The 56,440-nt window shown below is 71.9% G+C and carries 54 protein-coding genes (1 of these 54 cut by a window edge); 30 read left to right on the top strand and 24 right to left on the bottom strand.

Annotation, left to right across the window (positions count from 1 at the left end; all coding sequences use genetic code 11):
• Positions 1 to 1,051 carry the 5' portion of an NtaA/DmoA family FMN-dependent monooxygenase gene (locus tag AB0878_RS41095; RefSeq protein WP_366587046.1) on the bottom strand. 290 nt of this gene lie to the left of the window's left edge, so the window shows 1,051 of its 1,341 coding nt (coding positions 1-1,051); the start codon lies at positions 1,049 to 1,051; its stop codon lies beyond the left edge, outside the window.
• 11 nt (positions 1,052 to 1,062) lie between these two features.
• On the bottom strand, positions 1,063 to 2,184 hold the full coding sequence (locus AB0878_RS41090; RefSeq protein WP_366587043.1) for an LLM class flavin-dependent oxidoreductase: 1,122 nt from the start codon (positions 2,182 to 2,184) through the stop codon (positions 1,063 to 1,065).
• Between the two features lie 164 nt (positions 2,185 to 2,348).
• Between AB0878_RS41090 and AB0878_RS41085 the strand changes: the two genes are divergently transcribed.
• A complete protein-coding gene (locus AB0878_RS41085) occupies positions 2,349 to 2,747 on the top strand; it encodes a DUF302 domain-containing protein (protein WP_366587041.1) in 399 nt (132 codons plus the stop codon).
• Between the two features lie 378 nt (positions 2,748 to 3,125).
• Here AB0878_RS41085 and AB0878_RS41080 read toward each other — a convergent pair whose 3' ends face one another.
• Positions 3,126 to 5,375: an FUSC family protein gene (locus AB0878_RS41080; RefSeq protein ID WP_366587039.1), complete on the bottom strand. Its 2,250-nt coding sequence runs from the start codon at positions 5,373 to 5,375 to the stop codon at positions 3,126 to 3,128.
• 147 nt (positions 5,376 to 5,522) lie between these two features.
• On the opposite strand from AB0878_RS41080, the gene AB0878_RS41075 reads away from it, so the two are divergent.
• On the top strand, positions 5,523 to 6,545 hold the full coding sequence (locus AB0878_RS41075; RefSeq protein WP_366587036.1) for an alpha/beta hydrolase-fold protein: 1,023 nt from the start codon (positions 5,523 to 5,525) through the stop codon (positions 6,543 to 6,545).
• A 3-nt stretch (positions 6,546 to 6,548) separates the two neighbouring features.
• Here the strand turns inward: AB0878_RS41075 and AB0878_RS41070 are convergent, their stop codons facing one another.
• Both AB0878_RS41070 and AB0878_RS41065 read right to left on the bottom strand, forming a co-directional pair.
• Entirely contained in the window at positions 6,549 to 7,319 is a 771-nt protein-coding gene (locus AB0878_RS41070) for a nitroreductase/quinone reductase family protein (RefSeq protein ID WP_366587033.1), read from the bottom strand.
• Between the two features lie 10 nt (positions 7,320 to 7,329).
• A complete protein-coding gene (locus AB0878_RS41065) occupies positions 7,330 to 8,244 on the bottom strand; it encodes a helix-turn-helix domain-containing protein (protein ID WP_366587031.1) in 915 nt (304 codons plus the stop codon).
• Between the two features lie 171 nt (positions 8,245 to 8,415).
• On the opposite strand from AB0878_RS41065, the gene AB0878_RS41060 reads away from it, so the two are divergent.
• Complete coding sequence (locus AB0878_RS41060) at positions 8,416 to 9,612, top strand: MFS transporter (protein ID WP_366587029.1); 1,197 nt, start codon at positions 8,416 to 8,418, stop codon at positions 9,610 to 9,612.
• 23 nt (positions 9,613 to 9,635) lie between these two features.
• On the opposite strand, the gene AB0878_RS41055 is transcribed toward AB0878_RS41060, so the two are convergent.
• Genes AB0878_RS41055 through AB0878_RS41045 form a run of 3 tightly spaced genes read right to left on the bottom strand, consistent with a single transcriptional unit; the run spans position 9,636 to position 12,066 of the window.
• Positions 9,636 to 10,694, bottom strand: coding sequence for a 4-oxalomesaconate tautomerase (locus tag AB0878_RS41055; protein WP_366587027.1), 1,059 nt, complete (start codon positions 10,692 to 10,694; stop codon positions 9,636 to 9,638).
• Positions 10,691 to 11,395 carry a 4-carboxy-4-hydroxy-2-oxoadipate aldolase/oxaloacetate decarboxylase gene (locus AB0878_RS41050; protein ID WP_366587025.1) on the bottom strand — a complete coding sequence of 235 codons (705 nt, stop codon included), beginning with the start codon at positions 11,393 to 11,395 and terminating at the stop codon, positions 10,691 to 10,693. Before AB0878_RS41050 ends, AB0878_RS41055 begins: the two co-directional genes overlap by 4 nt.
• A gap of 17 nt (positions 11,396 to 11,412) precedes the next feature.
• On the bottom strand, positions 11,413 to 12,066 hold the full coding sequence (locus AB0878_RS41045; protein WP_366587023.1) for a GntR family transcriptional regulator: 654 nt from the start codon (positions 12,064 to 12,066) through the stop codon (positions 11,413 to 11,415).
• 158 nt (positions 12,067 to 12,224) lie between these two features.
• Between AB0878_RS41045 and AB0878_RS41040 the strand changes: the two genes are divergently transcribed.
• Genes AB0878_RS41040 through AB0878_RS41025 form a run of 4 tightly spaced genes read left to right on the top strand, consistent with a single transcriptional unit; the run spans position 12,225 to position 16,373 of the window.
• Positions 12,225 to 13,586, top strand: coding sequence for an MFS transporter (locus tag AB0878_RS41040; RefSeq protein WP_366587020.1), 1,362 nt, complete (start codon positions 12,225 to 12,227; stop codon positions 13,584 to 13,586).
• Positions 13,583 to 14,476: a DUF1932 domain-containing protein gene (locus AB0878_RS41035; RefSeq protein WP_366587017.1), complete on the top strand. Its 894-nt coding sequence runs from the start codon at positions 13,583 to 13,585 to the stop codon at positions 14,474 to 14,476. Before AB0878_RS41040 ends, AB0878_RS41035 begins: the two co-directional genes overlap by 4 nt.
• Positions 14,473 to 15,489: an amidohydrolase family protein gene (locus tag AB0878_RS41030; protein WP_366587014.1), complete on the top strand. Its 1,017-nt coding sequence runs from the start codon at positions 14,473 to 14,475 to the stop codon at positions 15,487 to 15,489. Before AB0878_RS41035 ends, AB0878_RS41030 begins: the two co-directional genes overlap by 4 nt.
• Positions 15,486 to 16,373 carry an amidohydrolase family protein gene (locus AB0878_RS41025; RefSeq protein ID WP_366587012.1) on the top strand — a complete coding sequence of 296 codons (888 nt, stop codon included), beginning with the start codon at positions 15,486 to 15,488 and terminating at the stop codon, positions 16,371 to 16,373. Before AB0878_RS41030 ends, AB0878_RS41025 begins: the two co-directional genes overlap by 4 nt.
• Positions 16,374 to 16,408: 35 nt before the next feature.
• Here AB0878_RS41025 and AB0878_RS41020 read toward each other — a convergent pair whose 3' ends face one another.
• Entirely contained in the window at positions 16,409 to 17,443 is a 1,035-nt protein-coding gene (locus AB0878_RS41020; protein WP_366587010.1) for a substrate-binding domain-containing protein, read from the bottom strand.
• A 131-nt stretch (positions 17,444 to 17,574) separates the two neighbouring features.
• On the opposite strand from AB0878_RS41020, the gene AB0878_RS41015 reads away from it, so the two are divergent.
• The 3 genes from AB0878_RS41015 to AB0878_RS41005 are packed head-to-tail and all read left to right on the top strand — an operon-like array spanning position 17,575 to position 21,768.
• Entirely contained in the window at positions 17,575 to 18,897 is a 1,323-nt protein-coding gene (locus tag AB0878_RS41015; RefSeq protein ID WP_366587007.1) for an MFS transporter, read from the top strand.
• A 1-nt stretch (position 18,898) separates the two neighbouring features.
• The gene (locus AB0878_RS41010) at positions 18,899 to 20,089 is read left to right on the top strand and encodes an enolase C-terminal domain-like protein (RefSeq protein ID WP_366587005.1); all 1,191 of its coding nucleotides are present in this window, start codon (positions 18,899 to 18,901) and stop codon (positions 20,087 to 20,089) included.
• Between the two features lie 20 nt (positions 20,090 to 20,109).
• Positions 20,110 to 21,768: an alpha-glucosidase gene (locus tag AB0878_RS41005; RefSeq protein ID WP_366587002.1), complete on the top strand. Its 1,659-nt coding sequence runs from the start codon at positions 20,110 to 20,112 to the stop codon at positions 21,766 to 21,768.
• Between the two features lie 247 nt (positions 21,769 to 22,015).
• Here the strand turns inward: AB0878_RS41005 and AB0878_RS41000 are convergent, their stop codons facing one another.
• Entirely contained in the window at positions 22,016 to 22,948 is a 933-nt protein-coding gene (locus AB0878_RS41000) for a hypothetical protein (RefSeq protein WP_366587000.1), read from the bottom strand.
• A 243-nt stretch (positions 22,949 to 23,191) separates the two neighbouring features.
• On the bottom strand, positions 23,192 to 24,223 hold the full coding sequence (locus tag AB0878_RS40995) for an LLM class flavin-dependent oxidoreductase (protein ID WP_366586997.1): 1,032 nt from the start codon (positions 24,221 to 24,223) through the stop codon (positions 23,192 to 23,194).
• Positions 24,224 to 24,564: 341 nt separating this feature from the next.
• Between AB0878_RS40995 and AB0878_RS40990 the strand changes: the two genes are divergently transcribed.
• The 3 genes from AB0878_RS40990 to AB0878_RS40980 all read left to right on the top strand — a co-directional run bounded on the left by AB0878_RS40990 (position 24,565) and on the right by AB0878_RS40980 (position 28,351).
• Positions 24,565 to 26,157 (top strand): APC family permease, encoded by a 1,593-nt coding sequence (locus AB0878_RS40990; protein WP_366586994.1) that lies wholly within the window; start codon positions 24,565 to 24,567, stop codon positions 26,155 to 26,157.
• Positions 26,158 to 26,314: 157 nt separating this feature from the next.
• Entirely contained in the window at positions 26,315 to 27,094 is a 780-nt protein-coding gene (locus AB0878_RS40985) for a methyltransferase domain-containing protein (RefSeq protein WP_366586992.1), read from the top strand.
• Positions 27,095 to 27,136: 42 nt separating this feature from the next.
• Entirely contained in the window at positions 27,137 to 28,351 is a 1,215-nt protein-coding gene (locus AB0878_RS40980) for an MFS transporter (protein WP_366586990.1), read from the top strand.
• A 13-nt stretch (positions 28,352 to 28,364) separates the two neighbouring features.
• On the opposite strand, the gene AB0878_RS40975 is transcribed toward AB0878_RS40980, so the two are convergent.
• Entirely contained in the window at positions 28,365 to 29,258 is an 894-nt protein-coding gene (locus AB0878_RS40975; RefSeq protein WP_366586987.1) for a LysR substrate-binding domain-containing protein, read from the bottom strand.
• 83 nt (positions 29,259 to 29,341) lie between these two features.
• On the opposite strand from AB0878_RS40975, the gene AB0878_RS40970 reads away from it, so the two are divergent.
• Positions 29,342 to 30,196, top strand: a complete 855-nt coding sequence (locus tag AB0878_RS40970) for an EamA family transporter (protein ID WP_366586985.1) — start codon at positions 29,342 to 29,344, stop codon at positions 30,194 to 30,196.
• On the opposite strand, the gene AB0878_RS40965 is transcribed toward AB0878_RS40970, so the two are convergent.
• The 3 genes from AB0878_RS40965 to AB0878_RS40955 form a co-directional block, all read right to left on the bottom strand.
• The gene (locus tag AB0878_RS40965) at positions 30,193 to 31,383 is read right to left on the bottom strand and encodes an RNA polymerase sigma factor (protein WP_366586982.1); all 1,191 of its coding nucleotides are present in this window, start codon (positions 31,381 to 31,383) and stop codon (positions 30,193 to 30,195) included. The two genes, AB0878_RS40970 and AB0878_RS40965, sit on opposite strands and share 4 nt — an antisense overlap.
• A 7-nt stretch (positions 31,384 to 31,390) precedes the next feature.
• On the bottom strand, positions 31,391 to 31,744 hold the full coding sequence (locus tag AB0878_RS40960; protein ID WP_366586980.1) for a YciI family protein: 354 nt from the start codon (positions 31,742 to 31,744) through the stop codon (positions 31,391 to 31,393).
• Between the two features lie 121 nt (positions 31,745 to 31,865).
• Positions 31,866 to 32,534, bottom strand: a complete 669-nt coding sequence (locus AB0878_RS40955; protein ID WP_366586977.1) for a DUF3159 domain-containing protein — start codon at positions 32,532 to 32,534, stop codon at positions 31,866 to 31,868.
• Between the two features lie 203 nt (positions 32,535 to 32,737).
• Here AB0878_RS40955 and AB0878_RS40950 point away from each other — a divergent pair, with 203 nt between their 5' ends.
• Positions 32,738 to 33,364, top strand: a complete 627-nt coding sequence (locus tag AB0878_RS40950) for a DsbA family oxidoreductase (protein WP_366586975.1) — start codon at positions 32,738 to 32,740, stop codon at positions 33,362 to 33,364.
• Positions 33,365 to 33,407: 43 nt separating this feature from the next.
• Here AB0878_RS40950 and AB0878_RS40945 read toward each other — a convergent pair whose 3' ends face one another.
• A complete protein-coding gene (locus AB0878_RS40945; RefSeq protein ID WP_366586972.1) occupies positions 33,408 to 33,905 on the bottom strand; it encodes an ATP-binding protein in 498 nt (165 codons plus the stop codon).
• A gap of 252 nt (positions 33,906 to 34,157) precedes the next feature.
• A complete protein-coding gene (locus tag AB0878_RS40940; protein WP_366586970.1) occupies positions 34,158 to 35,534 on the bottom strand; it encodes a M20 family metallopeptidase in 1,377 nt (458 codons plus the stop codon).
• Between the two features lie 118 nt (positions 35,535 to 35,652).
• On the opposite strand from AB0878_RS40940, the gene AB0878_RS40935 reads away from it, so the two are divergent.
• A complete protein-coding gene (locus AB0878_RS40935; RefSeq protein ID WP_366586968.1) occupies positions 35,653 to 36,162 on the top strand; it encodes a SigE family RNA polymerase sigma factor in 510 nt (169 codons plus the stop codon).
• Complete coding sequence (locus AB0878_RS40930; RefSeq protein WP_366586965.1) at positions 36,159 to 36,830, top strand: hypothetical protein; 672 nt, start codon at positions 36,159 to 36,161, stop codon at positions 36,828 to 36,830. Before AB0878_RS40935 ends, AB0878_RS40930 begins: the two co-directional genes overlap by 4 nt.
• Positions 36,831 to 36,834: 4 nt before the next feature.
• Here the strand turns inward: AB0878_RS40930 and AB0878_RS40925 are convergent, their stop codons facing one another.
• Complete coding sequence (locus tag AB0878_RS40925; RefSeq protein ID WP_366586963.1) at positions 36,835 to 37,332, bottom strand: cupin domain-containing protein; 498 nt, start codon at positions 37,330 to 37,332, stop codon at positions 36,835 to 36,837.
• Positions 37,333 to 37,537: 205 nt separating this feature from the next.
• Here AB0878_RS40925 and AB0878_RS40920 point away from each other — a divergent pair, with 205 nt between their 5' ends.
• Positions 37,538 to 37,963, top strand: coding sequence for a nuclear transport factor 2 family protein (locus AB0878_RS40920; RefSeq protein ID WP_366586961.1), 426 nt, complete (start codon positions 37,538 to 37,540; stop codon positions 37,961 to 37,963).
• Positions 37,960 to 38,538: a helix-turn-helix domain-containing protein gene (locus AB0878_RS40915; RefSeq protein ID WP_366586958.1), complete on the top strand. Its 579-nt coding sequence runs from the start codon at positions 37,960 to 37,962 to the stop codon at positions 38,536 to 38,538. Before AB0878_RS40920 ends, AB0878_RS40915 begins: the two co-directional genes overlap by 4 nt.
• Here AB0878_RS40915 and AB0878_RS40910 read toward each other — a convergent pair.
• Complete coding sequence (locus tag AB0878_RS40910; RefSeq protein ID WP_366586955.1) at positions 38,508 to 39,686, bottom strand: hypothetical protein; 1,179 nt, start codon at positions 39,684 to 39,686, stop codon at positions 38,508 to 38,510. The genes AB0878_RS40915 and AB0878_RS40910 overlap by 31 nt on opposite strands.
• A 49-nt stretch (positions 39,687 to 39,735) precedes the next feature.
• A complete protein-coding gene (gene lepB / locus AB0878_RS40905) occupies positions 39,736 to 40,653 on the bottom strand; it encodes a signal peptidase I (protein ID WP_366586953.1) in 918 nt (305 codons plus the stop codon).
• 145 nt (positions 40,654 to 40,798) lie between these two features.
• Here lepB and AB0878_RS40900 point away from each other — a divergent pair, with 145 nt between their 5' ends.
• On the top strand, positions 40,799 to 41,977 hold the full coding sequence (locus AB0878_RS40900; RefSeq protein WP_366586951.1) for a cytochrome P450: 1,179 nt from the start codon (positions 40,799 to 40,801) through the stop codon (positions 41,975 to 41,977).
• A 23-nt stretch (positions 41,978 to 42,000) separates the two neighbouring features.
• Entirely contained in the window at positions 42,001 to 42,753 is a 753-nt protein-coding gene (locus AB0878_RS40895) for an SDR family oxidoreductase (protein WP_366586948.1), read from the top strand.
• Positions 42,754 to 42,799: 46 nt separating this feature from the next.
• Here AB0878_RS40895 and AB0878_RS40890 read toward each other — a convergent pair whose 3' ends face one another.
• The 4 genes from AB0878_RS40890 to AB0878_RS40875 form a co-directional block, all read right to left on the bottom strand.
• Positions 42,800 to 44,434, bottom strand: coding sequence for a thiamine pyrophosphate-binding protein (locus tag AB0878_RS40890; protein WP_366586946.1), 1,635 nt, complete (start codon positions 44,432 to 44,434; stop codon positions 42,800 to 42,802).
• Complete coding sequence (locus tag AB0878_RS40885) at positions 44,431 to 45,210, bottom strand: cyclase family protein (RefSeq protein WP_366586944.1); 780 nt, start codon at positions 45,208 to 45,210, stop codon at positions 44,431 to 44,433. The genes AB0878_RS40890 and AB0878_RS40885 overlap by 4 nt, the downstream gene beginning before the upstream one ends.
• Before the next feature lie 85 nt (positions 45,211 to 45,295).
• Positions 45,296 to 46,003, bottom strand: coding sequence for an FCD domain-containing protein (locus AB0878_RS40880; protein ID WP_366586942.1), 708 nt, complete (start codon positions 46,001 to 46,003; stop codon positions 45,296 to 45,298).
• A gap of 111 nt (positions 46,004 to 46,114) precedes the next feature.
• A complete protein-coding gene (locus tag AB0878_RS40875; RefSeq protein WP_366586940.1) occupies positions 46,115 to 47,182 on the bottom strand; it encodes a 3-hydroxyisobutyryl-CoA hydrolase in 1,068 nt (355 codons plus the stop codon).
• Positions 47,183 to 47,311: 129 nt separating this feature from the next.
• On the opposite strand from AB0878_RS40875, the gene AB0878_RS40870 reads away from it, so the two are divergent.
• The 9 genes from AB0878_RS40870 to AB0878_RS40830 all read left to right on the top strand — a co-directional run bounded on the left by AB0878_RS40870 (position 47,312) and on the right by AB0878_RS40830 (position 56,140).
• The gene (locus tag AB0878_RS40870; protein ID WP_366586938.1) at positions 47,312 to 47,734 is read left to right on the top strand and encodes a cobalamin B12-binding domain-containing protein; all 423 of its coding nucleotides are present in this window, start codon (positions 47,312 to 47,314) and stop codon (positions 47,732 to 47,734) included.
• Complete coding sequence (locus AB0878_RS40865; RefSeq protein WP_366586936.1) at positions 47,734 to 49,170, top strand: AMP-binding protein; 1,437 nt, start codon at positions 47,734 to 47,736, stop codon at positions 49,168 to 49,170. The genes AB0878_RS40870 and AB0878_RS40865 overlap by 1 nt, the downstream gene beginning before the upstream one ends.
• Complete coding sequence (gene meaB / locus AB0878_RS40860; RefSeq protein WP_366586934.1) at positions 49,167 to 50,135, top strand: methylmalonyl Co-A mutase-associated GTPase MeaB; 969 nt, start codon at positions 49,167 to 49,169, stop codon at positions 50,133 to 50,135. The genes AB0878_RS40865 and meaB overlap by 4 nt, the downstream gene beginning before the upstream one ends.
• Positions 50,132 to 51,847: a methylmalonyl-CoA mutase family protein gene (locus tag AB0878_RS40855; RefSeq protein ID WP_366586931.1), complete on the top strand. Its 1,716-nt coding sequence runs from the start codon at positions 50,132 to 50,134 to the stop codon at positions 51,845 to 51,847. The genes meaB and AB0878_RS40855 overlap by 4 nt, the downstream gene beginning before the upstream one ends.
• Before the next feature lie 65 nt (positions 51,848 to 51,912).
• Entirely contained in the window at positions 51,913 to 53,571 is a 1,659-nt protein-coding gene (locus AB0878_RS40850; RefSeq protein ID WP_366586928.1) for an L-lactate permease, read from the top strand.
• Entirely contained in the window at positions 53,568 to 53,996 is a 429-nt protein-coding gene (locus AB0878_RS40845; RefSeq protein WP_366586925.1) for a hypothetical protein, read from the top strand. Before AB0878_RS40850 ends, AB0878_RS40845 begins: the two co-directional genes overlap by 4 nt.
• Positions 53,997 to 54,336: 340 nt before the next feature.
• Positions 54,337 to 55,065 carry a FadR/GntR family transcriptional regulator gene (locus AB0878_RS40840; protein ID WP_366586923.1) on the top strand — a complete coding sequence of 243 codons (729 nt, stop codon included), beginning with the start codon at positions 54,337 to 54,339 and terminating at the stop codon, positions 55,063 to 55,065.
• Positions 55,066 to 55,080: 15 nt separating this feature from the next.
• Positions 55,081 to 55,641: an HD domain-containing protein gene (locus AB0878_RS40835; protein ID WP_366586920.1), complete on the top strand. Its 561-nt coding sequence runs from the start codon at positions 55,081 to 55,083 to the stop codon at positions 55,639 to 55,641.
• Between the two features lie 64 nt (positions 55,642 to 55,705).
• Complete coding sequence (locus AB0878_RS40830) at positions 55,706 to 56,140, top strand: L,D-transpeptidase (RefSeq protein ID WP_366586917.1); 435 nt, start codon at positions 55,706 to 55,708, stop codon at positions 56,138 to 56,140.
• Positions 56,141 to 56,440 lie beyond the last annotated feature (300 nt).

Raw genomic sequence — 56,440 nt, 5'->3', positions numbered from 1 at the left:
TGGCCGTGGCCAGCGGGTCGCGGTACATCCGCACGCTGGCGCGGCCCTTCGAGATCAGGTCCTCGCCGACGACGGGGTCGAAGTCGGGCAGCGGGCCGTTCGGGTCGTGCTCGGACAGGTCGGTGTTCCACAGCTGTTCGAGGAACTTGATCGCCGTCTGCTCGCTGACCTGCTGCAGCCGCACCTCGTGGGCCTTCTCGTGGGCGTCGGCGTCGGTGTCGCCGAGGACGAAGGTCGCCGCGGGCATGATCACGAGCTGGTCGGGTGTGCGCCCGTACTTCGCGAGGCGGCCCTTCACGTCGCGGTAGAACGGCCGGCCGGTCTCGAGCGTGCCGTAGCGGCTGAAGATGGCGTCGGCCGTGGCGGCGGCGAACTCGCGGCCCTCGTCGGAGTCGCCGGCCTGGATGGTGACCGGGCGGCCCTGCGGCCCGCGCGGCACGGGGAAGCGGCCGTCGATGGTGAAATGCTGGTCGTGGTGGGAGAACGCGCCGGCGTGGGCGTCGGACAGGAAGCGGCCGCTCGCCTTGTCCGCGACGACCTCGTCACCGCGCCAGGAGTCGAACAGCTCCCAGGCCGTGCGCAGGAACGTCTCGGCGCGCGAGTACCGCTGGTCCTGCGGCAGGAAGCCGCCGCGGCGGAAGTTCTCGCCGGTGAAGGCGTCCCACGACGTCACGACGTTCCACGCCGCGCGCCCGGCCGAAAGGTGATCCAGCGAGGCGAACTGGCGCGCCACCTCGAACGGCTCGTTGAACGTCGAGTTGATCGTGCCGGCGAGCCCCAGCCGTTCGGTGACCGCGGCGAGCGCCGAGAGCACCGTGAACGTGTCGGGGCGCCCGACGACGTCGAGGTCGTAGATGAGGCCGTTCTGCTCGCGCAGCCGCAGGCCTTCGGCGAGGAAGAAGAAGTCGAACTTGGCGCGCTCGGCCGTCTGCGCGAGCTTCACGAACGAGCTGAACTCGATGTGGCTGCCCGCCTCCGGGTCGCTCCACACGGTGGTGTTGTTGACGCCCGGGAAGTGCGCCGCGAGGTGGATCTGCTTCGGCTCGGTCATCGGGTCCCTCCTCAGGCGGCGTAGCGGTTCGCGGGGCGGGGCAGGCCGAGCAGGCCCCGCAGCGTGGCGGCTTCGTAGTCGTGGCGGAACGCGCCGCGCCCGCGCAGCTCGGGCACGAGGCCGCGCGTGACGGCGGTGAGGTCGTCGGGCAGCGCGCCCGGCCGCAGGCGGGACCCGGTCAGGCCGGCGGCGTGCCAGTCGAGCAGCAGGTCGGCGAGCTCGGCGGACGTGCCGGTGAACACGCGCGCGTCGGAGGTGTATTCGGCGCCCGCGACGTCGTCGAGGCGCGCCTTGCGATCGGCGGCCGCGCCCGGCTTTTCGTCGAGGAACACCACGAGGTCGGCGAACACGCGCAGCCGCTCGTCCACGGCAGCGCGGATCTTCGTGACGTCCGACCGGTCCTGCGGTGTCACGTACACGAGGTCGGCGGCCTTGCCGGCCAGCCGGTAGGCCCGGTCGTTGTGCGCGAGGGCGGCGACGGGCGGCTGGCCCTGCGGCGGCCGGGGCGTGATCGACGGGCCCTTCACCGAGAACCAGCGGCCCTCGAAATCGATGTAGTGCAGTTTCTCGCGGTCGACGAACCGGCCGGTGGCGACGTCGCGGATCTCCGCGTCGTCCTCCCAGCTGTCCCAGAGCCGGCGCAGCACCTCGACGTAGTCGGCGGCCTCGTCGAACAGGTCCGCCTCGTCGGCCGGTTCGCGCCGGCCGAAGTTGCGGTACTCCTCCTCGTGGCGCGACACCTGCACACGCACGCCCGCACGGCCGCCGCTGACGAAGTCGAGCGTCGCGATGGCCTTCGACAGGTGGAACGGCTCCGTGTGGGTGACGACGGCCGTCGGCACCAGCCCGATGCGCGAGGTCAGCGGCGCGACCCGCGACGCGATGAGCACCGCGTCGAGCCGGCCCTGCACGACGTCGGTGCGGTCCTCGAACGGGCCGCGCGCGTCGGTGCGCAGGGACAGGAAGTCTTCGAAGGTGACGAAGTCCAGCTTCGCCGCTTCGGCCTCCTGCACCAGGTCGGTCCAGTACCCGGCCGTGAGCAGCTCGGCCGGCCGTGCCGCTGGCTCCCGCCACGCCGCCGGGTGCCAGCCGGCCCCCTCCAGTGCGACGGCGAGCAAGGGTCCACCTGCCATGTGCGCGTCCTTTCCGCTCGGCCTGCCTTCGCAGTGTGCGCCGGGACGCACGGGTGCGGCAGCCGGAACCAGCCATTGGGAAAGCCCGGGTTTTCCCGCCCGATCGGGAATAACGCGGGGGAGTACCGTCCACGCGGGAACCCGGCGCGGACGAAGGAGTGGTGATGGCGGGAGAAGGCCTGGTGACGGTCGCGAGCAGCCGAGGAGTGGGCGAGACCGTGGACCGGCTCGTTTCGCTGGCCGAAGGCGCGGGATTGATCGTGTTCGCGCGCATCGACCACGCGGCCAACGCGGTCGCCGCGGGCCTCGAGCTGCGGCCCATGCAGCTGCTCGTGTTCGGCCACGGCCGCGGTGGCACCCCGCTGCTCGCCGACGGCCCCACGAGCGGCCTCGACCTGCCCCTGCGCGCCCTCGCCTGGGAAGACGAGGACGGCGCCACCCACGTCACCTACAACGACGCCGGCTGGCTCGCCGAACGCCACAGCCTGGGCGCCGCCAGCGCCGCCGCGGTGGCGGCACTGGGCAAGGGCCTCGAGACACTGGTGGGCAAGGCGACGGAGTAGGAGTCGCCCGGCTACCGCACGAACTGCGTGGGCTTGGTGCGAAGGCGGTTGAACGGCGGGCAGGGCGCGGCGCTCTGCCCGCCGCCGCATCGGCGGGCCCTTCTCGCCGCGACGGTGCTTCACCGCGCGAGGCGAGTTGGCGCAGCTCAGCGACGACGGGCGCCCGGGGCTGCTGAACGGCGGTCGGCTCGGGCTCGCCGCGAAAGGCAACGGCCGGGCGCTCAGGAGCGACGAGCGCAGCGACCTGGGCGGGCATGGGGCGAAGGCCGTTGAACGGTGCGCAGGACACCTGGCGCGGATGTGACGGTCTGCCCGCCCTCGTGGCCGCGGGACACTGGGCATCGCCGGCGCGCTTCGGCAGCGCCCCGAAGCTGCTCCTCAGCTCAACAACGACGAATGCCGCGCAGCCGCGGTCACCGGGCCCACCAGCGTGGGCTGCAGGCGGCGGGCCGCGTCGAGGTGGTCGGCGGTCCAGATCATCTTCACGGCGGTGGCGGTGCCCTGGTGGTCGTCGCCGGAGAGGTCGCGGTGGACGGCCGTGAGGAGGCGGGCGTCGGCGGCCGGGTCGCGGGACTTGAGGGGCGGGGGGACGCCGGAGCCGATGAGGGCGGCGGCGGTGGCTTCGTACCAGCGGGCCAGTTCGTCGCTCGCAGCGAGGACCTCGGTGCGCGCGGCGGTGCGGTCGCCGACGGGGCCGCCGGTTTCGCGGCGCCACAGGTCCAGCACGGCCTCGGCGGTCAGGCGGAGCACGGCGACCGCGGTGATCATCGCCGCGACGTCGGCCAGGGGCACGTGCTTGGGCCCGCGTTCGGTGAGGAAAACGCGGAACGCGTCGTCCAGGCGACGGGCCGCCGCGGCGGCGCGGCGGTTCTCGTCGCCGGGCTCGGTGGTCGGGGCGACCAGCGCGTCGCAGCGGCTCACGCCGTACTCGACGGCGCCGCGCAGGTAGCGGGCGCTTTCGGCGAGGCCGTCGGCGACGGCGCGCCGCAGCTCGGCCGCGGCGCCGCGGGGCCAGAACACGATCCCCACCACGAGGCTGACCGCGCAGCCGAGCGCCACGTCCTCCACCCGCACCAGCCCGATCCGCAGCCCGGCCGGCTGGATGAGGGAGAACAGCAGCAACAGCAAAACCGTGAACCCGGCCTGCCCGGCCGCGAACGAGATCACGGCGGGCGCCAGCCCCGTGAACACCACCGCGATCGGCAGCAGCGCCCAGAACACCGCGGTGTCGTGGCCGAGCAGCAGGATCAGCACACTGCCGACCACGATCCCCGCGACGGTGCCGAGCAAGGCGCGCACCGCGCTCTGCCCGGTGCTCAGCGCGTTGGACCGCAGCACCGCCATCGTGCCGAACGCGACCCAGAACGAGTGCTCCACCCCGGTCAGCTCCGCGATGAGCACGGCCGCCCCGAGCGCGATGCCGCCCCGCAGGCTGTTGTGCAGCGTCACCGAGTTCCACGCGACGTGCGCGCCCGTCCGTTCCTGCACCGACGACAACGCCGACCCCGCGCCGTCCGGCCGTCGCCCGATCAGGTGCTCCCACCAGGTCCGCCCCCGCGCCGCCACGGTCAGCTCGATGTTCTGCGCGATCGCCGAGATCGCGAAGCTCATCTCCTGCGCGCGGAAGCTCGGTTCGAGCGACGTCACGAACTCCGCCGTGTCCGGATCCGGCAACGCGGACGTCGCGACGGCTTCCATCTCCCCGCGCGCGTCCCGCAGCCGCGCGAGCTCGACCACCAGGTCGTCGGGCGCCGAAGCCACCGCCTTCAGCAGCCCCGCGCCGTGGTCGAGCAGCACGGCGGCGGCCAGCTTGACCTCCGACACCGCCGCCGTCGTGGCGCCGTGGCCCTCGGCGACGGGCATCCGCGCCAGGATCTCCTCGAGCCACACGACCTCGTCGATGAGCCGCACCAGCGTGCGCGTCGAGGTCGTCAGCCCCGTCGGCCGGTAGGGCGTGCCGAAGAACGAGTGCCGCAGCGCGGCGACGGCGGTGCTCGACTCCGCGACGACGTCGTCGACCTGCGCCACCACGTTCGGCAGGAACCCGCAGCGCACGCACTCGACCTCGATCCGCAGCCGCTGCGCCAGCAACGCACACGCGCGCGCCGTCGCGAGCCGCAGCGGGTTGCGCACCGGCGAGGGCCACAGCACGGCGATCGCGGCCATCGACACGACCCCCGCCATGCCCCAGCCCAGCAGCCGGTCGGGCAGCGTGGCGAGCGAGCCGGGCAGCGTCGCGGGCAGGATGAACGACACGAGCAACGACGTCGTCGCACTCGCGATCACGGAGCTCACCACGGCGGCGAACAGCACCACGAACGCCACCACCACCGTGGAAACCGCCGCGAGCCACACGACCTGCGACACCAGCGTGCCCAGCGAGATCAGCAAGCCGCCGGCGAGCACGAGCGCGCCCTGGGCGAACACCCGGTCGCGGATCGGCCCGCCGAAGTCGACGAACAGCAGCAGCGCCACCGATCCCACCGACGCGAACAGGCCCGTCAGCGCGTTGCCCAGCACCAGGTTCCCGACCGCGAACAGCGACGGCAGGATGATCGCGGCCCGGCCCGTACGGCGCAGCGCCGAGAGGTTGTTGTCCCGGCTTCGCAGCCACTCGAGAACCGTCATGGCCCGCCGTGCCTCCCACTGTCGAGGGGGCACCAGGCCCGGACGCGAGCATGGTCGGGCAAAACCGCGTGTGTCAAGAACCCCGGCCGGGCCCGAATCCACTGTGGAACGCCGCCACCCACCGCGCGGACCTGGTTGACTGTCCCCATGCTGCCCTGGGACGCCCCGCTCGCCGGCCGGCTCGACCGCCACACGTTCACCTCGGAGCTGCTGCGGGACAACCCGCTCGGCGACCCGCACGAGCGGCCCCTGTGGGTGTACGTGCCGCCGGGCTACGACGATTCCGACGCGCGCTATCCGGTGATCCACGTGATCCAGGGCTACACCGGCCAGGTCACGATGTGGGCCAACCGCACCGCCTTCCGGCAGCCCTACCTGGAAACGGCCGACGCCGTCTTCGCCGACGGCGCGCCACCCTGCATCGTGGTCTACGTCGACGCCTGGACCTCCTACGGCGGCTCGCAGTTCGTCGACTCGCCCGGCACCGGCCGCTACCACTCGTACCTGTGCGACGAGATCGTGCCGTGGGTCGACGCGCACTACCGGACCATCGCCGCGCGCGAGTCCCGCGCGATCACCGGCAAGTCGTCCGGCGGTTTCGGCGCGATGATCACCCCGATGCTGCGCCCCGACCTGTTCGGCGCGCTCGCCACGCACGCCGGCGACACCCTCTACGAACTGTCGTACGTGCCCGAGTTCGGCAAGGCCGTGCGCGTGCTGCGCGACTACGACCACGACATCTTCCGCTGGTGGGACGACTTCCGCTCCCGCCCGCCGTTCACCAAGCCGGGTGACGAGTCGCTGCTCGTGGCCTTCGGTGTCGCCGCGTGCTTCTCCGCACGCGAGGACGGCACGCCCGAGCTGCCGTTCGACGCGGTGACCGGCGTGCTCCGACCGGACGTCTGGGACCGCTGGCTCGCCTGGGACCCGGTCCGCATGGCGCCGGCCCACGCCGAGACGCTGCGTTCCCTGGACTCGGTCTGGATCGACGCCGGCACCCGCGACGAGTGGTTCCTCGACCTCGGCGCCACGGCGTTCCGCGACGAACTCCTCAAAGCCGGCCTGCCCGAGGACCGCCTGCACTTCGAGCTCTTCGACGCGGGCCACGGCGGCATCGACTACCGCTACCCCCTGGCCCTGAAGTGGCTCGCCGAACGGCTGGCCCGCTAGCGCTCACTCCAGGTCGACGCGCACCGTCAGCAGGTCGTTGCCCAAGGCCCGCACGCCGAGGCTGTTCAAGCGCGGCAACGACTTCAGCCGGGCCACGGCGTCGTCGTCGGGGAGGACGTGGGCGGTCCCGCGGTGCCAGCGCCCGCGCAGCCGTACGCGGACGCGCGGGTCGGCCTGCAGGTTGCGGACGTACTGGGAGCGGGTGCCGAACTCGGACACCAGCCAGAACTCGCCACCCGTGCGCCGCCCACCGACGGGCGTGTGGCGGGGGAGACCCGACCTGCGGCCCGTGGTCTCCAGCAGCACCTGGCCGGGCAGCCGCGACAGCACCGGATTGCCGACGCGACGCTGGAACGTCGTCACCAGCCGGTGCCGGCCACTTCCGCGCCGGGCCGCCTCGCGCAGCCGCCACGGGATGACCACCGCGTGGACGGGCGCCGCGATCGCCCACAACGCCCGGGCCGGCGCCCGGTCGAACCGCACTGTGGTGGTCCAGCGCACCCGTGAGCCGACGTCGACGGTGTTGCGCACGGTCAGCAGGCTCGACGGCGCTTCGAGCACCACCCGGCCGGGCTCGGAGCTCGCGACCGTCCAGCCGAGCACGCGGCCCGGCCCCGGCCGGGTCCGCAGGCCGAGGCACCGCCAGCCGACGCGCAGGAACGCCCGCAGCGGCGCCGGCGCGTCCTCCCAGGCGGCGCGCGCCCACTGCTCGGCGGTGCGCTCGTCGCCGGCGGGCCGGGCGATGTCCACAGTGGACGTGTAGGCGGAGGTCACACGGTCCAGGCTAGTGCTCCGAAGCCTCCGACGCGTGAGCGTGCTCGGCCGAGGCCGCCGCGTCCGGGCCCCAGCTGGCCAGCAGCCGCAACGCTTCCTGCGACTTCGAACCGGGTTCGGTGTGGTACACCGACAACGCCTGGTCCTGGTCCTCGGGCAGGGTGAACGTCTCGTAGAACAACGTCAGCTCGCCGACGAGCGGGTGCCGCAGCCGCATCGTCGCGTGCGTTTTGCGCTTCACGTCGTGTTCGGCCCACATCGTGCGGAACTCGTCGCTCTTCACCGACAGTTCCCCGACCAGCTCGGTGAGCAGCGGGTCGTTCGGGTGCTGCCCGGCGTCGAGCCGCAGCTGCCCGACGACGTCGGCCGCCTTCGTGCGCCAGTCCGCGTACAGGCTGCGCGCGGCCGGATCCAGGAAGACGATGCGGGCCCAGTTGCGGTCCTCCGGCGCCCGCGCGGCCCAGTCGCCGAACAGCGCCGACGCCGTCTTGTTCCACGCGAGCACGTCGGTGCGCCGGCCCCACACGTACGCGGGCACGCTCTCGATCGCGTCCAGCATCGTCTGCAGCACCGGCCGCACCTGCTGCCGGCGCCGCGGCGCCGGCCGGTTGCGCCGCTGCGGCTTGGCCAGGTGCAGCAGGTGCGCGTGTTCGGTCTCCGACAGGTGCAGCGCGGTGGAGATCGCGTTGAGCACCTCGAGCGAGACGTTGCGGCCGTTGCCCTGCTCCAGCCGCGTGTAGTACGCGACGGAAACCCCGGCCAGCTGGGCGAGCTCCTCGCGCCGCAGCCCCGGCACGCGCCGGCGCCGGCCGTACTCGGGCAGCCCGACGTCGGCCGGCTTCAGCCGGGCGCGCCGCGAGCGCAGGAATTCGCTCAGCTCCGCGCGCGGATCCAGCGCCGGCTCGGTGTTCGGGTGCGTCGCCATGTCCCTCAGTATCGCGCCCGGGCCACGAAACCGCTGCTCCTGAGCCTGTCCCTGCCAGTAGTAGGCACGCCGGACGTACGCGAAACGGGCACCTGGGTAACCCCTCGCGCCCGGCGCACAGTGAACCCGTGCCCGCCGAGTGGCCCGGCACCGGGAAGAGGGATCAGTGAGATGACCGAAACCACCACAGCTTCGCCCGCCACCGCGCGCAGCCGGGACCGGCTCCCGGGGAAGGCCCTGTTCGGGCTGTTCCTCGCCGGGTTCATCGGCATCCTCACCGAGTGCCTGCCGGCCGGCCTGCTGCCCGAGATCAGCCGGACCCTGCACACGAGCGTCGCGGCCACCGGCCAGATCGTCACCGTCTACGCCGCCGCCACCGCGCTCGCCGCGATCCCGCTCTCGCGCCTGACCGCGAAGTGGTCGCGCAAGACCGTGCTGCAGGTCGCGCTGGGCACCGTGGCGATCACCAACGCGCTCACGGCGTTGTCCACCGATTACACCCTCACGATGGTGATCCGGTTCGTCGCCGGCCTCGGCACCGCGCTGGTCTGGACGCAGCTCGCCGGGTACGCAGCGCGCCTGTCGCCGCCGAGCGTGCAGGGGCGTGCGATCGCGATCGCACTGGCGGGCACGCCGATCTCGCTGGCCCTCGGCGTCCCGGTCGGCACGTGGCTGAGCACCTTCGGCGGCTGGCAGACGGCGTTCTGGGTCTCGGCCGCGCTGAGCGTGCTGAACATGCTGTGGTTCGTCGTGAACCTGGCGAACCTGCCCGGCCAGGCGGGCCACGAACGGTTCACGCTGCGCCAGGTCCTCGCGATGCCGGGGCTGCGCACGATCCTGTTCGCACTCACCACGTACATGGTGGCGCACAACATCCTCTACACCTACGTGACCGACTTCCTGCGGTTCGCGGGCATGGAGAGCCAGGCCGGGTGGGTGCTGTTCGCCTTCGGGGTCACGTCGGTGCTCAGCGTGGTCGTGGTCGGCGCGCACATCGACCACCACCTGCGCAAGCTGATCGTCGCGAGCACCCTGCTGTTCGGGGTGAGCGTGCTGGTCCTGGCGGTGCTCTCGGGTGTGCCCGCGCTCGTGTACGTCGCCGCGGCGGCGTGGGGACTGGCGTTCGGCAGCTCGCCCAGCCTGTTCATCGGCGCCGCGATCACCGCGACGGCCGAGGCCGCCGACGTCGCGCAGTCGATCGTGATCTCGTTCTTCTCCGGCTCGATCGCGCTCGGCGGTCTCGCCGGCGGGCTCCTGATCGCGGGCCTGGGCACGGCGTCGATCACGTGGGCTTCGCTGGTGCTGCTGGTCTTCTCGGCGGTCGCGGTGGTCGGCGGACGCAGGCACGCGTTCCCCGGGGGCGCCTGAGCGGCGCCCCCGGAGAAACGGCGTCAGCGCGGGAAAACCGTGCCGTCGAACAACTTCCGGGCCGTGCGCACGACCCCGCTGCGGCGAACCCGCGGCGGGGTCTCGCCCGCGTCCACCTCGACCTCGACCTGCAGGTGGCCGGTCGGGTGCTCGACGTCGATGCGCGAGGTGCCGGGCAGCTTCGCCAGCTCGTGGCCGACGGCGCCGTCCAGCAGGAGCGCCGTGGCCACGCTGACGGCCCCGAGCACGCCGATCGACGTGTGCGGTTCGAGCGGGATGAACGTGCGGGTGCAGATCGTGCCGCCGTCCACGGGCGGCGCGACGAGCGTGGTCTTGGGGACCGAGCTGTCGCGCACGTCGCCGAGGCCCATCAGCTCGGCGGCTTGCAGGCGCAGCGACTGGATCCGCTCGCGCAGCGCGGTGTCGGCCTTGAGCTGCTCGACCGATTCGTAGCCGGTGAGCCCGAAGTCGGCGGCCCGCGCGACGACCACGGGCATGCCGTTGTCCACACAGGTCACCGGCACACCGTCCACGGTGTCCACGAGGTGCCCGGTCGGGAGCAGGCCGTGGCCCGTCGACCCGGCGGTGTCGGCGAAGTCGAGCACCACCGGCGCCGCGGTGCCGGGCACGCCGGAGATCGCCGTGTCACCGGCGTACTCCACGACCCCACCGGGCGTGGGGAACCGGGCGACGGCGGTGCTGTCGGAGTTGACCATGCGGATCCGCACGGTCGTCTCACCGTCTCCGGCCGGCACGAGGCCGCGTTCCACCGCGAACGGGCCGACGCCCGCGAGCAGGTTCCCGCAGTTCTGCCGGTCGCTCACCGTCGCCTCGGCCACGCCGAGCTGCAGGAACAGGTAGTCGACGTCCGCGTCGGGCGAGGTGCTCGGCGACACCACCGCGACCTTGCTGGTGAGCGGGTGGGCGCCGCCGATACCGTCGATCTGACGCGGGTCGGGGCTGCCCATGACGCGCAGCAGCAGGTCGTCGCGCTCCGCCGCGTCGGCGGGCAGGTCCTCGGCGCGGAAGTACGCGCCCTTGGACGTGCCGCCACGCATCAGCAGGCAGGGCAGGCCGCTCACGCCTGCTCCTTCGCGTACTCCTCGGCAGTCAGGTAGCGCACGCCGAGCGACTCGAGCTTCTCGCGCAGGTTGTAGCGGTCGAGCCCCAGCTCGCCGCCGGCCAGCGCGGCCCGGGTCGCTTCCTCCTTGGCCAGCCGGGCCTTCGAGGCGGTGATGCCCCGGTCGATGTCGCGCTGCGGCACGCACAGCACACCGTCGTCGTCGGCCAGGATCACGTCGCCCGGGCGGATCGTCTGCCCGCCGACGGTCACCGGCACGTTCACCGAACCGGCCGTCGCCTTCACGGTGCCCTGGGCGCTGATCGCCCGCGACCACACCGGGAAGCCCATCTCCTTCAGCTCCGCGACATCACGCACGCCCGCGTCGATCACGAGTCCGCGCACCCCGCGCGACACGAGCGAGGTGGCCAGCAGCTCGCCGAACATCCCGTCCGTGGACGGGGAAGTGGTGGTGACGACGAGGATGTCGCCCGGCCGGCACTGCTCCACGGCCGCGTGGATCATCATGTTGTCGCCGGGCCAGCACAGTGCCGTCACGGCCGAGCCGCCGATGCGCGAGCCGCGGTGCAGCGGCCGGTGCTCGGTGCCCAGGTATCCCGTGCGCCCCAGTGCTTCGTGCACCGTGGCGACGCCGAAGCCGGCCAGCTCGTCGATCTTCTCGCCGGGCGCCCGGGGGACGTCGGTCACGACCACTGTGTTCATTCAGCCTGCTCCATCGCTCAGTTGTCGGTCTCGCGCAGCGCGGTGATCACGCTGCGCAGGTGCGCCCGGGCCGCTTGTTCGGCGGCGTCCGGGTCGCGGCGGGCGATCGCCTCGATGATCGCCAGGTGCTCGGGCAGCGACACGTGCGGCCGGCCCGCGCGCATGGCGAGCCGGAACTGGTGGCGGACGATCTGGCCGTGGAGCCGCTCCAGCAGCTCCGCCGCCACGGACTGCCCCGCGATCTCGCGCACCGTGCGGTGCAGCTCGCGGTTGAGCTCCGAGTACTTCATCGACTCGCCCTCGTCGACGGCGGCCCGGAGCCGCCCCGCCAGCTCGCGCAGCGAGTCGATCTCGTCGTCGGTCACCTTCTCCGCCGCCTTGGCCGCGCACAGGCCCTCGAGCACCATGCGGCACTCGGTGATGGCCACGGCCTCCTCGATCGACACCACCCGCACCCGGGCCCCGCGGTGCGGGATGCGCTCCACCAGGCCTTCCGCGGTCAGGTCGATCAAGGCCGCGCGCATGCTCGCGCGCGTGACGCCGAAGGTCTCGGCCAGCTCGGCCTCCACCAGCCGCTGCCCCGGGACGACATCGCCTGCCAGCAGGGCGGCCCGCAGCGCGTCGAGCGCCGCGTGCTTGCCGGCCTCCCCTTCCTTCGGCGTCGTGGTCATCCCGGCTCCTCTCCTCGATGGTGACGCTAAGCATCCCATACGAGATTGTCAACAATTTCGTAGACGACTCTTGTGACGATCCGGGTCGGCGAGTTACGTTCCCCGGGACCACCCCGGCCGCGATGACGCGCCCGGCACGACAGGAGATGATCTCGACGATGACCGGACCGGCCACGTCACCGCCCGCTGCCCGAGGGGCGAAGACCTCGACCCGCAACGCCGTGATCGGCGCTTCCTTCGGCTTTTTCGTCGACATGTTCGACGTCTACCTGCCGGTGGTGGCGCTCACGCCTGCGATGAACTACTTCCTCCCGCCCGCGGTGTCCCCGGGCAGCCGGGCCGTGATCACGTCGCTGATCTTCGTGGCCACCCTCATCGGCCGGCCGCTCGGTTCGCTCATCTTCGGCCGCCTGGCCGACAAGGTGGGGCGCCGCCGCGTGACGCTGTGGTCGATCACCGGCTGTGGCATCTGCACGCTGCTGATCGCGCTGCTGCCCGGCTACCACGCCGTGGGCCTGCTCGGCGTCGTGCTGATGGTGGTGCTGCGCCTGATCGACGGCGTGTTCCTCGGCGGCGAGTACACCGGCGCCACGCCGCTGGCGATGGAGGCGGTGCCCACCGGCAAGCGCGGCTGGTACGGCGGCCTCGTGGGCATGGGCTTCCCGATCTCGTACTGCGCGATCTCGCTGGTGACGTTCATCATGCTGCGGATCACGCCCTCGGGCGGCCCCGACTCGGCCTACTCGCAGTGGGGCTGGCGCGTGCCGTTCCTCGTGGGTGCGGCGCTGTGCGCGGTGTTCTGCGTGTACTTCTCGCGCACGGTCGAGGAGTCCGAGACGTGGAAGTCGGCGAAGAAGTCGCGCACGCCGATCCGCGACGTGCTCGTGGGTTCCTCGCGCAAGCAGTTCCTCCAGGTCTTCGTGATCATGAGCGGCATCTGGTTCGCGTCCAACCTGGCCTCCGGCCTGTTGCCGAGCGCGCTGCAGTACCAGGCGCACGTGTCGGCGACGCAGGTGACGGCCGCGCTGGTGATCGTGCAGGCCATCCACTCCGTGCTGTTCCCGTTCCTGGGGGCGCTGTCGGAGAAGATCGGCCGCCGCAAGTTCCTCGCGTGGTCCGGCATCGGCATCGGCGTGGTGTGCGCCGGCGCGTTCGCGACGATCAGCCTCGGCTGGTACTCGGGTTTCGGCGCGGTGCTGCTGCTCACGTTCGTGATCCGGATTTCGGGCGGCAGCACGTTCGCCGTCACGCCGTCGTACCTGTGTGAGCGGTTCCCGCCCGCGGTGCGCGGCAGCGGGTTCGGCCTCGGCTACAGCATGCCGCTGATCCTGACCTCGTTCTACGCCTACTACCAGGGCTGGCTGGAGCACATCATGCCGTCGGGCTTCACGGCCGCGGCGCTGCTGGTGCTCGGTGGCGCGCTCGTGTTCGTCGGCTCGCTGATCGGCCCGGAGACCAAGGACGTCGACCTCGGCGTCGCGGTCGCGGGCCGGCCGCAGGTGAAGCCGGTGACCGCATGACGACCATCGCCCTGCTGGGCCTCGGCGAGGTGGGTTCCGTGCTGGCGGAAGACCTCACCGGGGTGGAGCTCACCGTGTGGGACGTGGCGCTGGCGGACCCGGTGAGCGCGGCCGCGCGCAACGCCGGACGGTTCGGGCTGGCGTCCGCGGTGGACGCGCACGACGCCGTACGCGACGCCGATCTGGTGATCAGCGCCGTGACCGCGGCCAACGACCTCACGGCGGCCAGGTCGATCGCCGACGGGCTGCCCGCGGGCTGCTGGTTCCTCGACCTCAACTCCGCGGCACCCGGCCAGAAGCAGGCCTCGGCCGAGGTGATCGAGCAGGCCGGCGGCCGCTACGTCGAGGCGGCCGTGATGTCGCCGATCAACCCCAAGCGGCTCGCGGCCCCGATGCTGCTCGGCGGCCCGCACGCGGCCGAGTTCGCGGAGTTCGCGCGTCCGCTCGGCTTCAGCGGGCTGGAGGTCTACGCCGACGTGGTCGGCCGGGCCGCGGCCACCAAACTGTGCCGCTCCGTGGTGATCAAGGGTGTCGAGGCCCTGCTCACCGAGTCGCTGCTCGCCGCGCGCGAGTGGGGCGTGGAGGGGCGCGTGCTCGGGTCGCTGTCGAACCTGCTGCCCGGCGACGACTGGGAAAGCCTCGCCGCGTACATGATCTCCCGCTCGCTGGAGCACGGCGTCCGCCGGGCCGAAGAGCTGCGGGAGGCCGCGGTGACCGTGGCCGAGACGGGTGTCGAGCCCGTGATGGCGGAGGCGATCGCGCGCCGCCAGGACTGGGCGGCGGCCCACCGGCCCGCGGACCTCGGCGAGCTGGAGGCGCGGCTGCTGCCGCTGCTCGACGCGGTCCGCACGCGAATGTCCGAAGAAGACCCGAAAGGCGGCACCGAGTGATCATCGACTGTCACGGCCACTACACGACCGTGCCCGCGGCCCACACGAGCTGGCGGGACGCGCAGCGCGCCGCGTACGACGCGGGCACGGTCGCCCCGGCCTACCCGGCGATCGGCGACGACGAGCTGCGCGAATCCGTGCAGGGTCAGCTGGCGCTGATGGCCGACCGCGGCGTCGACCTCACCGTGTTCTCGCCGCGCGCTTCGGCGATGGGTCACCACATCGGTGACGAGGCCGTGAGCACCGAGTGGGCGCGGGTCAACAACGACCTCGTGCACCGCGTCACGCAGCTGTACCCGGACAAGTTCATCGGCGTCTGCCAGCTGCCGCAGTCGCCCGGCGTGCCGGTGGAGCACTCGGTCGCCGAGCTGCGCCGCTGCGTGGAGGAGCTCGGGTTCGTCGGCTGCAACCTCAACCCCGACCCGAGCGGCGGGCACTGGACCGCGCCGCCGCTCACGGACAAGAGCTGGTACCCGTTCTACGAGGCCATGGTGGAGCTCGACGTGCCGGCCATGGTGCACGTGTCTGCCTCGGACAACCCGAGCTTCCACGCCACGGGCGCGCATTACCTCAACGCCGACACCACGGCGTTCATGCAGTTCCTGCAGTCGGACCTGTTCACCGACTTCCCGGGCCTGCGCTTCGTGATCCCGCACGGCGGGGGAGCGGTGCCGTACCACTGGGGCCGCTACCGCGGGCTCGCCGACATGCTCGGCCGCCCGGAGCCCGACGAAGGCGTCATGCCCAACGTCTTCTTCGACACCTGCGTGTACCACCAGCCGGGCATCAACCTGCTGTTCGACGTGATCAACGTGGACAACGTGCTGTTCGGCTCGGAGATGGTCGGCGCCGTGCGGGGCATCGACTCGCGCACCGGGCACCACTTCGACGACACCCGCCGCTACGTCGACGCGCTCGGACTGTCCGAAGAGGACAAGACGAAGGTGTACGAGGGCAACGTGCGCCGCGTCTACCCGCGCCTGGACCAGACCCTGAAGGCGAGGGGGGTGTGAGCGCGTTCACGGCCGACCCCGGCTGGCTCTCCTACGACCCGGACCCCTCGAAGCCGGTCTTCGTGCTGCCGCCCGGCACCGTCGACGTGCACACGCACGTGTTCGGCCCGGGCGAGGTGTTCCCGTACGCCCCGGAACGCAAGTACACGCCGACCGACGCGGGCAAGGAGCAGCTGTTCGCGCTGCGCGACTTCCTGGGCATCGAGCGCCAGGTGATCGTGCAGGCGACCTGCCACGGCGCCGACAACAGTGCGCTGGTCGACGCGCTCGGCGCCGCGGGCGAGCGTGCGCGGGGCATCGCGACGATCCGCGGCACCGAGTCCGACGAGGAGCTCGCCCGGCTGCACGCGGCCGGCGTGCGCGGCATCCGGCTGAACTTCGTGCGCCGGCTCGTGGACCCGAAGCCCGACGCGTACTACCACGACCTGGTCGCACGGATCGCGCCGCTGGGCTGGCACATCGTGATCTACTTCGAGGCCGCTGACCTCGCCGAGAAGTGGGATCTGTTCACCTCGCTGCCGACCACGGTGCTGGTGGACCACATGGGCCGCCCGGACGTGACGAAACCCGTCGACGGCCCGGAGTTCGGCCGGTTCCGCACGCTGCTGCGCGAGCACCCGAACTTCCACGTGAAGGTCACCGGCCCGGAACGCCTCACGGTGGCCGGGCCGCCGTACGACGACGTGGTGCCCTTCGGCCGCGCGCTCGTGGAGGAGTTCCCGGACCGCGTCCTGTGGGGCACGGACTGGCCGCACCCCAACATGAAGAGCCACATGCCCGACGACGGCACGCTGGTCGACTTCGTGCCCCGCATCGCGCCGAGCGCCGAAGCGCGGCAGAAACTGTTGGTGGACAACCCGATGCGGCTCTACTGGGTCGGCTGAGACCGGGCCGGGTCGTCCGAAGTGGACGGCCCGGCTCAGCCCAGCCGTTCGGCGGCACGCGGGGGAGCGGTGTCACTGTCGCCGGGTGAGATCGTCATCGGCCAGACCTCCTGCACCGGGTCCTTCGCCGATGCGACCCGGGCGAGCACGATCTCGCCGAGCCGCCGCCCGTAGGCCTCCAAGGACACCGCGAACGTCGTCAGCGACGGCACGAGGTAGTCGCACACCGGGTTCTTGCGGAACCCCACCACGGCCAGGTCGGCGCCCGGCCGCACACCGGCTTCGGCGAAGCGCCGGTAGAGCCCGAGCGCGAGCGTCTCCTGCGCCAGCATCACGGCCGTCGGTGCCGGTGCCATCGCCAGCAGTCGTTCGGCGAGCAGCCCGCCGCCCTCGGGCGTGTCGGGCAGGCGGATCTCGGCGGCCGGCTCGAGCCCGTGCGCGGCCAGCGCCTGCCGGCAGCCGCGGGTGTACTCCCAGGTGCTGTTGACCTCTCCGTCGTCGTAGGCCAGGGCGATCCGGGTGTGTCCGGCGGCCACGAGCCGCTCCACCGTCTCCGCCGCGACACCCTCGAAGTCCAGGTCGAGCCACGCGTGGCCCTCGGGCCCGCCGCGGCCGAGGGCCACGAACGGCACGCCGCGCTCGGTCAGCAGCTCCACCCGCCGGTCGACGCGGTGGGTGTTGGAGATGACGTAGGCGTCCGCGATGTGCCGGTCGACGGCGTTGACCAGGTACCGGTAGGGATCCTTGGCCGGCCCGACCGGCAGCAGCACCAGGTCCATCGAGCGTTTCGCGAGCTCCTGCTGCAGGCCGTCGCAGACGCTGAAGTAGAACGTCTCGCCCATCGCGGTGCGCGCGGTGTTGGTCTGCATCACGAGCGCGACGGTGCCGGTCGCGCCGCGGCGCAGTGTGCGGCCGGACTGGTTCGGCTGGTAGCCGAGGCGCTCCGCGGCCGAGCGGACGCGCTCGCGCGTGGCGTCGCTGACCTCGCCGCGCGCGTTCATCGCGCGCGACACGGTGCTGATCGACATGCCGAGCTCGGCCGCCAGCTCCCGGATCCCGACCCGGCCCATGCGTCCCCCATCCCTTCAGGTTGTCGCTCACAGTATCGCGGGTGGATCACCCACTGGCGCCCCGGAAACGTTTCCGGTAACGTTTCCGGTGGACGCGCCGAGGCGTCCGGTTGCCCGTGGGCGGAGGATCCATGCTCGAGTCACGTGTGGTGCGGAAGCTGTCGCTGAGACTGCTGCCCGTGCTGATCATCGGCTACTTCCTGGCGATCATCGACCGCGCGAACCTGGGGGTCGCGGCGCTCACGATGAACGCCGACCTGGGGATCGGCGCGGCGGCGTTCGGGTTCGCCGCGAGCGTGTTCTTCGTGCCGTACGTGCTGCTCGAGGTGCCCTCGAACCTCGCGATGGCCCGGTTCGGGGCGCGCTGGTGGATCGCGCGCATCCTCGTGACCTGGGGGATCATCTCCGCCGCCCACGCGCTGGTGTGGGACGTGCCGAGCCTCTACGTCGCACGCGCGCTGCTCGGCGCGGCCGAGGCCGGCTTCTTCCCGGGCGTGATCTTCTACCTGACGCTGTGGTTCCCCGCCGCGCACCGCGGCCGCATCATGGCGACGTTCACCGCCGGCATCCCGGTGGCGCTGATCATCGGCACCCCGCTGTCGGGCCTGATCCTCAACCTCGAAGGCTGGCTCGGCCTGCACGGCTGGCAGTGGGTGTACCTGATCGAGGGCGTGCCCGCCGTGCTGATGGGGATCCTGATGCCGTGGCTGCTGCCGAAGAGCCCGGACAAGGCGAAGTTCCTCGACGAGGAGGAACGCGCGTGGCTCACCGCCACGCTGGCGCGCGAGGCCGCGGAAAAGGAAGCGCTCGGCGGGAGCGGCAGCACCCGGCGCAAGGTGCTGAAAACGCTGCTGAGCCCGAAGGTGCTGATGTTCGCCGTGGCGTACTACGGCCTGACGAACCTCAACGGCGCAGTGTCCACGTTCCTGCCGCAGATCCTCAAGCCGTTCGGGCTGGGGAACACCGCGACCACGTTCGTCGCCGCGATCCCGTACGTGTTCGGGCTCCTCGGCATGCTGGTGCTCGGGCGCCTGGCCGACCGGCCGGGGCTGCGGGCGACGAGCCTCTACGTCGCGCTCGGCGTGTCGCTGGTCGGGCTGGTCGCGTCGGCGCTGTTCGACGCGCCGGTGGTGAAGCTCGTGGCGCTGTGCGTGGCGGCGTTCGGCGTGTTCGGGGTGCTGCCGACGTTCTGGGGCCTGCCGACGGCGATCCTCACCGGGGCGGCGGCCGCGGGTGGCATCGCGCTGATCAATGCGCTCGGCAACCTCTCCAGCGTCGTGAACCCGGCGGTGATCGGGGCGATCGACGCGAAGACCGGCAGCTTCGACGGCGGCCTGTTGTGGCTCGCGGCGATGTCGGTGGTCGCGATCCTGGCGGTCACGGTGATCCTGCTCGTCTGGCGGCCCGAGCGGCGGGCGCTGGTTTCCGTGTCCGGCCCGAAGCAGGAGGTCTGACGTGCGCATCGCCGAAGTGCGGCTGCGGCGGCTGAAGGGTGTGCTGCCGACCGACGGGGACCTGTGGGAGGACCGGCTGGTCCGTCCGCTCGACGTCTACCCCGAGTACCGCACCCGCGACGACCACGAAGGCGGGGTGCAGCGGCCCGGCGGGTTCGAGATCACCACGTACTTCGTGGAGATCGAGACCGACGAGGGCCTGATCGGGCGCGCCGGCCCCGTCCCGGAGACCGTGGCGTGGCTGGTGGCGCACGAGCTGCGGCCGCTGCTGCTCGGCCGCGACCCGATCGCGGGCGAGAAGCTGTGGGACCAGCTGCACCGCGCGCAGGTGCACGGACGCGGCGGCCAGCCGATGCTCGCGATCAGCGCGGTGGACAACGCGTTGTGGGACCTGCGCGGCAAGTGGCTCGGGCAGCCGGTGTACCGCCTGCTCGGCGGGCCGACGCGCGACGAGGTGCCGGCGTACGCGTCGATGCTCGGCTTCTCGGTGCAGGATCCGGACCGCGTGCGCGAGCGGGCGGTGGAGTTCCGCGACCGCGGGTACCGGGCGCAGAAGTGGTTCTTCCGCCACGGCCCGGCTAGCGGGTACGAGGGGCTGCGCGCGAACGTCGCGCTCGTGCGGACGCTGCGCGAGGCCGTCGGCGAGGACTACGACCTGATGTTCGACTGCTGGCAGTCGATGGATGTCACCTACGTGACGGAGCTGGCTTCGCGGATCGCCGAGTTCCGGCCGCGGTGGCTCGAGGAAGCCGTGATGCCGGACCGGATCGACGGGTACGCCCTGCTGCGGCAGCGGCTGCCGATCCCGCTCGCGGGGGCGGAGCACGAGTACACGCGCTGGGGTTTCCGGCGGTTCGTGGACGCGGGCGCGCTGGACGTGCTGCAGCCGGATCTGTACTGGTGCGGCGGGCTTTCCGAGGCGTTGAAGATCGCGGCCTACGGCACCGCCCACGACCTCCAGGTGATTCCGCACGGCCACTCGGCCACGGCGACGCTGCACTTCTCGCTGACGCAGTCGCCGGCCCACACGCCGTACCAGGAGGATCTGGTGAAGTGGAACCAGGTGCACCAGCTGTTCCTGGCTTCGCCGGTGAACCCGGCCGGCGGCGTGCTGTCCCCGTCGGACGCGCCGGGGCTGGGCATGGAGCTGGATCTGGGCCGCGCCGACGCCGACGACGTCGTTTTCGCTTGAGCTATCGGGAAAGCAGGGGAATGAACACGCCTCGCTGGTGGCAGACCGCCACCGTGTACCAGATCTACCCGCGCAGCTTCGCCGACTCGAACGGCGACGGCATCGGCGACCTGCGCGGCATCATCGGCAAGCTCGACCACCTGAGCGCGCTGGGCGTCGACGTGGTGTGGCTTTCGCCGGTGTACCCGTCGCCGCAGGACGACAACGGCTACGACATCAGCGACTACTACGGCATCGACCCGGTGTTCGGCACGCTCGCCGACTTCGACGAGCTGCTGGCGCAGGCCCACGCGCGCGACATCCGCGTGGTGATGGACCTCGTCGTGAACCACACGTCCGACGAGCACCCGTGGTTCGTCGAGTCGCGTGACCCCGCGAGCCCCAAGCACGACTGGTACTGGTGGCGCCGCGAGCCCAACAACTGGGGCTCACGCTTCTCGGGCCCGGCGTGGGAGCAGGACCCGGATTCGGGGGAGTACTACCTGCACCTGTTCTCGCGCAAGCAGCCGGACCTCAACTGGGAGAACCCGGAGCTGCGCCGGGAGATCCACCGGATGATGCGCTGGTGGCTCGACCGCGGAGTCGACGGGTTCCGCATGGACGTCATCAACTTCATCGCCAAGCCCGTCTCACTGCCCGACGCGCCACTGGTCGCCGGCGACCTCTACGGCGACGCGGAATCCTTGTACGCCAACGGTCCCCGTCTTCACGAGTTCCTGCAGGAGATGCACCGCGAGGTCTTCGCCGGCCGTGATGATCGCCTCCTGACCGTCGGCGAGACGCCCGGCACGTCCGTTGCCGATGCGGAGCTCCTCACCGACCCGGCGCGCCGTGAGCTCGACATGGTGTTCCAGTTCGACCACGTGGAGCTCGACCAGGGCCACTCGAAGTGGGACGTGCGGCCGTTCGACCTCGTGGCCCTGAAGCGCACGCTCGCCCGCTGGCAGGTCGGCCTGGCCGACCGCGGCTGGAACAGCCTCTACTGGAACAACCACGACCAGCCCCGCGTCGTCTCCCGCTGGGGCGACGACGGTGCTGATCGGGCGGTTTCGGCCAAGGCGCTGGCCACCGTCCTCCACCTCCACCGCGGCACTCCGTACGTGTACCAGGGCGAGGAGCTCGGCATGACCAACGTGCCGTTCTCCTCCATCGACGACTTCGCCGACATCCAGTCCCGCAACCACTACTTCGAGGCGACGGGCCCGTTGGGGCAGCCGCCTTCCGTCGTCCTGGCGGCCCTTCGCGCCCGCTCCCGCGACAACGCCCGCACCCCGATGCAGTGGGACGCCTCCGCCGAGGCCGGCTTCACCTCGGGTACGCCTTGGCTCCGGGTCAACCCCAACCACGTGACCATCAACGCAATGTCGCAAGTGGACGATCCGGAGTCGGTGTTTTCGCACTACCGCCGGCTGATCGCGCTGCGGCATGCAGAGCCGTTGGTGGTCTCGGGCCGGTATTCGCTGCTAGAGCCTGATCACCCTCGGCTGTTCGCGTTCACCCGCACTTCCGGTGACCACGGGCTGCTGGTGCTGGCCAACTGGTCAGGCTCACCGCTCGACCTGCCCTCCTCCGCCGTGGCCGGCTGGTCCGGCGCCTCCCTGCTCCTGGGCAACTACCCGGGGCCGGTGTCAGTGGGGGGTCCGCTGCGGCCTTGGGAAGCCGTCGTCTTCCGCCGCTGACGCCGCGTGAAGGCAACGACACTCCCGGCCGCCGCACCGAGCACCGCAACCGCGGCGGTCGCGACGCGGACGAACCCGGTGAAAGCGAGGCCGACCGCGAGCAGCGCGAAAGGCGCGAGCAGCACGGCCACGGAAAGCGAGACGGTGCGGACCAGAGCCCGCGCGCGCCGAGTGCGAGCGTCGGAGGTGAGGACCCGGTCGAGCAACTGCAGGAAGGTGAGGCGGTCGGTGCCCCGGGGGACGGTGGTCACCGGTTCGCCGCCGCGCTCGGTCGGCCGACGGTGCGCAGCGCGAGCGCCGGGGGCTCGCCCTGGTCGCGCAGGCGGCCGACGAACCGGTCCGGAGTCGGGCTCCGGTCGATGATCCGCGCGAAGGTCGCCGAAGGCTTGACCGGTCCTCGTGTTCCCTCGAGAACCACGCCTTCGCCGAGGATCCCCGCCACGGGGTCGCACAGATCTTCGACCAGCGAGAACACCGAAGGACCCTGCTCCGTTTCGAGGTGGAGCGCCGTGCCGCCCAACCCGCTCCACACGTCGATCGCGCCCGCGTGCGCGACCAGCCCGATGCGGCGCAGCATCGCGCTGCCGAGCGCGACCGGACCGCAGTGCTGCCAGTGGAAGTCGTAACCGTGCCGCTCACCCGAGCTCAACTGAGGCGAACACGCCAGGCGCGGGTCCACGCATCTCCCGCCGTAAGCCGTGTGGCTGATGGTGCCCCAGATCTGCGTCCAGTCGTGTTCGCCGATGTCACGGACCACGACGCGGCAAGGGGTGACTCGGCCGTCGACATCGAGCAGGCGGAGCTCCAGGTGCGGCCCGGTGAAGGTGATGCGCAACCCGGGAAGGCCGTCGCGGCCCTCATTCGGTTCGACCGGAGCCAGCAGCGCACGGAAGAACCGGGGCGCCGCGTCCTCGGCCAGGCTGACCACGAGCATGTCGCGGCGTGGGCTGACCTTTCTGAACACCCCGGGCCCGGTGGATCGGCGGGCGGAATGCCGGAGGGCGAGCAGGAGCGAAGTCTCCAGAACCCGCTGGTGCAAGGAATGTGCGGCCGGAATCATCGCATCTCGCGGAGTGGTCGCGCCGGGGAGATCGGCGCTGATCGCTTTGTGGGCTTCCTGATGCGTCTCACCGGTGAACCGGCGGCGGACCGAGGCGAGCTCGGCGACTGAGGTGGTCACGGCAGAGTCCTTCCTTCGTCACCGCCCGGCTCGGCGAGGAGGGAATCCAGCCATGGTTCTTCAGGCACCCACGGGGCGCGATCGGTCGTTCGTGCTGTTCGGTGGTTCTGTCGCCCGGGTTGCCGGGTGGGCGACACCAGCAGTGCCCGCACGGTGCGCGACGGAGCATAGCGCAGGGTGAGTTGCGGAGCTTCTCGCGCGGGGTTGTGCCGGCGGCGACTCACCCCGGTGAGGGAGCCGGCGTCAGGCGGCCGGCTTCCAGCCCAGTTCCGGGCCCAGCCGGGTGGCGATGTCCGTCAGGATTTGCACGTAGTCGGCGTGCTCGAAGGTGAACGGCAAGGCGAAGGCCACCTCCGAGACCTCCCGGAACCCGGCATCCGCGTACAGCCGCTCGGCGATGGACGCCGAGGTGCCCACCAGGTCTTCCGCGAAGGTCATGCGGGCGGGGCCGTGGGCCTTGCCGACGCGAGGGAGGCGGGAGGCGGCGTAGGCCTCGTACTTCGCGCGCTGCTCGGGGGTTGCGCTGTCGGTCGGGATGACGACCAGGCCCTGGGACACGCGGGCGTCAGGGCCGAGCGGGTGGTGGGCGCGGAACTCGCGGATCTGGGCGGCCTGGATGGCGGCGAAGTCGACGTGCGTGGCGTCGGGGTCCTCGACGCGCACGACGCTGCTGGCCAGGAGGTTCATGCGGTGCTCGCCGGCCCAGCGGGCGGAGCGGGTGCTGCCGCCGCCGTACCAGAGGCGGTCGGCGAGGCCGGGGGAGTGCGGCTGGACGCGGGGCGAGTACTCCTCGATGCCCTCGGTGCCGCTGAAGTCGGTGGCCTTCTCGCCGCGGATGAAGCCCAGGAGGCGCTCCACGCGCCGGTAGCTGAAGTCCTCGGCCGACGCCGTGTCGGGGTAGAGCGCGGGCGCGAGGTGGTCGTAGTGGCGCGGCTCGCCGACGCTCAGGCCCGGGTTGAGGCGCCCGCCGGAGAGGACGTCGACCGTGGCGAGGTCTTCGGCGAGGCGCAGCGGGTTCTCCCAGCCGAGGGGGATCACGGCGGTGCCCAGTTCGATGCGGCTCGTGCGCTGCGTGGCGGCGGCGAGCACCGCGACGGGGGAGGAGATCCCGAACTGCAGGTGCCGGTGACGCACCCACGCGCTGTCGAAGCCGAGCTCCTCGCCGAGCTGGATGACCTGCAGCGTCGACTCGTGACCGGCGGCGGGATCGGCCTCGTCGAACAGCCCGATCGTGAGGAAGCCCAGCTTGCGCAACGGTTCCGAGGTGATCGGCACGGCAGTTCCTCCTGGCTCCGGGTCCTGCCGCAGATCAACCTCGGCGGCGCCGGGATTGTTCCGGTTCCGGTGTGGTCTGGAGCACTTTGTCGAAGCCTCACGAGATGTCCGGTTTCCCGGACTGAAACTAACTTGTAACGGAGCGACGGTTCCGTTCCATCGGCCGGCACGCCAGAATCGCGCGTTGTGATCGCGTCAGAAATACATTCGGAGGCTTGCGATAAATCCTGAAAACAGGTACTGGCGCGAATCATTCGGACAAAGTTCCCGAACATTCGGATCGAGGCACATCCATGGTTGAACCTGCCCAGAAAACCGCAGCCGCGGGCACTTCGCCGAGAATGCGCAGATCGGTCGGTTTCTACGGCCTGATGTTCGTTTCGCTCGGCTCGATCATCGGCTCCGGCTGGCTGCTCGGCGCGCTCAAGGCGGCGAAGGTGGCGGGCCCCGCGTCGCTCGTGTCGTGGGTGCTCACCGCGATCATCATGGCCACGCTCGCCCTGATCCACGCGGAACTCGGCGCCGCCTACCCGGTCGCCGGCGGCACGGCCCGGTACCCCGCGCTCGCGTACGGAGTGCTCGGCGGGTTCGTCGGCGGCTGGGTGGCGTGGCTGCAGGCGGTGGCGCTGGCGCCGGTGGAGGTCGAGGCCAGTCTCGAATACCTCGACAACATCACCTGGATCAAAGAACACCTGAATCTGCTGAGCCCCTCGGGCACGCTCACCGCGAGCGGGTTCGGCTGGGCGACGCTGCTCATGGCGATCTTCACGCTCATCAACCTCGTCGGCGTGAAACTGCTGTCGGAAAGCAATTCGGCCACGGTGATCTGGAAGACCGCGGTACCGGTGCTGACAGTGGTCGTGCTGCTCTCGCTGCGGTTCCACCCGGGCAACTTCACCGCGGGCGGCGGCTTCGCCCCGCACGGTGCCCACGGCATCTTCGCGGCGCTGCCGGTCGGTGTGGTGTTCGCGTTGCAGGGCTTCGAACAGGCCGTGCAGGTCGGCGGCGAAGCCCGCGACCCGCAGAAGGACCTGTCGCGCGCGATCATCGTCGCGATGGTGATCGGCACGATCGTCTACCTGCTGCTGGAGGTCGCGTTCATCGGCGCGCTCGACCCGGCCGCGCTGCTCAAGGGCTGGGACAACCCGATCGCGCAAGGCTCGTTCGGCCCGTACGCCACGCTGGCGACCCTCGCCGGCGCCGGCTGGCTGTCGTACGTCCTCTACGCCGACGCCTTCGTCTCCCCGGCGGGCACCGGCATGCTCTACCTCGGCACGTCGGCGCGCCTGTCGTACGCGATGGGCCGCGAGCGCACGCTGCCGAAGGGGCTGGGCAAGCTCAACGTGCGCGGGGTCCCGGTGTGGTCGATCGTGGTGTCGTTCGTGGTCGGCGAGATCGCGTTCCTGCCGTTCCCGAGCTGGCAGTCGCTGGTCAGCGTGATCACGTCGGCCACCGCGCTGATGTACGCGTTCGCGCCGGTCTCGATGATCGCGCTGCGCAGGCGCGACCCGGACCGCCCGCGCCCGTACCGCGCGCCGATGCCGAAGGTGCTGGCGCCCGCGGGCTTCGTGGCCGCGAACCTGATCATCTACTGGGGCGGCTTCGACGTCACGTGGAAGATCATGATCGCCGTCGTGATCGGCTTCGGCCTGTTCCTCGTCGCGCGCGCGACGAGCCCGAAGCTGGAACGCCTCCCGATCGACTGGAAGGCCGCGCAGTGGATCGCGCCGTGGCTCGCCGGCCACGTGCTCATCGGCTTCCTCGGCCGCTACGGCGAGTCGGGCAACATCAACGCCCTGCCGGAGTGGATCGACCTGCTGGTGGTGATCGCGTTCAGCCTGGCCGTGTTCTACTGGGCCGTGAACGTCGCCGTCGACAGCGCCAAGGTGAAGGCGGCGGTCGAACGCGAGGCGCTGGAGCTGGCGGTGCAGTGACGTCGCGGGTGACCGGTTTCCCTTGCGGGAGACCGGTCACCGCGGTGCCGGAACGGGCGCGGGGCGTTCGGACGCTCACCGGCGGCGCCGCGAACCGGGTCGGCGCGGCCGATTCTCGCTTGCGGCGCGGCGCCGTACGCGATCATCCTCGGGTGCCATGACGACGAACCTCACCGAGTTCTACGGCCGCGGCACCGACGAGGACACCCGGCTGACCCGCTCGCCGCACGGCAGGCTGGAGTTCCTGCGGACGCGGGAGCTGGTGCGCCGGGCGCTGGACGGGAAAGCGTTGCGGATCCTCGATGTCGGCGGCGGGACCGGCGTGCACGCGCGCTGGCTCGCGGCGGAGGGGCACTTCGTGCACGTCGTCGATCCGGTGCCCTGCCACGTCGAGGCCGCGGCCGCGATCCCCGGCGTCACGGCGGAACCCGGCGACGCGCGGGCACTCCCGTGGCCGGACGCGAGTGCGGACGTCGTCCTGCTGTTCGGGCCGCTCTACCACCTCGTCGAGGCCGGGGACCGCGCGACGGCGCTGGCCGAGGCCCTGCGGGTACTCAGCCCCGGCGGGGTGGTGTGCGCCGCGGCGATCGGCCGTTATCTGTCGCTCCTGGAAACGGGGACGACCGGGCGTCTCGACGTGCGGATGGCCGCCGCGGTCGGCGAGGTCGTCGGCACCGGAACCTACGACGGTCACGTCGGGTTCGTTCCCGCGCATTTCCACACCGCCGCCGAGCTGCGCGCCGAAGTGCGGGCCGCCGGTGTGCGCGACGTCGACGTGTTCGGCGTGGAAGGCCCCGCGTGGGCCGCGCTCGACATCGCCACCGCCGACCTGCGAGACGAGCACCTGGACTCGGCGCTGCGCTGCGCGCGGATGGTCGAGCGGGATCCCCACCTGATCAACGCCAGCGCGCACCTGCTCGCCTTCGGAAAGGCTTGACCGGCAAGAAAAGAACTTGACCCAGCCACCAGACTCGCCGGTATGGGGTCGTGGGGGCGGTTGCAGCTGGTCGCTGTGTTCGGGTCGGCGGGGGAAGGCCTGGTGCTGTCGGCGATCCCGCTGCTGGCCGTGTCGATCACGACCGACCCGCGGGAGATCTCGCTGGTGACGGTGGCCGGGCAGGCGCCGTGGCTGGTGTTGTCGTTGTTCGCGGGCGTGGTGATCGACCGGGTGCGGCGGACGGCGGTGCTGGCGGGGGCGTACGCCGTGCTCACCGCGGCCGCCGTGGCGCTCGCCGTGACCGGGTCGCTGCGCGAGCTGAGCCTGCCCCTCGTGGCGGTGGTGGCGTTCGTGGTCACCACCGCGCAGGTGTTCGGCGACGGGGCCAGCGGCGCGCTCGTGCCGGACGTCGTGGAGCCCGGCCGGCTGGCGGCGGCGAACGCGCGGCTGCAGGTGATCGACCGGGGGCTGGTGCAGTTCGTCGTCCCGCCGGTCACCGGTGTGCTGCTCGGGGTCGGGGCGGGGATCCCGGCGTGGGGCGCCGCGGCGGCCGCGGTCGTGGCTTTCGCCTTGGTGCGGCGGATTCCGTCGGCGCCGCCGGTCAAGTCGCCGGCGCATCCGTTGCGGGACATCGGCGAAGGGCTGCGGTACCTGGTGGGCACGCCGCTGCTGCGGTCGATCACGATCACCGTCGCGCTCGGGTCGTTCGCGGCGAGCGCCGGCAACGCGATGCTGGTGCTCTTCGCGACGCAGGTGCTGCACCTCGGTCCCGTCGGCTACGGCGGGCTGATGGCGTGCCTGGCCGTCGGCTGGGTCGCGTCGTCGTTCGTGGTCGACCGGGTGGTGCGGCGGCTGGGGTACTCGTGGTCGATGCGGTGGGCGCAGAGCTGCGGGGTGGTGGCGCAGCTGGCGATCGCCGTGGTGCCGCCGTGGCCGCCGGTCGTGGGGCTGGTGCTCGTGTTCCTCACGGCGACCACGCTCGTGTGGAACGTCTGTTCCCAGTCCTCACGTCAGCGTTTCACGCCGTCGCAGCTGCTGGGCCGCGTGCTCACCAGCCACCGCGCGCTGGCGTGGGGCCTGACGCCGCTCGGCGCGCTCGCGGGCGGGTTCGTCGCCGCGCACGTCAGCCTGCGCGCGGTGTGGGTGATGAGTGCGCTGATCCAGCTGGCCGGCGCCGTGGTGGTGTGGTGGCAGCTCTCGCCCGCCGCCTTCCGCGACGCCGAGCGCGCTCAGGCCCAGCCCGGCCTCCGGACCTGACTCGAGTCCGTGGTCACGGGTCGCCGCGGTGCAGCAGGCCGAGCACGAGTGCGAGCGGCGGCCACGCGTCCCGCCCGCGGCGGGTGGCCGTGAACGAGCGCAGCCGCACGTCCGGCCCGGTCAGCGGCAGCAGCGCCACCTCCGGCCGCGTGGGGCGCGCAACCGGCAGCAACCCGACGCCCGGCCCGGCGACGATCAGGTCCTCCACGAGGTCGAGGCTGTCGGCCAGGTGCGTGACGCGCGGGGTGAACCCGGCCATCGACGCCAGCGTGCGCACCACGTCCTCGTCGGCGCGGTTGCGGGAGTTGCCGATCCAGTCGTGGTCGCGGAACGCCTCGAACACGGCCAGCGTGCCCTCGCCCGCCACGCGGCCCGCATCCGTCGCCGGCACCCCCAGGCCCCACGCGGCCGTCCACAGAGGACGGACGTCGAGCGAGCGGTCCGTGGTCGCGGGCGCGAGGTCGTAGTCGTAGATCAGCGCCAGGTCGACGTCGTCGGTCAGCAGCTGGGTCATCGCCTCGGCGGGTTCGTACTCGCTGATCACCAGCCGCACCCGCGGATGCGTCCGCGCCAGCCGGTCGGCCGCCGGAAGCAGAGCCCGCCGGATCGCCGTGGCGAAACCCGCGACCCGCACGGTGCCTGCGGGCTCCGCGTACGGGTCGAGGTCCGCCCGCGCCGCCTCCACTGCGGCCAGGATCGTGACGGCGTGCTCGGCGAGCCGCCGCCCGGCCGGGGTCAGGCGGACGCGGCGGCCGTCCGGTTCGAGCAGCGGCGCGCCCGTCTCCTTGGCCAGCGCGGCGATCTGCTGCGACACCGTCGACGTGGTGGTGTCGAGCACATCCGCGACGGCGCGCATCGAGCCGAGCCGCGACAGCTCGAGGAGGAACTGCAGCCTGCGGGTGTCCATGCCCTCATTGTCCAGGATTCTCGGACAGTACGTTCACGATCGGCACGTGGACACGAACGGTGGGCATCGGTTCTCCTGGACGCGTGCTCTCCTCCTCCACCCGCACCGGGGCGGCGCTCGCCGTCGCCGCGATGCTCTGCGTGCAGCTCGGCCTGGCCCTGTCCGTCGGCCTGTTCGACCGCGTCGGGCCCGAGGGAGCGGCGTGGCTGCGGCTCGCCTGGGCCGGGGTGCTGCTGCTCGTGCTGGTCCGCCCGCGCCCGTCGTCGTTCAGCCGCTCGACACTGCTCGCGTGTGTGGTGCTGGGGGTCGTCACGGCCGGCATGACGATGCTGTTCATGGCCGCCGTCGCGCGGCTGCCGCTGGGCACGGCGAGCGCGCTGGAGTTCCTCGGCCCGCTGACGGTCGCGATCACGCGCGGGCGCGGCGGCAAACGCCTGTGGCCCGTGCTCGCCGCCGTCGGTGTGCTGCTGCTGACCGAGCCGTGGGAAGGCGGGGCGGACCTGGTCGGCGTCGGCTACGCCCTCGCGTCGGCGGTCTGCTGGGCCACCTACATCCTGCTGACGCAACGCGTCGGCGACGAGGTGTCGGGCGTGCGCGGGCTCGCGGTGTCCATGCCGGTGGCGGCGATCGTGGCGACGCTGGTGCAGGGCCCGGCGGTGTTCGGGCACCTGTCGTGGGAGCTCCTGCTCGCCGGGCTGGGGCTGGCGATCCTGCTGCCGGTGGTGCCGTTCAGCTTCGAGATGCTCGCGCTGCGGCGGCTCAACGCGTCGGCGTTCGGCACGCTCATGAGCCTCGAACCCGCCATCGCGATGACGATCGGGCTGCTCGTGCTCCACCAGGTGCCCGACCTCGCCGCGGCCGCGGGGGTGCTGTTCGTGGTGGTCGCGGGCATCGGTGCCGAACGCACCGGCGCGCGGGAACCCGCTGCGGCGCCTTAGGTTTCGGTCAGGCGAGCCCGGCGCGTCCGCAGGAAGGCGCGTTCGGTGTCGTTGCCGGCCAGGCCGATCGCCTCGTCGTAGGCCGCGACGGCTTCCGTGGTCCGGCCGAGCCGGGTGAGCAGGTCGGCGCGGGTCGCCGGCAGCAGGTGGTACCCCGGCAGGTCCAGTTCGTCCACGACGGCCAGCGCCGCCGCCGGACCGTGCACCTCGGCGACGGCGACCGCCCGGTTGAGCGCGACGACCGGCGTCGGGGCGTGCCGCAGGAGCTGGTCGTAGAGCGCCAGGACCTGCGGCCAGTCGGTGGCCGGCCCGTCCGTGTGCACGGCGTTGATGGCGGCCTGCAGCTGGTACGGACCCGGCTGCGCGCGGCGCAGGCAGCGGCGCACCAGGTCGTGGCCCTCGGCGATCAGTTCGCGGTTCCACCGCGACCGGTCCTGCTCCGCGAGCACCACCAGCTCACCGGAGGGACCGACGCGCGCCGGCCGACGGGCTTCGGTGAGCAGGAGCAGCGCCAGCAGCCCGAGCACCTCCGGCTCGTCCGGCATGAGGTCGGCGAGCGCCCGCGCGAGGCGCACGGCCTCGAGACACAGATCCGTCCGCAGCAGCTCGCCGGAGGTCGACGTGTAACCCTCGTTGAACACCAGGTACAGCACGGTGAGCACGGGAGGCAGCCGGTCGGGCAGGTCGGCCTCGGCGGGCACGCGGTAGGGGATGCCGGCGTCGCGGATCTTCTTCTTGGCGCGCACGATCCGCTGGGCGACGGTCGCCTCCGGCACGAGGTAGGCGCGCGCGATCTCCGGCACCTCCAGCCCGCCGAGCAGCCGCAAGGTGAGCGCGGTCTGCGCGAGAGGCGAGAGCGCCGGGTGGCAGCAGGTGAAGATCAGGCGGAGCTGGTCGTCGCGCACGGGTCCCACCTCCTGCGGCTCGTCGGGCCGGCTCAGCAGCAACGCCTGCGCGTGGCGCGCTTCGCGAGTGGACTCGCGGCGCAGGCGGTCGATGGCGCGGTTGCGCGCGGTGGTCACGATCCACCCACCGGGGTTGGGCGGCAGCCCGTCGGCCCACTTGGTGACGGCCACCGCGAACGCGTCCTGCACGGCTTCCTCGGCGAGCCCGATGTCGCCGAGGAGACGCGTCAGCGTGGCCACGCAGGGGCCGTACTCCGCCCGGTAGACGCTGTCGAGGTCCATCGGCGCCTCAGCGCCGCGGGACTTCGCCGAACGGGCGCACCTCGATCGCCTGGCCGCAGGCCAGCGCGCACTTCTCGGCCCACGCCAGCGCCTGGTCGAGGTCTTCGCACCGGATCACCCAGAACCCGCCGAGCTGTTCCTTCGTCTCGGCGAACGGGCCGTCGGTGATCGTGACCGTGCCGTCGCCGGGCCGCACGACCGTGGACGCGTGCGAGGGCTCCAGGCCGCCGACGAACACCCACACCCCGGCGGACTTCATGTCCTCGGTGACCTTGCCGGTCCGGGCCAGCATCGGCTCGAAGTCCTCCTCGGGCTCCGGCTTGCTCTCGTCGAGCTGGACGGCGAGCAGGTACTGCTTCATGGCGGGCTCCTTCGCTCGGGCGACCGGTCCGTTCGCCGGTCCCTCACCCTGCCCACGAACCGGCTCGACGCCATTCGACACCACGAAGGGAAAAACTTCTCGCTTTGCCGCGTTCTCGCCGCTACGCGTCGGCCAGCAGTTTCTCGCGCTTGCTCGCGTAGTGGATCGCCCACGCGGCGGCGCCGAACGCGAGGCCGGTGAGCGGGTTGCCCATGGCGATCTTGGCGAACGCGAGCCAGCCCGTGCGGTCCTGGTCGTAGAGGTACTGCTGCACCAGGAAGCGCGACGCGAAAACCAGCGTGGCCGTGGCGGTGGCCAGGTCGTAGCCCAGCCGCGAGCGCCGGTCGGCGAGCCAGGTCATCTTCTCGCTGTTGACCAGGCTCCACACCACGCCGACCAGCGGCCGGCGCACGATGATCGACACCGCGAGCACCACGAAACACGCGAGGCTGAACCAGATGTCGGACAGGAAGTAGCCCTTGGCCGAGCCGGTGAGGAACGCGATCAGCGACGTGATCGCCACCCCGACGAAACTCGACACCGCCGGCTGCAGCGGCTTCTTCAGCACCACGGCCAGCACCACGAACACCACACCGGACGCCACGGAGGCCACGATCCCCGGGATGAGCCCCGCGAAGGAGTTCACCACCACGAACACCAGCGACGGCAGCGACGACACGAGCAGGCCCACCAGCCCGCCCGTCCGCTCCCACGCCGTGCGCGGCCGTGACTCGGAGGCTGACCCGGCGTCGTCCCGCCGGGCTTCGGTCTTCGTCCCAGGTCGCTCCACACCTCCGATTGAAACGGGCGGGAACTAGGCAAACTCCTAGCTTGGGCCCACGGTCGGGTGGTCCCGGCGGTCACCCTGCGTGGGTCCGGCTCGTGGTGAGTCCGCCCACACCCGCCGGGACGGCCGCCCCGCGGCGCAGGGAGCGGTCGGTTACCTGGGAGTGCGTACTTCTGGATCACCCCCGTGCTCCTTAGGCTGGGGCCATGCACGTGGAAATCTGGAGCGATGTCATCTGCCCGTGGTGCTACCTCGGGAAGGCGCGGTTCGAGGCGGCGCTGGCGGGGTTCGAGCACCGGGACGAGGTGGAGGTGACGTTCCGGTCGTTCGAGCTGGACCCGTCGCGCGACACGGTGGAGCCGTTGCAGGAGATGCTGACCGCGAGGTACGGGCCGCAGGCCGTCGAGATGGAAGAGCGCCTGGCCGGGCTCGTCGCGGAGGTCGGGCTCGGGTACCGGTCCGACCGGGAGATCGGCAACACCTTCGACGCCCACCGCCTGATGCACCTCGCGCGCGAGCGCGGGCTGGAGCACCGCATGGTGGACGCGTTGTTCAAGGCCAACTTCGCCGACGCGCGGCCGCTGTTCACCGGGGACACGCTGCTCGACGTGGCGGTGGAGGCCGGACTGGACCGCGAGGACGCGAGCCGCGTGCTGGCCGATCCGGCGGCTTACGCGGACGCCGTGCGCGCGGAGGAGCGGGAAGCGGCGCAGCTCGGCGCGACCGGGGTGCCGTTCTTCGTGCTGGACCGGCGCATCGGCGTCGCGGGCGGGCAGGCCACCGAGGTGTTCGCGCAGGCGCTCGAGCGCGCGTGGAGCGGGCGCGCCGCGTGACCGGCGGCCACTGAGCCCACCGGGTCCACTGTGGACGAGCTGCTCAGCCGGACCAGCCGCTGAGCCGGTTGAGCAGCCGTTCCAGCACTTCCGGGTCGGCGGCGACCGGCGCGCCCGACACGGGCTCGTCCACGAGGGTGCGGCGTTCCTGGCGGCGCGGCAGGCGGACCTGGCCCGCGGTCATGCCGCCGGGCAGTGGCATCTCGCACCACGTGAGGCGGCCGTTGCGCAGCGGCTCCACGCCGATCTGCTCGCCGGGCGCGGTGCGCGGCGGGTTCGGGCCGACGAGGTCGTCCTCGATCTCGACCACGAGCACCTCGCCGCGCAGCTGCAGGCGCACGGTGATGAACGCGGGGGCGGCGGAGTTGCTCTGGTCCACGATGTCGCCGACGAGCCGTGACGTGACGGCCGTGACCTGTTCCAGCATCGGCAGGAGCGACCAGTCCGACAGGATCAGGCGGACGAACAGCTCGGTGCACGGAACCGCACTGGGCTGAGCCACCAGTCGGAGATCGTCCACCTGGGTGGTGCGCGTGCTCAAGCCTCACCTTCCTCGTCGGCTCACTGCCGCCCTCCGCGAGCGGGACCGGTTGGGGCATCATGCCATCGACCTCGCGGCGGTTCGCGGCGGGAGGTCGATGTGTGTACCCGCACGGTCACGCATCCGGATTCGCTGGGTGAACGCCCCAGGTCACGGCTTCGCGGTACCCGCCGTGATGGTCGAGGCGCCCGCGGGTTCGCCGTGATCAAGGTCCCGGCTCGTCTCGGGCCCCGGCGAACCGGCGAGATCCGCTCAGCTGTCCTTTTCGCCCAGGTCCCAGTACAACCCGGTCATGATCGCGACGGCCTCGCGGGCCAGGGGAGCGAGCAGGTGCTCGTCGGGTGCGTGCTGCGCGCAGGCCGGGTACGAGTGGGGGAGCCAGATCGTCGGCAGGCCCAGCACTTCGGCGAACGCGTCGTTGGGGATCGTGCCGCCGAGGTTGGGCAGCAGCACGGGCGCGCTGCCCGTGGTGCGGGCGACGGAGCCGGCCGCCCAGCGCACCCAGGGGTGGCCGGGATCCGTGCGCGTCGGCGGCCGGCTTTCCGTCACGGCGACCTCGACCATCGGGAAACCGTGCTCCGACAGGTGGTTCCGCAGCGCGGGCTCGAGCCCGGCGAGGTCCGTGCCCACCACGGACCGCAGCTGCAGGGTCGCCTCGGCGCGGCCGGGGATGGCGTTCACCGGTGACGCGGGCGAGCCGGCGAGGAACGCCAGCACCTCGACGGTGTTCCAGCCGAACAGCCGTTCCGCCGGCGTGAGGTCCGGTTCGCCCCAGTCCTCGTCGACGGCCGGGTCGTCCGCGCCGCCGCCGACCGGCACGGACGCGAGCGCCTGGCGCACTGACGGCGGGACCGCCGGGGGACGCAGTCCCGGTACCAGGATCCGGCCCCGGCCGTCCACAAGGGACGCGATCGCGGCGGCCAGTGTGGTGGCCGCGTTGCGGAGCACGCCACCCCAGTTGCCGGAGTGGTGGTCGCGCGGGCGCAGGTCCGCGGTGAGCGTGAACTGCGTGACGCCGCGGGAGCCGAGGAACAGCGTCGGCCGGTCGGCCCGCACGCGTGGCCCGTCGGAGGCGATCAGCACGTCCGCGCGCAGTTCGTCGCGCAGCTCGCCGCACACCTCGACGAGGCCGGGGGAGCCGCGTTCCTCACCGGTCTCGACGAGCACGACCAGGTTGAACCCGAGCTGCCCGCGCGCCCGCAGCACCTCGCGCAGGGCGAAGAGGTTGACCGTGTGCTGGCCCTTGTTGTCGGCCGACCCGCGGCCGTACCAGCGCTCGCCCTCGGCGATCAGCGTCCACGGGTCGAGGCCTTCGCGCCAGCGGGGTGCTTCGCCGTTGACGACGTCGCCGTGGCCGTAGAGCAGCACCGTCGGCCGGTCGGCGGACTCGTGGCGCGTCGCCACCAGCAGCGGGCACTCGGGCGCCACGGGATTCTCGGCGACGCGGGTGCGGCAGCCCAGGGCTTCCAGCGCGGGGGCGAGCTCGTCGGTGAGGTACGCGCGCAGCCGCGGGTGCCCGTCGGCGAGGTTGCTCTCGGTCCGGTACGCCACGCGGCGCGCGAGCTCGGCGAAGAGCTCGCCGGAGTCGAACCGCTCCAGGGCCTGGTCGATCGTGTCCGCGCGCTGCATCGAGCACCTTCCGTCGGGGACGCCGGGTCCGTTGTAGCACCCGGCGCCGACGAAAATGGACTCAACCTTTTCGCGGTCCCGCTCGTCTGACCGGTCATGTACGCGCGCGAGGACCGGCATGGCCCGAGGTGACAGCGAGTTCGCGGACTTCGTCCGCGCGGTCTCGCCGCGGCTGCTGCACGCCGCCTACCTGCTGACCGGCGACCGGCACCAGGCTGAGGACGACGTCCAGACCGCCCTGGTGCGCACGTACACGTCGTGGCCGCGGATCCGCAAGCAGGACCCGTTCGCCTACGCGCGCAAGGTGCTGTCCAACCACGTGATCGACCGCTGGCGCCGCCCGTACCGCGAGCAGGCCACCGAGGACGTGCCCGAGCGCGCCGTCGAACGCGACTTCACCGCCGGCGTCGCCGACCAGGAGTGGCTGATGCGGGCCCTGGCGCCGCTGAGCCCGCGGGAACGCGCGATCGTGGTGCTGCGGCACTTCTGGGACCTGTCGGAGGCCGACGTCGCGGCCGAGCTGAAGGTGTCGCTGGGCACCGTGAAGAGCACCAACTCGCGGGCGCTCGCGAAGATGCGCATCACGGCCGCCGACCGGCGCTCGTGCGCGGCGGGGCAGGTGTCGTGACGGATCTCGAAGCGCTGCGCGGGGTGCTCACTGAGCCGCCCGCCGTGGAATTCTCGGCGGTCGACCTGGCCGGCGTGATGCACCGGGGACGCCGGCGCCGCCACCTGCACCGCCTTTCGGCCGCCGCGGCGACGGTGGTCGTGCTGGTCGGCGTCGTCGTGGGCGCGCAGCTGCTGCGGACGCCGGATGCACCCGCGGTGACCACGCTGGCCGTGACGGCCGCTCAGCCCGAACAACGCACCGCGGCGCCGATCGGCGACGTGGTGGGCACGAGGATCGTGGACCCGGAAGGCGAGGTGGTGCTGTTCTTCGAGCGCACCCCGGCGCTGCCCGACAGCTCGCCGTACCAGCTCGTGCTCGGCCACCGCACGGCCGGCGGCGTCACCGCCGAGCTCGCCACCGGCTCCCGCGCGAGCTCACCCGGTTTCCACGCCCTCACCGCGGGCCGCCCGGGCCGGGACGTGCCCCTCTACGGCTACTACTCCGGCCCCGCCACTCGCATCACCGCGGACGTGAACGGCCTGATGTACGGCGCCGACACCCAGCGCGTCGACGCCTTGGCAGTCACGGTCTTCTGGTTCCCCCGCCGCGACACCACCGTCCTGGGCGGCATCACGACGTTGCCGATGAACGCGTACAGCACGGTGGGGGACTCGTTGCCCAAGTGACCGCTCAGACGGCCCGCGCCGCTTCCCAGGCCGCGCTCGCGCTGAAGTACGTGTCGTAGATTTCCTGGACCTCCAGGAGGCTTTCGGGGGCCGCCTTGCCGTACGCGATGCGCTCGAGGTGGCGGAAGTACTCGAAGCGCTCGACGCCGGGGGCGATGACGATGAGCAGGTCGGCGTCCTCGCCCGGGGCGGCGGCGAAGGCGTGGGTCAGGTTGGGCGGCACGACGACGAGGTCGCCGCGGTCGGCGGTGACGACGGTGTCGCCCGAGAGGACCTGGACGGTGCCGCCGAGGACGTAGAACAGTTCGGCCGAGCCGGCGTGGTGGTGGGGCGCCGCGCCGTTGGCGCCGTCCTTGAGTTCGACCTGGATGGTCGACAGCGCGCCGCCCGTGGCGCTGCTGTCGGCGAGCAGCTTGACGGTCGTGGGCGCGCGGCCGATGACCTCGGCGTCGCCCGACCGCACGATCACGGAGTCGTCGAAGCTGGGAATGACGATGGACATGTGAAGCCCCCAGGAAGTCCGTCGTGGGATCGCGGCGGCGCCGGATCCGCGGCGAACGTACCACGCCCGCCGCCGGCCGCGCCGCCGTGAATTTCCCCAGCGCGCCAACGGTTTTGGGTGACCGGCACACGGCACTGGCCAAGAGGAGGGGTACCTCCGTATAGTAGAGCGGAGGCACCCCTCCTCTTACGCACCGGGAGCGACCATGTCCGCACGCCACGCCATCGAGGACCTGATCTTCACCTACGCCGCCCACGTCGACTCGGGGAACTTCGCCGCGGTCGGCGAGCTGTTCGCCCACGGCACCTTCGCCGGTGGTGACCCGGCGACGGGGCGCGAAGCCGTGGAGCGGTACTTCCACGACACCCTCGTGCTCTACCCCGACGGCACCCCGCGCACCCGTCACGTCACCAGCAACGTGCGCGTCCATGTCGACGAGGCCGCCGGAACCGCCACGGCCCACAGTTACTGGACGGCGCTGCAAGCCGTGCCTGGGCTGCCGCTGCAGCCCATCGCGTCGGGCCACTACGACGACCGCTTCGAACGCGCAGACTACGGATGGCGCTTCGTCGAACGGCGGCCGCACGTGGCGCTGGCCGGGGACCTCAGCCACCACCTCAAAGCGGCGTGACCCGCCCGCAACGCGCCGACGCCCGCCGCAACCGCGAGCGGCTCGTCGCCGAGGCTAGGGCGGCGTTCCTCGCCCACGGCACGAACGCCTCGCTCGAGGAGGTCGCGCGCCGGGCCGGCGTCGGGATCGGCACGCTGTACCGCCACTTCCCGCGCCGCGAAGACCTGCTCGACGCGGTGTTCCGGGGTGAGGTGGACGCGCTGCTCGACCTCGGCCGGGAGGCGGCCCGGGCCGGTGACGCGTTCGGCGCGCTGGGCACCTGGCTGCGGGCCGTGGTCGACCGGCACCGCGCGTGGCAGGCCATCGCCGCGGCGACCGGGCCGGACCGTCCGAACGCGACACTCGCCGCGGCGCGGATTCCCGTTGAGCAGGCGGGGAAAACCCTGCTCGCCCGCGCGCAAAAGGCGGGCGAGGCCCACAAGGACGCGAGGATCGCCGACCTCCTGCGCCTCGCCGGCGCCATCGGCCAGGCGGCCGACGAAACGCCGGACGATCCGAAGCTGCCGGACCGCCTGCTGCAGCTCGTGCTGGACGGGTTGCGGGCTCAGCCGCGCACGGGCAGGCGCGCGAGGTAGTGGTCGCGGGCCGTGAGGCTCGTGCCCAGGTGCCGCACGAGCGGCTCGAAGAACGAGCTGCGGTAGGTCGCGTCCGTGACCGCGCCGGCCGCGAAGTACAACGCCGAGAACGCGGCGATGAACAACGACACCTGCAGCAGCTCGTTGGCGATCGGCACCTGGATGCCGAACAGCGTGCCCGGCGACGGATCGTGCCCGACCCACGACTTGATCACCGGCGCGCGAACCGTGATCACGCTGAACGCCACGAAGAACACGAACGTGAGCACCGACAGCACCAGCGTCTGCAGGATCTGCGTGAGCAGCAGGACGAGCACCATGTTCGCCCGCTCCAGTTTGGTCAGCGGCACCCGCTCCGGCGCCGGATCGGTGCACGACGCGAACGGTGTCCCCTCCAGCGTGTCCGGCTCGGCGGGCTTCGCCACCTTCGTCAGCGACCGGACTTCGTCGGACAGCGTCGACACGAGGAACAGGACCGCCACCACCGAGAAAAGCCCGACGACGAGCCAGATCCGGTGCCGCGTCAGGTCGGCGGTCACCTGCCAGATCTCGGTGGTGAAGAAGCCGAACACGGTGAACAGCAGGAGCAGCGGCAACGCGCGGGACGTGAGGTCACCGAGGCGGGCGAGCTGGCGGAACGCGGCCCGCAGCGCCCAGCCGAGGATGGAGCCGCCGCCGAAGAACGCCGCGACGAGCAGCACCACCAGCAGCCCGAGCTGCTCCAGCACGCCGACCGGCAGCGAGTCGTGCGGCGGGGCCGCGGCGTCGACGATCGGGTTGAGCACCAGGAACACCGCGGCCACCGCGAGCGCGACGGGCGTGCCTTGCCGCGCCGGAACGCGCCGCCGGACCCAGCGCGCGGCGAGCCACGCGCCGGCCGACGGCACCACCACGTACGCGACGAGCACGCCGAGGTAGAGCAGTGCGAACCAGGTCTGGTCCATCCGGCGCGCGAACTCGTCGTCACTGCCGCCGTCGAGCACCGACGTCGCCGTGGTGAACAGCAGCCCGAGCACCACGAACACCTCGGCGGGCACGATCCGCACCAGCAGGTGCGCAGGACGTCCCCGCACCACCGACGGCAGGCCGCGCCGCCGGAACCACTGCTCGGCGGCTTCGCGGTCGTAGGGTTCGCGCGCGCTGTCCACGTCGGGTGACCTTAACGGGACCCGGGTGAACTCTCCTGGCGGAACGCGGTCAGCCGCGGCGGCGCTTGCGCAGTGCTTCGCGCGTGCGCCGGCCGAGGATCAGCGTCGGCACCGACAGCGCCGTGCCCACGCCGAGCGGCAGCCCCTGCTGCCACGCCGGCGCGCCGAGCGCCACCGGCGTCGCCGAGTCCTGCGCGTCGAAGTCGCTCACCCCGCCCCAGCGCGACGGCGGCAGGACGATGAAGCGCGCCTTGCCGATCACGTCGTCGACCGGCACCGTGCCGTTGACCCCGCCGTCGCCCTGGCAACGCGAGTCGCACGAGTCGTTGCGGTTGTCGCCCATGACCCAGAGGCTGCCCTGCGGCACCGTGACCGGGGCGAACGATTGCTGGGCCGCGTTGTTCGGGTCAGCCCAGTGGATGTAGGGCTCGTCGAGCGCCTTGCCGTCCACGATCACCCGGCCCTGCGGGTCGCAGCACTGCACCGTCTGCCCGCCGACGGCGATCACGCGCTTGACGAAGTCCTGCTCGTCCGGCGGCGCGAAGCCGACGAGCGAGCCGAGCTCGCGCAGGCCCTTCGCGAAGATGTTGCTCGGCTCCTGCGGCGCGATCTCGTGTTCGGTCCATGGACCCGGCCCCCGGAACACGATCACGTCGCCCGGCGAGGGGTCGGTGAAGTCGTAGGTGACCCGGTCGACGACCACGCGGTCGCCGAAGCAGCCCGTGCAGCCGTGCAGCGTGGTCTCCATGGACTCGGAGGGGATCATGAAGACCTTGGCGACGAACTGCTGGATCAGGATCGTGAGCACGAGGGCGATCACGATCAGGATCGGCAGTTCCTGCCAGAACGGACGTTTCTTGCGTGCCTTGCGTCCGCGACCGTCCGAACCGGACGACTCGCCCGCACCGTCCTGATCAGGACGTTCGGGGTCACTCTCGGCGGAACCGCGGGGGATGGGGTCGACCACGGGGCCAGGCTACCGACTTCCCGCGCGCCGCCGCCGCAGCGCCACCGATCACGATCGGGGTGTCGTCCCGCTGAGGGGGATCACTGGGGTTTCCCGCAGTCGCGCGCGCTTAGCGTGAAGTGATCTTGACCGGAGGGAGCCGGCGGTGGACACACCCGTGCTGAAATGCGGGAACCTGGTACTGGGCGAGCTGGATCCGGTGCTGCGCGCCGTGCGTGACACCGGTCCCGTCGCCCGCGTGCGGACGCCGGCGGGTGACGAAGCCTGGCTCGTCACCCGGCTCGCGGAGCTCAGGCAGCTGCTGCTCGACCCGCGGCTGGGCAAGACGCACCCCGATCCGACCCGCCGGCCGCGGTACGTGCGCACGCCGATGTTCGACCTGGCGGTGTCCGACGCGGAGCCGGCCGCCGCCCGCGAACGCCACGCCGACATCCGCGCCGCCCTCGTGCCCCACTTCACCGGCCGCAAGATGCAGCGCCTGGCCGACCGCGTCGCGGCGATGGTCGACGAGCAGATCGATGTGGTGCTCGCCGCCGGGCCGCCGGCCGACCTGCACAACGACTTCTCGCTGCCGCTGTCGTTCCGGATCCTGTGCGACCTCGTCGGCGTGCCCGATCCGGACGGTTTCCTCGCCTTGCTCCTCGGCGCCGGCGAGGTCGACGCCGAACACACCGCGGCCGCGGCACTGGACGAGCTGTACGCGTACCTGCGCGAACTCGCGCGCCGCAAGCGAAACACCCCGGGCGACGACCTCGCGTCCACGCTGTGCGAGGTGATCCCGGACGACGCCGACGTGTCGGGGCTGCTCGCGCTCGCGAGCTTCTCCTTCCTGGTGACGCCGAGCAACCTCAGCGCGGGCATCGCGCTGCTCGCCGGGCATCCCGGCGAGCGCGACCGGGTGCGGGCCGACCCGCGCCTGCTCGACACGGCCGTCGAAGAGGTGCTGCGGGTCGGCCGCGTCGCCGAGTCCTGTGTGCCGCGGTACGCGGCCGAGGACATCGCCGTGGCGGACGTCGTGATCCGCGCGGGCGACCTCGTGCTGTGCGACCACTACTCGACCGGCTTCGACGACCTCGTGTTCACCGATCCCGAGCGCTTCGACGTCGGGCGCCGCCCGAATCCGCACCCGGCGTTCAGCTACGGCATGTCGCACTGCATCGGCGCGCCGCTCGCGCGCGTCGAGCTGCGCGCCGCGTATGCCGCTTTGCTGACGCGGATGCCGGACTTGCGTCTCGCCGTCCCGTTCACCGGGATCCCCATGCTGGGCAGCGAACTCGGCGACCAGGTGGGCGGGTCGATCGCCCGGCTGCCGATGACCTGGTGAGCGGGCGGCCTAGACTGCCGCGCATGCCCGAAGCCCTCGTCACCGGTGCGACCGCCGGAATCGGCGCGGCGTTCGCCCGCCGGCTCGCCTCCGACGGGTTCGGCGTCGTGCTCGTCGCCCGGGACGAGGCCCGGCTCGAACGGTTCGCGAGCTCGCTGCGGGCGGACCACGGCGTGCCGGTCGAGGTCCTCGTGGCGGATCTGGCCACGGACGCCGGGATCACCCGCGTGGAAGAGCGGGTGCCGACGGTCGACCTGGTCGTGAACAATGCCGGGTTCGGGCAGCACGGTGAGTTCCTCGAGACCGAGGTGTCCGCCGAGCTGGCCATGCTGCGGGTGCACTGCGAGGCCGTTCTGCGGATCGCGAAGGCGGCCTTGCCCGGCATGCTCACGCGGCGGCGCGGGGGAGTGATCAACGTGGCCTCGGTGGCGGCGTTCTTCTCGCGGGGGACCTACAGCGCGTCGAAGTCGTGGGTCGTCGTCTTCAGCGACAGCGTGCGCGAACAGGTGCGCGGCAGCGGTGTGCACGTGATGGCGCTGTGCCCCGGCTGGGTGCGCACGGAGTTCCACGAACGGTCCGGAATGGACACCGGCGGCATCCCGGACTCGCTGTGGCTGGACGGGGAAACCCTCGTCGCCGCCGCGATCCGCGACTTCCGCCGAGGCACGGCGGTGAGCATCCCCGACCTCCGCTACAAGACCGCGGCGGCGCTCGGGAAGCTGCTGCCCCGCCCGCTGATGACGCGGATCGCCGCGCGGGCGGGCAGCAAACACTGACACCGGGCCGAAAAGCTCAGCGCACCCGGGCCTCGGCGGCCGATCCTCAGTGCCCGAACGCTTCGGCGAGCCACCACGAACCACCGTCGTCGGAGACCTTCGCGTCGATCACCAGCGGCGTTTCGCGTGGACCGTCGAGCCACTTCGTCACCGCGGCCAGGTCGCCCGGCGTGCGCACGGTGACGCCGGTGCAGCCGAAGCCGCGCGCGATCGCCGCGAGGTCCGTGTCGGGGAAACGCACCGGGTCGAGGTCGGCGTCGCCGAAGTGGTGGACCTCCGCGCCGTACGCGGCGTCGTTGTAGACGATCACCACCAGCGGCAGCCGCAGCCGCACGGCCGTCTCCAGCTCGGAGATCGCCATGTGGAACCCGCCGTCGCCGGCGCCGAGCACGGGCAGCCGGTCCGGGCGCGCGAGCGCGGCGCCGATCGCCGTGCCCAGCCCGAGCCCGACGCACTGGTAGGCCTGCGTGAAGCAGAACCCGTTCTCGTCCGGCACGGACAGGTACGCGCTCGGGTAACCCATGAAGTTGCCCGAGTCGATCGACACCACGCGCCGGGCGGGCAGCAGCTCGTCGAGGCGGGCGCTGAGCGTGCGCGCGTCGATGCGGCCGTCGCCGGAGTTGTCGAGGTGCGCCACGTCGTTCCAGCGCGCCTCGGCCGCCAGCCGTGCCGCGACCTCGGCACCGCGGTAGCCCTCGGCCTTGTGCCCGCGTGACTCCAGCAGCTCCAGCACGTCGACGGCCGTGGCCGCGACGTCGCCGACCACGCCGAGGTCGATCGGCCGGTGGGCGCCGAGCGCGGACTGCTCGCGATCCACCTGCACGAGCCGCGCCCGCGGCCCGAGCAGTTTGCCGTGGCGCGTGGTCCACATGTTCAGCGCGCAGCCCCAGCCCACGACCAGGTCCGCGTCGGCGATCAGCTCCGCGGTCAGCGGCGACGAGAAGCCGCCGCTGATCCCGAGGGACCACGGGTCGTCGTGGAAGAGGCCGTTGGCCACGGCCGAGGTCGCCAGCAGCGCGCCGGTGACGTCGGCCAGCGCCCGCAGCGCGGTGGCCTGGCCCCGGGCGCCGCGCCCGGCGATGAACACCGGGCGCCGTGCCTCGGACAGCAGCTCCGCCAGCTCGCCGGACACCGCGCTCTCCGGCCGGATCGGCGCGGGACCGGGCACCTCGGGCACTTCGCCGGGTGCCGGTGCTTCCTGTTGCTGCAGGTCGATCGGCAGGCTGAACACGACGGTCCGGTTCTCCTGCCGTGCGGTGCGGAACGCGCGGATCGTGTCGGCGAAGGCGGATTCCGCCGAATGCACGCGGTCGGCCACCGCGCCGACCGCGACGCCGAGTGCGTCCTGGTCGATCTTGAAGTTCGACAGCACGGCCGCCGCGGCAGCGTCGGCGGTGACCACGACCATCGGCGTGCGGCTCTTCGCCGCTTCGGTGATGCCGGTGATCGCGTTGGTCAGCCCGCACCCCTGGTGCAGGCTCAGCGCGGAGACCTGGCCGCTCATCCGCGCGTACGCGTCGGCCATGCTCGCCGCGCCGCCTTCGTGCCGCGCCGCGACAAAGCGCACGCCCGCCGCCCGCAGCGCGTTGGTCACCTCGAAGTTGCCGCTGCCGACCACGCCGAAGGCCATGCCGACGCCGAGGTCGGCGAGCGTGCGCCCGACGAGTTCCGCGACCTTCACGCGCCACGCTCGACGAGCGCGAACACGCGGGCCGGGCTGCCCGAACCGCCGACGATCGGCAGCGGGCTGATGACCAGCATCGCGCCGGTGGCGGGCAGGTTCGCCAGGTTGCGCAGCTGCGTCAGGCCGAACTTGCCCGCGCCGAGCAGCAGCTCGTGGCACGGGAAGGCCGGGTCGAGCCCGGGTGCCTGGCCGGCGTCGGTGCCGACGGTCTCCACGCCCAGCCCGGCGATCGGCGTCTCCTCGGCGAGCCACTTGGCGCACTCCGGCGAGATACCGGGGGTGTGCGAGCCGGACTCGTCGGCGTTGAGGAACTCGTCCTGGTCGCTTGAGTGCACGTCCCAGCCGCTGCGGTAGAGCAGCCACGCGCCGGCCGGCAGCGCGCCGTGCTCGGACTCCCATTCCCGCACGTCGTCGACCGACAGCAGGAAGTCCGGGTTGCCCTCGGCCTTCGCCGACGCGTCGAGCACCACCGCGGGCGCGACGAGCGTGCTCAGCGGCGCCTGCGAGACGTCGAGACCGTCCTTTCCGGACAGCCAGTGCACCGGCGCGTCGAAGTGGGTGCCGGTGTGCTCGCCGGTGTGGATGTCGTTCCAGTACCAGCGCGGGCCGCGCTCGTCGTAGCGGCTGATCTCCTCGAGCCGGAACGGGATCGTGTTCGCGAACGGCTCGGGCAGCTGCAGGATCGGGGTGCTCGAGGTCAGGGGAGCGGTGAGGTCCACGACCTCGATGCCACCCCCGGTGATCGCCGCGCTCAGCTCGGCCAGCAACGACATGCGTCCTCCAGTGCTCGACGGTGAACTGCCCATCCGTGAAACCTGGGGGAGACCCTATGCCCCGCAAGGGGTTCCGGGGAACCGCTCAGCCGGCCCGCAGGCCGTAGAAGCCGGCGATGTGCCGTGTCACCTCGGCCGACGCGCGGTCCGGGTCGCCGGTTTCGATCGCGTCGAGGATCCACGTGTGCTCGGTCGCGAGCCGGCGCGCCGTGGCGGGCCAGTCGGCCGTCCGCGCGTAGCCGGCGGTCATCTCGTCGCCGACGGCGTCGCCGAGCGAGGCGAGCAGCACGGCGGCGAGGTCGTTGTGCGCGGCGCGGGCGAGGCCGAGGTGGAAACCGGAGTCGAGCTCGCGGAACCGTGCCCGGGTCACGCCGGGCCGGCCCATCTCGCCGGTGACCTCCCGCAGCTGGTCGAGGTCCTCCTGCGCCGCGCCCCGGGCCGCCCGGGCCGCGGACGAGCGTTCCAGTTCGAGGCGGATGGACATGAGGTCGCCGGTGGCGAACCGCGACAGCGACAGGTGCAGCCGCAGCAGCTTGTGCAGCGCGCCGCTCGGTTCGCCGGCCACGACCGCGGCCGCGCTGCCCGTGTCGGCCGGTTCGAGCACGCCCGCCGCCTCGAGAGCGCGGACTCCTTCGCGCACGTGCGAGGGCCCGACGCCGAGCGCCCGTGCCAGGTCGCGTTCGGCGGGCAGCGGGTCGCCCGCGCCCAGCCGCGCGGTGACGATCCAGTCCTGGATCCCCGCCAGCGCCTGGCCGGGTGACCCGAGGTACCGCACGTTGTCCGGTTGGCCCATCGATCGGACCGCCTCCTCGACCGCGTTGTCGGACTGTCGGCACGTGCTTCCCGCACTGCTCCCGATCCACCGCAGCCTAAGACAGCGGTGGTCGGACCACAATGTGGACTGCTACGGATGGAGCAGGTGATCGGGCTCGGGCAGGTCCAGCTCGTCGGCCAGCGGCGCGAAGAACGCCTCGACGGAATCGTCGTCCACCTCGGCGAGGGTGCCCGGGCGCCAGCGCGGTGCGCGGTCCTTGTCGAGGATCGCCGCCCGGATGCCCTCGGCCAGGTCGGGATGCGCGAGGAACCGGCTGCAGAGGCGGAAGTCCTGGCGCAGGCATTCCTCGATCGTGCTCATGGCGCGGGCCTGGCGCACCGCCCGCAGCGTCACCTTGAGCGCCGTCGGGGCGGCCGCGGTGATCGCGGCGACGGCCTCGCGCGGCCCCGGCTCGTCGATGGCGTCGAGGCGGTACAGCACGTCTTCGACGGTCCTCGCGCCGCCGTACGCGTGGTCGATCCAGCACCGCGCGGCCGCGAGCGGCGCCGGCCCGGGATCCTCGGCGTACTTCGCCACGGCCGGTTCGGGTGCCGCACCGGCGGCGAGATCGTCGACGAGCGCGGCCAGCCGACCGGCGGGTACGCGGTGGTCGGCGAGTCCACAGTGGACCGCGTCGCCGGGGCCCACCCGGCCCGCCGTCAGGGCGAGGTGCGGGCCGAGCTCCCCGGGTGCGCGGGCGAGCAGGAGCGCGCCGCCGACGTCGGGCGCGAGGCCGATGGCGACCTCCGGCATCGCGAGCACCGAGCGTTCGGTGACGACCCGGACCGCCGCGTGCGCGCCGATCCCGATCCCGCCGCCCATGGTGATGCCGTCCATGAGCGCGACGACGGGTTTCGGGTAGCGCGCGAGGCGGGCGTCGAGCCGGTACTCCTCGCGCCACAGCGTCAGCGCGACCGCCGGATCGCCGACGGCCGATGAGTGGACCACGCCGATGTCGCCGCCCGCGCAGAACGCCCGGTCGCCCGCGCTGTCGAGCACGACGGCGGTCACGGCCGGGTCGGACTCCCACTCGTCGAGGGCGGTCAGCATCGCCCGGATCATGGGCAGGTCCAGCGCGTTCAGTGCCTCCGGACGGTTCACGGTCAGCCGGCCGACCGCCCCCTGTCTGCGGGCCGAAACGGTGCTCACGTCGGTCACTACCGCCTTCCTGCGGCCGGGTGGTGCTGGCTTCCAGGGTTGCGCATTCCGTACGCCCACTTCTATGGTCAGACCACATGCAAGGCAAGACCAGTTGTAGTTCAGGTCGTGGAACGAGGTGTGGACACGGTGGGTGAGAGCGGTGGCGAACCGATCCGGGTGATGCTGGCCAAGATCGGGCTGGACGGCCACGACCGGGGTGTGAAGGTCGTCGCGCGGACCCTGCGCGACGCGGGCATGGAGGTGATCTACACCGGCCTGCACCGCAGCCCCGAGCAGGTGCTGGAAGCGGCCGTGCAGGAAGACGTCGACGTGCTCGGCGTCAGCCTGCTCTCCGGCGCCCACCTGCCGATCTTCACCCGCATCTTCGAGCTGATCGACGCGATGCCCGACCGGCCCGGTTTCGCGATCGTCGCCGGCGGCGTGATGCCGGACGAGGACGAGGAGACGCTCAAGAAGATGGGCGTCGCCGAAGTGCTCGGCCAGGACACCACCCCGGAGACGATCGTCGAGCGCATCCGCGCGCTGGCCGGCGTCGCAGAGGAGGCGTGATGGACCCGATGGACTCCGGCCACGGAACCTCGATGGAGCAGTGGAGCTGGCCGCCGCGCTACGACGAGACCTACCGCCCGCCGTCCGGGCACCAGCACTGGTTCCCGCGGCGGGAGACGATGCCCGCGGCCGACCGCGACGAGGCGATCCTGGCCCGCATCCGCGAGGTGATGGCCTACGCGTGGGACCACGCGCCGTTCTACCGGCGCAAGTGGGAGGAGGCGGGGATCCACCCGTCGGCCATCCGCGACCTGTCGGACTTCGAAAAGGTTCCCGTGGTGCGCAAGGAAGAGCTGCGCGCCGACCAGGCGGCCCACGAGCCGTTCGGCAGCTACCTCGCCGTGGATCCGGGCGAGGTCAAGCACGTGAACGGCACGTCGGGCACCACCGGCCGCCCGACCGCGTTCGGCATCGGCGAGCGCGACTGGCGCAGCGTCGCCAACGCCCACGCCCGCGTGATGTGGGGGATGGGCATCCGCGAAACCGACACCGTCCTCGTGGCCTCGCCGTTGAGCCTGTACTGGGGTTCCTGGGGCGCCTACATCGGCGCGGAACGCCTCGGCGCGCGGGTGTTCCCGTTCGGCGCCGGCACGCCCGGGCAGACCGCCCGCACGGTCATGTGGATGAAGCAGATGGGCGTGACCGTGTTCTACGGGACGCCGTCGTACGCCCTGCACCTGGCCGAGGTCGCCGCCGACGAGGGCGTGGACCCGGCGGATCTGGGGCTGCGCAAGCTGTTCTTCTCCGGCGAACCCGGTGCCAGCGTGCCGACGATCCGCGGCCGGATCGAAGCGGCGTTCGACGCGGAGGTGTACGACTCGGGCAGCATGGCCGAGGTCAGCCCGTGGATGCACCTGGGTGCCGCGAACCACGAGCCGGGTGTGTTCGCCTGGCAGGACCTCGTCTACACCGAGGTGTGCGACCCGGTCGACCACCACCGGGTGGACTACGGCCGCGAGGGCACCCCCGTGTACACCACGCTGGAGCGCACCAGCCAGCCGATGATCCGGCTGCTGTCGAACGACCTCACGCGCTGGGAAGCGCCCTCGGCCGACCGCGGCCGCACCTACCCGTTCCTGCCGCAGGGCATCTACGGGCGCATCGACGACATGTTCACCGTGCGCGGCGAGAACGTGTACCCGAGCGCGATCGACGACGTGGTGATGGCCGCCGAGGGCTACGGCGGAGAGCACCGCATCGTGATCAGCCGCAAGTCCACGATGGACACCCTCGCCGTGCAGGTTGAGCACCGCGGCGTCGCGGAGTCCACTCTGGACGGCTGGGCCCGCGCGATCGAGGACAAGCTGCGGCGCGCGCTCGGCGTCGGCGCGCACGTGGTGCCGGTGGAGTACAAGACGTTCGACCGCACCGAGTTCAAGGCGCGGCGGGTGATCGACGACCGCGACCTGCTGCGCCGCCTCGGAAGTGGCTCGTGAAGACCCCGGCCGACGTGGTGGGCCGGGTGCTCGCGGGGGAGCACCCGGCCATCGCGCGGATGCTCACCTTCGTGGAGCGGCGCACCGCCGGTGTCGACGAGGCGCTCGCCGAGCTGCACGGCAAGGCGGGCGACGCCCACGTGCTCGGCCTCACCGGGCCGCCGGGCAGCGGCAAGAGCACGCTGGTCAAGGCGCTGACCGAGCACTACCGCAAGCAGGGCAAGACGGTCGGCGTGCTGGCGGTGGACCCGTCCAGCGTGTTCAGCGGCGGCGCGATCCTGGGCGACCGCATCCGGATGACCGGCCTCGCGGGGGACGAGGGCGTGTTCATCCGCTCCGTCGCCACCCGGGGCGCCCTCGGCGGCCTCTCGCGCGCCACGCTCGACGCGATCACCGTGCTCGACGCCGCCGGGAAGGACGTGGTGGTGCTCGAGACCGTCGGCGTCGGGCAGGCCGAAGTCGACGTGATCAGCGCGGCCCAGACCGTGGCCGTGGTGAGCGTGCCGGGCATGGGCGACGACGTGCAGGCGATCAAGGCCGGCCTGCTGGAGATCGCCGACGTGCACGTGGTGAACAAGGCCGACCGCGAAGGCGCGGCCAAGACCGTGGCCGAGCTGCGCGACATGCTCCGGCTCTCGCACCGCAAGCCGCACCAGTGGAACGTGCCGATCCAGCAGACCGTCGCCGCCACCGGCGACGGGGTGCCCGAGCTCGCCGAGCGGTTCGCCGCGCACCTGGCGTGGATGACCGAGCACGGCGAACGCGAGCGCCGCGCCCGGCGCAACAGCGCGACCCGCATCCGGTGGGTCGCCGAACAGCTCGTGCTCGACGGGCTGCGCCCCGGCGTCCCCGCGTTCGACCGGGCGGTGGACGACGTGACCGCGCGGCGCGAGGACCCGCTTTCCGCCGCGCGCCGCCTGGTCGGGCGGCCGGGTGTGACGACTGACGAGGAGGAACTGTGGTGAACGAGCACGACCCGGCCCCGGCGGAACGGGCACTGACGACCGAGGCGCTCGTCGAGGCGGTCACGCGCGAACTCGCCGGCTGGGAGGGCGACGAGCTCGCGGCGTTCGTCAACCGCCAGCCCGAATCGCGCGAGGTCTACCGCTCCGGCAGCGGCATGGAGGTGCAGCGCGTCTACACCCCCGCCGACCTGCCCGACGACTGGCAGGACATCGGCCTGCCCGGCCGCTACCCGTACACGCGCGGGCCGTACCCGACGATGTACCGCGGCCGCACCTGGACCATGCGCCAGATCGCGGGCTTCGGCCAGGCCGAGGAGACGAACAAGCGGTTCCAGTACCTCATCGCGCAGGGCCAGACCGGCCTGTCCGTCGACTTCGACATGCCGACGCTGATGGGCCTGGACAGCGACGACCCGATGAGCCTCGGCGAGGTCGGCCGCGAGGGCGTCGCGATCGACACGCTGCCGGACATGGAGGCGTTGTTCGACGGGATCGACCTCGAGAAGATCAGCGTGTCGATGACGATCAACCCGTCGGCGTGGATCCTGCTCGCGATGTACGTGGCCGTGGCCGAGCAGCGCGGCTACGACCTCAACAAGCTCTCGGGGACGATCCAGAACGACATCCTCAAGGAGTACGTGGCGCAGAAGGAGTGGGTGTTCCCGGTCCGGCCGAGCATGCGGATCGTGCGTGACACGGTGGTCTACGCCAGCGAGCACATGGCGCGCTACAACCCCGTCAACATCTCCGGCTACCACATCAGCGAGGCCGGAGCGAACGCGCTGCAGGAGATCGCGTTCACGATGGCGATCACGAAGGCCTACGTGGAGGACGTCGTCGCCACCGGGGTCGACGTGGACCAGTTCGCCTCGCGGCTGTCGTTCTTCTTCGTGAGCCAGGCCGACCTGTTCGAGGAGGTCGCGAAGTTCCGCGCGGTGCGGCGGTTCTACGCGAAGATGATGAAGGAGACCTTCGGCGCCCAGAACCCGCAGTCGATGCGGCTGCGGTTCCACGCGCAGACGGCGGCGGCCACGCTGACGAAACCCCAGCCGCTCAACAACATCATCCGCACCGCGCTGCAGGCGCTCTCGGCCGTGCTCGGCGGTGCGCAGTCGTTGCACACCAACGGTCTCGACGAGGCCTACACGATCCCGAGCGAGCAGGCGATGAAGGTCGCGCTGCGCACGCAGCAGATCATCGCCGACGAAACCGGCGTCACCAGCGTGATCGACCCGCTCGGCGGCTCGTACTACGTGGAGAACCTCACCGATCGCCTCGAACAGGGCATCCACGACTACTTCACGAAGATCGAGGAGCTCGGCGGTGTGGTCGCCGCGATCGAGCAGGGCTTCTTCCAGCGCGAGATCTCCGACACCGCCTACGACTACGCGCGCCGCAAGGCCAGCGGCGACCGGCCCGTGATCGGCGTCAACAAGTACGTCGACGAAGGCGAAGGCGAGAAGATCGAGACCCACAAGCTCGACCCGGAATCCGAAGCCCGGCAGCTCTCGCGCCTCAAGCAGGTGCGGGCCGACCGGGACCAAGACCGGGCGAAGGCGGCGATGGAGCACCTGCTCGCCGTGGCGGCCGATCCGGCGGCGAACCTCATGCCCGCCACGATCGAGGCCGTGAAGGCACACCTGTCCATGGGAGAGATCACCGGCGCGTTGCGTGATGTCTTCGGCTCCTACACCGAGACCCCGGTGTTCTGACGAGCCCAGCCGCAGTCCCCACCCTTCTCACCCCCTCTCAACGACGAGAGTCCCGGAGGTGACCTGTGTACACACAGGTTCCCGCGCCACTGGGCGGCAGCCTCGGCTGGTCCGCCCTCGTGTCCGCCCTGCCCCTGCTGGTGTTGTTCGTGCTGCTGGGTGTGTTCCGCGTCCGCGCCTGGCTGGCCTCGGTCATCGCGCTCGTGCTGTCGATCGTGGTCGCCATCGCGGTCTACGGCATGCCCGCCGGCCCGGCCTTCGACTCCGCACTCGAAGGCGCGGCGTTCGGCCTGTTCCCCGCGTTGTGGATCGTGCTGAACTCCCTGTGGATCTACCAGATGACGAAGGTGTCCGGGCACTTCGACGTGCTGCGGCGCACCTTCGCGAAGATCAGCGACGACCAGCGGGTGCAGGGCGTGATCATCGCGTTCTCGTTCGGCGCCCTGCTGGAGGCGCTCGCCGGTTTCGGCGCGCCGGTCGCGATCTGCTCGGTGATGCTGGTGGCTGTCGGGCTGAAACCGCTGAAGGCGGCGACGGTCGCGCTGATCGCCAACACCGCGCCCGTCGCGTACGGCGCCGTCGCGCTGCCCGTGATCACGCTCGCGAAAGTGACCGGGCTGCCGCTCGACGACCTCGCCGCGATGACCGGGCGGCAGGTGCCGATCCTCGCGCTGATCGTGCCGCTGGTGCTCATGATCGTGCTCGACGGACGCCGCGGGCTGCGGCAGGCGTGGCCGGCCGCGCTCGTGTGCGGCGTGAGCTTCGCCGTGGTCCAGTACCTGATGGCGAACTTCGGCCCGGTGCAGCTCACGGACATCGCGGCTTCGCTCGTGTCCGCCGCTGCCGTGCTGGTGCTGCTGCGGTTCTGGCGGCCGAAGCCGGCCGACGCGCCGGACCGGGCGCCCGACCGTGTGCCCGGTGGTGGCGCGCAGCCGGTTTCCGGCGGTGGCGGGGTGGCCGTGCGCGAGCGGACGGTGGTCGACTCGCGCGTCGAGCAGCTCCGGTCGTTCGCGCCGTACGCGACGATCATCGTGATGTTCTCGATCGCCGCCATCCCGGTGGTGGCCGCGGCGCTGGCCACGACGACGAAGACGTTCAGCTGGCCCGGCCTGCACATCGCGACCTCGGAGGGCAAACCGCTGAGCCTGGTGTCGTTCAAGTTCGACTGGCTCGCCGACAGCGGCACGGTGCTGTTCATCGCCGGGGTCGTGTCCGCGTTCCTGTTGAAAGTGCCGCTGCGGGAGGCGGTCCGCGCCTACGGGCAGACGATCGTGCAGCTGCGGACCGCCGGGCTCACGGTGATGGCGGTGCTGGCACTGGCGTACGTGATGAACATGTCGGGCCAGACGGCCACGCTCGGGCTGTTCCTCGCCGGGGCCGGCGGGCTGTTCGCGCTGCTCTCGCCGCTGCTGGGCTGGTTCGGCACGGCGGTGACGGGTTCGGACACGTCGTCGAACTCGCTGTTCGGGGCGCTGCAGGTGGCGGCCGCGCACGGGGCCCAGCTGCAACCGGTGCTGATGGCGGCGGCGAACAGCAGCGGCGGCGTGCTGGGGAAGATGATCAGCCCGCAGAACCTCGCGATCGGCGCGAGCGCCGTGGGCCTCGCGGGCAAGGAGGGCCTGCTGTTCCGGCGGGTGCTCGCGGCGTCGGCGGTGTTCGTGCCGCTGATGTGCGTGCTGGTGTACCTGCAGTCGACGCCGGTGCTGTCGTGGATGGTGCCGTGAGCGCGCGCGACGCCGTCGAAGAGGCCAACGCGGCGATCGGCGCGGCGGTGTCCACGTGCACGTTGCCGGCCGACGACGAGGCGGTGCTGCTCGACGTCCAGTACGAGCTGCTCGAACTGGCCGACGCGCTCGCCGCCGGGACTCCGGTACCCGAGCTGCCCCGCTTGTGGCGGGCGGCCCGGGACCTCGGGCCCGTCGCGGTGCCGCGCGGGTTCGAGGTGCTGGGCGGGCTGAGCGCGGCGGCCGGGCTGTTGAAGCTCGCGCGGGCGGTGTCGCGGCGGGCGGCGCGAGAAGCGCCGGCCGACGCGGTGCCGGTGCTCGACCGATTGGGTGACGTCCTGCTCGCCCTCGCGTTCCGCGCGGAGGAGCGCGAACGGTCACTGGGGTACGTCGGATGGTGTGCCGACTGTGCCGACGGTTGCTGATCCGGCCACAGTCACGGCCGAATGGCTTCGTGGCAACGGTTACGTCAGGGGTGGGGTCGGCCTACTTTCGGCCGGATTAGTAAGTGTGGTCATACCAACAAAGAGGTCATATTGACACTGGCTGCGAGCTCCGATTACCTTGAGTGAGCACTACGCGGTGCAGAGGAACTCCGGTGAGATTCCGGGCCGGTCGCGCCACTGTGATCGGACCCCGCCCGGCGGGGTTCGCAGGCAGACCCTCTCACCGCGTCCATCCTTGACCGGGTCGCACGAACCCGAGGAGGAGCGTGACCACCGTGATGCCGGAAACGACGCCGGAAACAACACCGGGGAACCGGTCATGACGACCGAGGCGGCCTGGGAGCCGGTGCGCCGCGTGCGGATGCACGAACAGGTCCTGGCGCAGATCGAGGAGAAGATCCTCGACGGCAGCCTGCGCGCGGGGGAGAAGCTCCCCAGCGAACGCGAGCTCGTGAGCGCGCTGGGTGTGAGCCGGACCAGCGTCCGCGAAGCCCTCCGCGCACTCGAAGCCATGGGGATCATCGAGGCGCGCACCGGTTCGGGCGCCGACGCGGGTTCGGTCGTCACGGCGCGGTCGACCCCGGCACTGACCAACCTGCTGCGGCTGCACCTCGCGCTCGCGCGGATCAGCCTGGCCGATCTGGTCGAGACGCGCGTGCAGCTCGAACGCAACGCCGCTCGCGGCGCGGCCGCGGCCCGCACACCCGAGGACGTGGCCCGGCTTGCCGAGCTGGTCGAGGGCATGCGCGCGGCGGACCAGGAGTACCAGCAGTTCAACGCGCTGGACACCGAGTTCCACGTGACCATCGCGCGGATCTCGGGCAACGCGCTGGCCACCGACCTCATGCAGGCGCTGCGGGGCGCCGTCGAGTCGGAGATGGCGGCGGCGTTCGCGCGCCTGCCCGACTGGCGGGCCGTCGCGGCCGACTTGGTGACCGAGCACGAGCAGATCCTGCGCGCCATCGAAGCCGGCGACGGGGATCGCGCGGCCGAGCTCGTGGCCGACCACATCACGCGCTTCTACACCGATCGCGTGCTCAACCCCTGATCTACGCTGTCGGCCATGACTGATGAGGCCGGTGCGCTGGCGGCTTTCGGGTACGAGCTCGGGGTGCTCAAACGCGTCCGCCGCAGCGGCTGGTGGCAGGCCGGTGTGCGCGACCCGGAGTCGGTGGCCGAGCACAGCCTGCGGGCGGCCCAGCTCGCGGCGCTGCTGGCCGCGGAGGAAGGCGCGTCGCCCGAGCGCGCGGCGTTCCTGGCGCTCTGGCACGACACGCAGGAGACCCGGACGGGTGACCTTCCGCATTCGGCCGGGCCGTACCTGGTGAAACCGGATCCGCGGGCGATCACAGCGGACCAGACGGCCGCGTTGCCGTCGCGTTCGCGTGGCGTGGTGCGCGAGGCCGTCGACGAGTACGAGGCGCGGGAGTCTGCTGAGGCGCGGTGCGCGAAGGACGCCGACAAGCTGGAAATGCTTCTGCAGGCGCTGGAGTACCGCTCATCGGGTGTGTCCACAGTGGACGAGTGGGTCGGCTCCGCGTGTGCCGGGTTGTTCACGGAGACGGCCCGCCGTCTCGCCACGGCCGCGCTGACGTTGTCGCCGCTGTCCTGGCGCGCGCTCTGATCACGGTTGGTTGGAATCTTGCCGGCCGGGGAATTCTCCCGGTGACTGAACGGGAGGCAGCACGATGAAGTGGAGGATCACGGCAGCCTTGGCGGGCGCGGCGGCGGTCGCGGCCACGATCGGCTTCGCCGGCAACGCGAACGCGGCCACCGCGCCGTGCGGCGCCCGGGCGAAAGCCTGCGTGCAGCTGCACACCGGCACGGCGTGGCTGATGGACAACGGAAACGTCGTGCGCGGCGGAGTGCCCATCACGGTGGGCAAACCCGCGTACCCGACGCCGGCCGGCACGTTCCGCGTGCAGTACAAGGACATCGACCACTACAGCAAGCAGTTCAACGGGCCCATGCCGTACTCGGTCTTCTTCACGACCACTGGGGTGGCGTTCCACCAGGGCAGCCTGAAAGTGCAGTCGCACGGCTGCGTCCACCTCTCCCACGCCGACGCGGTGGCCTTCTACAACGCACTCCACCCGGGTGACGTGGTCCAGGTGGTGAAGTAGGACGGTCGCGGGGTGGGAGGCGCCCACCCCGCGTTGCCGTGGTGGTCTGGACCCCCGCACTGGCAGGATGGCCGGGTGACGGTGGGGCAGGGGGAACGGCTGGGCCCGGACTTCGCGCGCGTCTGGGCGGCCGCGTCGGTGTCCGTGGTGGGCGACGGCGTGCGAGTCGCAGTGCTGCCGTTGCTCGCCGTGGCTCCATTGTTGGCCTCGGCTCCGCCGAGGCGTGCGAGATCGCTTTTAGCCGGCTTCCGGATGGGGCGGTCGGATCGGCCGGGGGCCGATCGGCAGAGCACACCACTG

The sequence above is a fragment of the Amycolatopsis sp. NPDC047767 genome (assembly GCF_040704195.1).
Lineage (GTDB): Bacteria > Actinomycetota > Actinomycetes > Mycobacteriales > Pseudonocardiaceae > Amycolatopsis.
This window is presented reverse-complemented; position numbering and strand designations above follow the sequence as displayed.

Excerpts from the sequence above, each read along its gene's own strand:
- AB0878_RS41090 (WP_366587043.1), bottom strand. The coding sequence starts at position 2,184 with ATGGCAGGTGGACCCTTGCTCGCCGTCGCACTGGAGGGGGCCGGCTGG.
- AB0878_RS41085 (WP_366587041.1), top strand. The coding sequence starts at position 2,349 with ATGGCGGGAGAAGGCCTGGTGACGGTCGCGAGCAGCCGAGGAGTGGGC.
- AB0878_RS41080 (WP_366587039.1), bottom strand. The coding sequence starts at position 5,375 with ATGACGGTTCTCGAGTGGCTGCGAAGCCGGGACAACAACCTCTCGGCG.
- AB0878_RS41075 (WP_366587036.1), top strand. The coding sequence starts at position 5,523 with ATGCTGCCCTGGGACGCCCCGCTCGCCGGCCGGCTCGACCGCCACACG.
- AB0878_RS41065 (WP_366587031.1), bottom strand. The coding sequence starts at position 8,244 with ATGGCGACGCACCCGAACACCGAGCCGGCGCTGGATCCGCGCGCGGAG.
- AB0878_RS41060 (WP_366587029.1), top strand. The coding sequence starts at position 8,416 with ATGACCGAAACCACCACAGCTTCGCCCGCCACCGCGCGCAGCCGGGAC.
- AB0878_RS41050 (WP_366587025.1), bottom strand. The coding sequence starts at position 11,395 with ATGAACACAGTGGTCGTGACCGACGTCCCCCGGGCGCCCGGCGAGAAG.
- AB0878_RS41045 (WP_366587023.1), bottom strand. The coding sequence starts at position 12,066 with ATGACCACGACGCCGAAGGAAGGGGAGGCCGGCAAGCACGCGGCGCTC.
- AB0878_RS41040 (WP_366587020.1), top strand. The coding sequence starts at position 12,225 with ATGACCGGACCGGCCACGTCACCGCCCGCTGCCCGAGGGGCGAAGACC.
- AB0878_RS41035 (WP_366587017.1), top strand. The coding sequence starts at position 13,583 with ATGACGACCATCGCCCTGCTGGGCCTCGGCGAGGTGGGTTCCGTGCTG.
- AB0878_RS41020 (WP_366587010.1), bottom strand. The coding sequence starts at position 17,443 with ATGGGCCGGGTCGGGATCCGGGAGCTGGCGGCCGAGCTCGGCATGTCG.
- AB0878_RS41015 (WP_366587007.1), top strand. The coding sequence starts at position 17,575 with ATGCTCGAGTCACGTGTGGTGCGGAAGCTGTCGCTGAGACTGCTGCCC.
- AB0878_RS41005 (WP_366587002.1), top strand. The coding sequence starts at position 20,110 with ATGAACACGCCTCGCTGGTGGCAGACCGCCACCGTGTACCAGATCTAC.
- AB0878_RS40990 (WP_366586994.1), top strand. The coding sequence starts at position 24,565 with ATGCGCAGATCGGTCGGTTTCTACGGCCTGATGTTCGTTTCGCTCGGC.
- AB0878_RS40985 (WP_366586992.1), top strand. The coding sequence starts at position 26,315 with ATGACGACGAACCTCACCGAGTTCTACGGCCGCGGCACCGACGAGGAC.
- AB0878_RS40980 (WP_366586990.1), top strand. The coding sequence starts at position 27,137 with ATGGGGTCGTGGGGGCGGTTGCAGCTGGTCGCTGTGTTCGGGTCGGCG.
- AB0878_RS40975 (WP_366586987.1), bottom strand. The coding sequence starts at position 29,258 with ATGGACACCCGCAGGCTGCAGTTCCTCCTCGAGCTGTCGCGGCTCGGC.
- AB0878_RS40965 (WP_366586982.1), bottom strand. The coding sequence starts at position 31,383 with ATGGACCTCGACAGCGTCTACCGGGCGGAGTACGGCCCCTGCGTGGCC.
- AB0878_RS40960 (WP_366586980.1), bottom strand. The coding sequence starts at position 31,744 with ATGAAGCAGTACCTGCTCGCCGTCCAGCTCGACGAGAGCAAGCCGGAG.
- AB0878_RS40950 (WP_366586975.1), top strand. The coding sequence starts at position 32,738 with ATGCACGTGGAAATCTGGAGCGATGTCATCTGCCCGTGGTGCTACCTC.
- AB0878_RS40940 (WP_366586970.1), bottom strand. The coding sequence starts at position 35,534 with ATGCAGCGCGCGGACACGATCGACCAGGCCCTGGAGCGGTTCGACTCC.
- AB0878_RS40935 (WP_366586968.1), top strand. The coding sequence starts at position 35,653 with ATGGCCCGAGGTGACAGCGAGTTCGCGGACTTCGTCCGCGCGGTCTCG.
- AB0878_RS40925 (WP_366586963.1), bottom strand. The coding sequence starts at position 37,332 with ATGTCCATCGTCATTCCCAGCTTCGACGACTCCGTGATCGTGCGGTCG.
- AB0878_RS40920 (WP_366586961.1), top strand. The coding sequence starts at position 37,538 with ATGTCCGCACGCCACGCCATCGAGGACCTGATCTTCACCTACGCCGCC.
- AB0878_RS40895 (WP_366586948.1), top strand. The coding sequence starts at position 42,001 with ATGCCCGAAGCCCTCGTCACCGGTGCGACCGCCGGAATCGGCGCGGCG.
- AB0878_RS40885 (WP_366586944.1), bottom strand. The coding sequence starts at position 45,210 with ATGTCGTTGCTGGCCGAGCTGAGCGCGGCGATCACCGGGGGTGGCATC.
- AB0878_RS40880 (WP_366586942.1), bottom strand. The coding sequence starts at position 46,003 with ATGGGCCAACCGGACAACGTGCGGTACCTCGGGTCACCCGGCCAGGCG.
- AB0878_RS40865 (WP_366586936.1), top strand. The coding sequence starts at position 47,734 with ATGGACCCGATGGACTCCGGCCACGGAACCTCGATGGAGCAGTGGAGC.
- AB0878_RS40840 (WP_366586923.1), top strand. The coding sequence starts at position 54,337 with ATGACGACCGAGGCGGCCTGGGAGCCGGTGCGCCGCGTGCGGATGCAC.
- AB0878_RS40835 (WP_366586920.1), top strand. The coding sequence starts at position 55,081 with ATGACTGATGAGGCCGGTGCGCTGGCGGCTTTCGGGTACGAGCTCGGG.
- AB0878_RS40830 (WP_366586917.1), top strand. The coding sequence starts at position 55,706 with ATGAAGTGGAGGATCACGGCAGCCTTGGCGGGCGCGGCGGCGGTCGCG.